Here is a 57,671-nt window from a genome sequence, read left to right as displayed (position 1 = left end):
GTTTGGCATCGACAACATTGAAATCACAGTGTCTGATGCGGATTACCAAATTATTGGTACCGAAGATACGCCAGTACCACTGGATATTGATGCGGCGTTAACCGATACCGATGGTTCAGAAAATCTCGCTATCTTGATTGAAGATGTACCAGAGGGAAGTTCGCTTTCTGCAGGTATCGATAACGGTGATGGGACATGGTCATTGCAACCAGGCGAGCTAGAAGGGTTAGAGTTTATCCCTTCAGGTGACTTCAATGGGGATGTGGTTCTAACCGTGAATGCGACGTCGACTGATGTTGATACGGGCACCACCGCAACGGCAACACAAGATGTGACGATTCACATTTCGCCAGCGAACGATGCTCCAGAAGTTGATGGTGATATCAGTGCCGTGACAGCCGAAGACAACAGCATCACGCTAACTCAAGAGCAGTTGCTAGAGCACGCTGTTGACATTGATGGTGATGACCTATCAGCAATCAACCTAACTACCAATGATGAAAATGCGACCGTTCAAATGAACGACGATGGCAGCTTCACCATTACACCGAGTGAAAACTTCAACGGTAATATCGAATTTAGTTACGATGTAACCGATGGGGAAGACATGGTCGCGGCTGGCCTAGACTTGACGGTAACACCTGTCAATGATGCGCCAGAGCCACAAGACCAAGCATTCACTATTGGTGAAGATGGGGTTCTTAACTTCACTGACGCAGACCTGTTAACGGGTGCAACGGATGTTGAAGGTGACGACCTAACAGTCGAAGGTGTGACATACACTGGTGCTGATGGTGTGCTTACTGACAATGGTGACGGAAGCTACAGCTTTGCGCCAAACGAGAACTTCAATGGTGATGTGAACTTCAGCTTTGATGTGTCAGATGGCACGGATACGGTTCAAGCCAACATTGATGTGAGCGTGACGCCTGAGAACGATCCACCAGTGGCGGGTAGCACGTCTTACACTGTGCATGAAGACAACTCAATCACGATCAGTAACGAACAGCTATTAGCCAACTCTTCAGATATTGAAGGTGAGGTTGCGATTGATAGCGTGACTTACACTGGCAGTGATGGTGTGTTCGAAGACAACGGTGACGGCACTTACACCTTCTCTCCAAACGAGAACTTCAATGGAGATGTGAGTTTAGCGGTTGTTGTTACCGATGAAGAAGGGGCAACAGAAGCGACTACCGCGGGAATCACTGTACTTGAGGTGAACGATCCGCCAATCGCAGGCTCAACCAGTTACTCAGTCAACGAAGATGAAGTTATCACCATCAGTGCAGAGCAACTGTTGGCGAACTCTTCTGATATTGAAGGTGAAGTGGCGATTGATAGTGTTACTTACACAGGCGCTGACGGTATCTTTACTGACAACGGCAACGGCACATTCAGCTTTGCACCGAACGCAAACTTCGATGGCGATGTTAGCCTCGATGTAGTGGTGACAGATGAAGACGGTGCGACAGTAGCCACCAGCGCAAGTATTGATGTTCTTCCAATTAATGATCCACCAGTATCGGGTGACTTGGCATACAGCATTGATGAAGATGGTTCGATTACTCTGACTCAAGAGCAGTTGCTATCTCAAGCATCTGATGTGGATGGCGATGATCTTAGCGCTGCCAACCTAACCGCGGGTGATAACGCTACAGTTACGGCAAACGATGATGGTTCATTTACCATTACCCCAGATGCTGACTTCAATGGCGATATTGACCTAAGCTTCGACCTTTCTGATGGTACTGAAACGGTTGTTGCAACGGCCGACCTTACTGTGAATCCAGTGAATGACATCGCAGTTGTAGAAGATGTCGCTTACACCATTGAAGAAGACGGTTCACTTACCTTTACAGACGAGCAACTGCTAGCGGGTGCTTCTGATATTGATGGTGATGAGCTGTCAGTTGCCGACGTGTCTTACACTGGCGCAGAGGGTGTGTTCACCGACAATGGCGATGGCACTTACACCTTTGCACCGAACGAGAACTTTAACGGTGACGTAAGTCTGGACTTCTCAGTATCTGATGGTACAGAGACGGTTGATGCAAACATCGACGTAACGGTAACAGACGTTAACGATGCACCTGTGGCAGGCGCAACGTCTTACCAAATGAACGAAGATGGCACCATCACATTGAGCCCTGAGCAGTTGATTGCTAATAGCTCCGATGTGGACGGGGAAGTGTCTCTTGATAGCGTGAGCTACTCAGGTGCAGACGGTATCTTGGTTCAAAATGAAGATGGTTCGGTAACGTTCGCACCAAACGAAAACTTTAACGGCGACATCAACCTTGATGTGACGGTTATTGATGACGACGGTGCTACCGCTCAAACCACCGCTGGTATTGAAGTTATTGCAGTTAACGACGCACCAGTGGCTGGAAACCTGGCTTACTCGGTTGATGAAGATGGTTCAATTACGCTATCTCAAGAGCAGTTGCTGGCTAACGCATCGGATGTTGATGGTGATGCACTAACCGCAAGCAATCTATCTGCAGGTGACAATGCGACTGTAACAGCGAACGAAGATGGTTCATTTACTATCATGCCGGATGCTGATTTCAACGGTGACATTGATTTGAGCTTCGATGTGTCAGATGGCCTTGAAACTGTTCAAGCTGGCGTCGACCTAACCGTTAATCCAGTCAATGACCTACCAACAGCAGAAGACCAAAACTTTACTGTTGAGGAAGATGGAACGCTAACCTTCACTGACGCTGACCTATTAGCAGGTGCTGCGGATATTGATGGTGATGACCTTTCTATCACGGATGTGTCTTACACGGGCGCAGAGGGTGTGTTCACTGACAACGGTGACGGCACTTATAGCTTTGCTCCGAACGAGAACTTCAATGGCGATGTCAACCTTGGCTTCACAGTGACTGATGGCACTGAGACAGTCGATGCTAATATTGGTGTGACGGTAACGGATGTTAACGATGCGCCGGTAGCGGGTTCTACGTCTTACCAAATGAACGAAGATGGCACCATTACAATCAGCCCTGAGCAGTTAATTGCTAATAGCTCTGACGTTGATGGTGAAGTGTCGCTTGAAAGTGTGACTTACACAGGCTCTGACGGCACCTTGGTTCAAAACGATAACGGGTCTGTGACCTTCACGCCAAACGAGAACTTTAATGGTGATATCAGCCTAGATGTGGTCGTGACCGATGATGACGGTGCGACTGCTACAACAACGGCAGGCATCGAAGTTCTGGCCGTGAACGATGGACCTGAGTCGGAGGATGTGAAACTAACCACAGCCGAAGACAGCACCATTCTTATCACACAAGACATGTTGTTAGCTCAAGCTACCGACATCGATAACACCGCAGACGAGCTGTCGGCTTCTGGTCTACAAATCGACCCTAGCTTGGGTGAGTTGCTAGATAACGAAGATGGTACTTGGTCATTTACACCAAACGAAAACTTCAATGGCGATGTGCCAATGACGTTTAACGTTAGCGATGGCCAAGAGACAATTTCAGTCGACGGCAACATCGATGTTACGCCAGTGAATGATGCACCTGAAGCGCCAATGATTGAGATGCAAGGCGAAGAAGATGTGGTCATGGTGATTGACCCGGCTTACATCGCGGATCAAGTGACAGACCTTGATGGCGACGAGATCAGCATTGAGAGCATCACAGTTCGAGCTCCAGCGAACGCGACCTTAACTCAGCAACCAGACGGCATGTATCACTTAGTGACTACTCAAGACTTCAATGGCTTAGTAGAACTCGGTTATCAAGCGACTGACGGTGAAGAAGTGGTTGATGGCTCGCTGAATGTGGATGTCATTCCGGTTAACGACGCACCATTCAACGTCGGCAACGCAATGATGACCACCAACGAAGATGGCGCGTTCACCTTCGATGCTGGCGACTTGATGAACTTGTTCGGTGACATTGATACCGCAGACCTTGTTGTTTCTCGCATTATCACCGCAGACGGTGAAGATGGCGGAGAAGTTACAGACAACGGTGATGGTACTTGGACATTCACACCAACAGGCGACTTTGCGGGTGTTTCTGACCTACAAGTTGTCGTGAGTGACGGTGAGTTCGAAACGGTTCTCGATGTTCCTGTGTACGTACGTCCTGTCGCAGATGGCGCGGTTATTTCAACTGACCATGACGGTCCATTAGTCTTCGGCGAAGATGAAACGGGTCACTTGGGACTGAACGTTGGCCTAGTCGATGATTCAGAAACACTAAGTAACTTGGTGATGACAGGTTTCCCTGTTGGATTCGAGGTAACAGATGGTGTGAATACCGTGATGATCACCGAGCCGGGTCAATACATCGACCTGTTCGACTGGGATATCTCAAACATTCAAATGACGCCTCCTGAAGACTTCCATGGTGAGTTCTTCGTAACGGTTAGCGCAACAACGGTTGATTACGGAGATGAGCCGGAAGCGTTTGAAGATGGCATCGATTCTGGTGATTTCGAAACCGTAGCGGGTGATTCCATCATCCTAACGGCGGACGACCTAATTGGTTTGGCTGAGAATGTGGATGCAGACAGCGATGATGAAGTGAAACTGGTTCATCTTGCCGACCGCAGCCAAGGTGAGATTGTCGATAATGGCGATGGCACTTGGACGTTCACACCAGCACCAGGCTTCACGGGCGAAGCAGACATTGCGTACGTAGTTGATAAAGATGGCGTGCTTCATGATGAGCAAACTGGCGTAGTCGTGAAAGAAGGTGACTCGCAAGGGAATGCAGCACCAGAAGTTAACAGCATCACAACGACGGAAATCGCAGCGGATGCCACCTTGTCGTTCACTGATGAAGACATGTTAGCGAATCTGAGCGATACAGAAGGCGACAGCTTGAGCATTGAGTCAGTAAGCTTGATGGAAGGTCAGGGCGTAATTGAGAGCGATAACCAAGGTAACTATCAATTCACTCCTGCTGAAGACTACACCGGCGATGTTCAAGTTGGGTTTATAGCGACCGATGGCGAAAATCGCATCGAAAGCTTCTTCAATGTGGATATCCAAAGTGGCGATGAAGCAGCGGCGAGCGAAGGTTATACCTTAGCTGATGATGGTTCACTAACTATCACGGATGCACAGCTGGTGGATGAGTTAGGCGTCAGTGATTCTGCACAAGTTGTTGATGTTGCAGACGCGAACGATGCTGGCTTCTTTGCCGAATCAGGTGAAGGTGAGTGGACTTACTGGCCGAACGAAGACTTCGATGGCAATTTAGCGATGAATGTTGAAGTTAACGACGGCGGTGAAGTATCAAGTCACAGCTTAAGCATCCAAGTTGAAGATGATTCAGTACAAAGTGATGAACCACAAGTCCAAGCTGCTCAAGCAACAGAAGAGCAACAAGTGGAAGTGGCTCAACAAGCTGATGACCAAGCTCAAGATGCTGAAACTGAAGACAGCGCAGCAGATGTAACTGCGGCGCCGGGCGATACTATCTCTATCTCGATTCCAGATGAGGTGAGTGGTAACGAATCGGTTGATTACGCTGATATGTCTGGCTTACCTGAGGGCGCTACTGTAAGTAACGCACTGGATAACGGTGATGGTAGCTTCACAATCAGTGGCAACTTAGAGCAGCCTGTATCTGTTGAACTTCCAGAAGGTTACGAAGGTACTAGCGAGATCCAATTCCAAGGTTACGACGAATTGGGTAGCTCAATAGACGGTGCTAGCGGTTCTGTTGAAGTTGAGGTCGATGATCAATACACCATGCAAGGCTCTACGCAAGAACAGCAACCGGACATGGCAGGTATGGAATCTGGTGGCAGCGACTGGACAAGTGCGGGAGGTCAAGACCAAGGTGTCGACTTCACGGACGACTCTGGAAGTTTCGATTCAGATTCTCAAACTGGAACCGATCAAGGCAACGACTTCGACCAAAGCTCGATTTAATCGAGAGGGCTTGGTTTTAGTCTGAACCGACATTTAGTCTAAACCGACAAGCAGATAGGGCAGCGTAAAGTTGCCCTCATTAAAGCCATGTAGAGTTATTGATACATGGCTTTTTTTTATTTATTTTTTTGTTTCGCTAAATAAACTTGAGAACAGGTAAATATGTCCTTAATTATTAGAAGGGTCCGTTAGACAGGAGGGACGACATGTATCGTTATGTCAGTTCACCGCAAGCGTCGAAGTACATAGTGCCACCGCCTCAACATCGAGAGTTGTCGAGTGTGGATGTGCCTGAGTCTGAATTAGAGATGCGAGAAATATTGAATAATTGGTTTGCTGATGGTTTAGCGCCCATTATTGAAAGTGACGATGACTACATCTCTGCGAGCGATCACGTTCGATTTGAAAAGCTTAGCCGCACCGTTGGGATGTTGTTGAGAAACAAAGATTATTATTTTGCGGCTAAACGGATTTTATCAGTGTGGGAACAAGATTGTCTTGAAACCACTTATATCAATTATCTCATTTTGCGCAGTGAGCGAGTCACTTCTTTAAGGTAAGTTAATGGTGTGGCATTTGTCATTTTTCATTTTTCATTAGGCATTAGCGACTTAGGGTTCGTGTGCTTACGATTTTTTTATTTTTCTAACGAATCAGCAAACAAAAAGGGCAAGCTTGGAGGCTCACCCTAAAGGTCTTTGTTTTGGCTTAACGTTATTTTCAACTAATTCTCAACTGGGCTACGACTTACACCCAACCATCAAATTTGAGTCGTTTTTGAATTCTTTCGACCGCTTCTTTCTGCATTTGTCTAACACGTTCATTAGAAACATTCACATCCAACATTTGTCCGACCTCAGACAGCGTTTTCACCTTGTTATCAAAGAAACCAAAACGGTGGATGAGCACCTTTTGTAATTTTGGAGGAAGTGTATAGATGATTTGTTCTAGAGCTTGGGTAAAGGATTGATCCTCACAATCTTGTTGAGGGTCTGGGATATATTCACTTTCGCATTGATCAAGCACCATAGGCGCATGGCTAGTTCCAACCGTTGTCGTCACGTCAATAAACCCGCTTAACGCCACCAGTTGATCGACGCGTTCGGCCTTTACACCTGAACTGTCTGATAGCTCAGAAATTGAAACCTCTTTACTCATTTTTTTGCTTGCATCGAGCTTTTTTGAGGCGAGGCTGTTTATTTCTTTACACACGTGGGCTGGCAATCGAACGGTTCGACCCGTGTTCATGAGTGCGGCTTCAATGTTTTCGCGGATCCACCAAACAGCATAGGTTGAAAAACGATAGCCTGGTTCTGGATCGTATTTGTCGATGGCCTTAATCAAGCCAATGTTGCCTTCCTCGATCAGGTCGAGCAGGGTGAAATTATTGCCTTTACGTTTTAGGTAACTCTTTGCGATTTTCACAACAAGGCGCAGGTTTGATTCGATCATGACATCACGCGCTTTTTTATCACCCGCGCGATTCAATTTTGCGTAATACACCTCATCTTCACGCGACAGCAGATCAATGCCAACAATATCTTTCAGATAATGAGCATAAGGGTCTGCACTGGTAGAAAATGATTCGGTAATGGGTGTTTCATCCGTGAGCCCCTGAAACGCAGCAAAACTATCGTTGTTCATTTCCTTGTCCTTATCTAGCCGACTGAACGTTTTAGTTTTTTTATTATGCCACCAAGTGATTAACGCTTGGTTTCATTAGAGTGTAGATAACAATTTCTTCTTTACCAATAAATAAAATGCAATTTCGTATGTTTATGTCACAAAAAGATCTACAAATATTTAACTATTTTGCATCTCATCAAGTGTGTTGGTTTTTCGTTTAAAACATTAAGACGGATAGTTTATAAAGCATGTGTTATACATCGGTTTATCTAGATAAATGACGTGAATTTATAGGTGTGGGTTAGAACTATAATTGAGAGGAGAAATGATGAGAAAAATGTTAAGAGTCGAGGTTCAATGTTTCCAAGCACCTCAACTCTTTTAGCTGTGTCGGCTGTTAAGTATCGCCATGCACGTTTTAATTCTATCGACTAATAAGTGCTAAGAACCTCATCGATTTGCTGATTAATGATCTTCATTTCGCTGTAGATAACCGAAAGATCATCATCTTGCGGCGCAAGCTTATTGAGTGTGTTTTGTTCTACTCTTTCCAATGCAACTGTGGCCGTTTCTTCACCAAAGCTGGCTAAAATGCCTTTTAAGGTGTGCACGGTAAAATGAAGCTTGCCCCAATCTTGTTGTTGAACCAACTCTTCGATCTCTTGTAGCGAATTGCCATGGTCTTCTTGATATGTAGACAAAACGGCGTAAATGACGTCTCTGTCATTGTCTAAATAGGCGTTTAAAGCATCAAAGTCTAGCATGTGGACTCCTGTCGGCTGAATGTTGAAAATGGGCTAGGCGGCTTAGTGGAAAAACCATACCTTGATGAATCACTAATCCATTGATTCCATTTTGGAGGAAGTTCTAACTGTAAGATTTCTTCTAGATAGTCGTCGCTAAGTTTCTCATCTATATGAGCTTTATTGACGGCGTATATATAGTCAAGTTTGGCGGCAACTGAATATGGGTAACTGTGAATGTAGTCCTTTATTTCTTGGATCGAACCCAAATTTTCAATGTTTATACACGTTGAAGGGTCGACATTTTTGGACTCAAGTTGGTGATTTATGGCTTCTCCACGAGATTTGAGACATTCCACTGTTAAATGATAAAGAGAGTACTCACCAAAGTGGGCGAGCATGGGTAATAACTGAGTGAGCAAATAAGTCGGTTGGCTGTGGAAATTGTTCGCTAACAGTGTCGAAGCTCTAATCACTTTTTTGTGGGCAATCTGAGGGCTATTTTCGATGAGCAATATGCTGCTCTGAAATAGGGCAAGGCTGGCCAAAACTTGCTGCTGTTGTTTTACCGGAAGTTTCAGGTTTACCAACTCGGTGAATTGGTTGGCGTGCTCAAGCAAAATACGTTTGTACTTTAGTTGCGTCTCGCGCTGATACGTTGCTTTTAAGGAATTAAAGTGCGCACCAATGGAATGGATGACATCAATGTCAGCAGCTGAAATGTGGGTTGCATACATCTCACCTAACTTTATGATCATATGTGTGTTATCTGCGTTCTCAGCTAAGTCGATGGCCCTGATTGCACGATGGCTGATGCTGGGAGTCATCTCAAATGCACGAATCGCTAATTTAAGAGCAGGCAGCAGCATTTTATGTTTTTCATAGATACAGCTTAAGCAGTCAATCACGCTCAATGAGAGTGGCTGTGCTATTAGAAAATTGTGGAGCTTATCTATGGCTAAATTTGGCTTGCCTAAGCTGTCGAGAATCAGCGCCTCAGCCACCAATTTGGTTGGGTGCATGTTGGTTTTGGAGTTGTTAATGACGCTAGAGAGTAACTGCCATTTCTTACCTGCAATTAAATGTTCAATCAATGTCGCTTCGAACTGAACGCTAGTACCATTAGGGGAGATCGCCAAAGCTTGAGCTAATCTCTCTTGACTGGCAATGGGATACAAATCATTCAGTTGGGTGAGTTTCTTTGAAACGGACACGGCACTTTGGATCTTTTTACCCAACGTTTGAGTATTAATCGGTTTAGAAACGAAGTGGTGTGCTTCACCTGAAAGGGCGGTTAATACTGTTTCCTGACGCATATCCCCAGAGAGCAAGATTGTCGCCACCGTATGATCGATGAGGCGATTTCGATACAGAATGCCCAACAGCTCAAAGCCAGTAAAAGACTGTTCTAAGTGGTAGTCAATGAGGAGTACATGAAAAGAGTGTGTCTCGACCGCTTTAATTGCTTTTCGATAGTCGGTCGCAATAAAAATACAGTCGCGCGAAACTCCCAAACTAGCCAGTTGCTGCTTAATAAGTATTGTTGCGCTTTTAGAGTCGTCGATGATCAAAATTCGAAGGTCTGTTGGTAAGGTCAAATCCATTTTCCTTAATACCAAATGTTATTTTTTAATTTAGGTGTCAAGTTGCACATTGTCAAGGTGCCTATATCACATACAAACACTCAATAAACTATTGGTAATTAAAGAGTATTAGATAACATTTATGAAAGCCTTCAAACGCAGGTGACTTTTACCTGATTTTAGTGGGGTTATACGTGTTTTAGAAATAAAAAAGAGGCAAGCCGATAAGCTCACCTATCTGTTTTATTGTTCGAGTTTTTATTCGAAATGTTGTTCTTTGCTTGAAGTTTTATTTACCGAAACTCTAGCGTTAATCACGCATGTTTAGAATCAATACTGCCGCTAGAGCCAAGAACGCCGTCATCATTAAGAACACATCGTTGTAAGCCATGATGGCTGCGTCACGTTGCATTGTGCCGAGCAAACTTGCTTGTGCTTGTTGCATCGCAGTTGCGGCATCACTTCCTGACTGAATGAAAAACGCTTGTTGTTGCTGAAGCGTCTGCCAACCAAGTTGACTCACTGAAGGTAGCGACTCCTTGATGTGTGCTAAGTGCTCACGGGTTTTGTTATCCAATAGCGTAGCGATAATCGCGATGCTGAAAGCGCCCCCTAAGTTCCGCATTACGTTGGTTAACGTTGATGCGTCTGGCGTGTCCATTTTGCTGATGTTCTTCATGGCAACCAAAGACAGCGGAACCATGATGAACGGACTACCAATAGCACGCAGAACCATAGATAAAATCAGCTGTTGCCCGCCAAAATCGATTGTCATGTGTGTATTTACGTAACAACTAAAACCGAACATCGCGAAGCCAAAGGTAACCAAGTACTTAGGCTTAATGATCTGTGTTAGCTTTGGCACAATTGGGAATATCAGAAGCTGTGGGAAACCCATCCACATTAGCACTTCACCAATTTCCATCGCGTTATATTGCTGAATTTGAGTGAGATACATCGGTAGAACATAGATAGAGCCGAGCAATGCCATTCCTAGAATCAAATAGGCGATACAAGACATCGCAAATTGCCCATCCCGCAATAGCCGCAGGTTAACCAATGGCTTCTTGTGTTGGATTTCGTTTATCACGAAGTAAACCAAACTCACCGCCGACACGATACTCAAGCCAATAATAAAGCTCGAACTGAACCACTCTTCACGGTTACCTTCTTCTAACACCACTTCCAAACAACCTAGCCCTAATGCCATGGTGGCGATACCAAACCAATCGGCTTTTTTCAGCGTGCCAAGGTCGAGCTTTTCATCGTCCAAGCCATATCGGATCATGGTGATCACAAGCAAAGCTGGCGGAATATTGATGTAGAAAATATAGTGCCACGAGAAGTTCTCCGTCAGCCAGCCACCAAAGGTAGGGCCAATCGATGGAGCAAAGGTCGCGGTTACACCAAACAGTGCCATACCCACAGCACGCTTGTTGACCGGCAATAACTGAATCACCAGCGAGAAAGCAAGCGGGATTAGAGCACCACCACTGAAGCCTTGCATCGCGCGGAACACGATCATCGAGGTCATGTTCCAAGAGAACGAACACAACAAAGATGAAATGGTGAAAATGGCTGTCGTCCACGTGATATAACGGCGTTTACCGAGCGCTTTAGAAAGCCAACCACTGAGTGGGATAGCGATCATCTCTGCGACTAGGTAAGACGTAGAGATCCACGAGCTTTCATCCAAGGTGGCTGATAGCGCACCTTGAATATCTTTGAGAGACGAGTTGGTGATCTGAATATCCAAGATCGCCATAAACGCGCCAATCAAGCCGCCAAATAGGGCGATCCAATGGCGTCTCGAAACCTCGTCATCATCATTTGTTTGGGTGACAACACCAGCGTTACTCATGGTCTAGCCTCGTTTATCGATGGTCGCTACCACAGACAAACCAGGAAGCAGTCGACCTTTCAACTCTTGCTGATCTGGAATAGTAATTTTAACCGGTACACGTTGAACGATTTTAGTGAAGTTACCGGTCGCGTTTTCTGGTGGTAGGAGCGCAAATTTAGCGCCAGTCGCAGGGGAGAAACTGTCTACCACACCTTCAAGAGGCTGCCCCGGGAACGCATCCAGCTCTACTTCAACCGTCTGACCTTTGTGAATACCACTTAGCTGTGTCTCTTTGAAGTTGGCTTCAATCCACACTTGGTTGTTTGGTACCAAGCTCATCAGTGGTGCGCCTGCTTGAATCAGCAAGCCTTCACGTACGCTGCGTTTACCAATCACGCCATCTGCTGGCGCGTAAACTTTGGTGTAATCAAGGTTAAGCTGTGCTTGATCTCTCTGGGCTTGAGCTTCGGTCACGGATGCATTTGCTTGTTCGATTTCACTCGCAATCACGATTAGTTGATCATTACTTGCGACAAGGTTTGCTTTCGCTTCTTCAAGTTCTGCTTGGGTGACTTTTTGTTGTGCGACCATGCTGTCGACTTCATCTTGCGAAGCATAGTTACGCTTTAATAAGCTACGAGAACGCACGACTTGTTGGATTGCACGCTCGTATTCAGCTTGTGCGGAATCAACACGGCTCTCGGCTTGATTTATTTGGCTACGTTGTAACGTTTGTTGAGCGATAAGGTTGTGTACGCTTGATTGAACGACGCTTAAATGCGCATTCGCCTGAGCAAGTGCAGATTGGTAATCACGATCATCGATTTGAACCAACAAGTCACCTTGTTTAACCGATTGGTTATCACTCACGTAAGACTTAACAATATAACCCGACACCTTCGGGCTTATATTAGTGATGTCGCCTTGTAGGTAGGCATTGTCGGTAGATTCAAAGTATTGGCCATAGCCGTACCAATATCCGGCGCCAGCTAGACCTAATGACAGCATGATCGCAGTAGCAATAAGCGGGGCTTTTTTACGTTTTTTTGTGCTTACTGATTGCGAAGCGTTGTTGTTCTCTGTCATTTTTTATTTCTCATTTTGTTTTTATTTAGATGTAACGAATTGTAAATGAATTCGATTGATTGATAAGATAGGAAAAAAGGGAAACACTGTTGCAATAATCTTACTAATTGGGCTTTGGGAGAAGTACGATGGACTTAAATGCTGTGACTGTTTTTACACAAGTTGTTGATTGTGGGAGTTTCACGCACGCAGCTGAAGCATTGAACATGACCAAGTCGACCGTCAGCCGAAAGCTAGACGAGCTGGAGCAGCACTAGGTGTGAGGTTGATCACTCGTTCGACACGAAGTTTAGTTTTAACGCCAGAGGGTGAGCGCTTTTATCAGTCGAGTATGCAGATGCAAGAGATCATGAACCAAGTTGAGTTAGAGGTTTCTGCCAATCAGGATTTGATCCGAGGGCAGTTGAATGTTGTGTTGCCTGTCGAATTGGGACATCAAGTATTAGCCACATACATCCACAGTTTCCTAAAAGAGCACCCAAACGTGACTTTGAACTTAGAACTATCGAATCGAGAAGTCGACATCATTGCGGAGGGGATCGATCTTTACGCGCAAATTGGTGAGTTGGTGGATTCGAGCTTAGTTTCTCGCTACCTCACAACATCGAAGCGTGTATTGGTAGCCAGCCCTGAGTATTTAGAACAGTTTGGTGAAATTTCTTCACCCGATGATCTTAAACCGCCATTCAGAATGATTGAGGTGGTGAACAAGGCCGCGCGTCTACCTAAGTGGCATTTACAATTAGAAGGCGGAGAGTCGATTTTGATCGATCTACCGTGTCAGTTACGGGTGAATACCATCACGGCATGCCTAACAGCGTGTGTAGATGGGCTCGGCTTGGCGGTGCTTCCTGAATTCATTTGTCGTGAGCACTTCAAGACAGGCAAGTTGATTCGTTTGCTACCTGAATATGAGATGCCGGAAGTTTCAGTAAGCCTAGTGTATGCAGACAGGCAGTTGATGCCGAAACGTAAGAAGGTCTTTATCGACTATCTACTGACTGCCTTTCAAAATAGGAAGCAAAAGTAACGGGGAAAACCTTAGCGGTTAAGTGCTTAGGCTTCCTATTATTCGTTATTGTCTAAACCGTATCGAAGCTAACTATGATCGGGCTGCCAGTCGACGACTTGCCCATTCGCCAATATAGCTTTGACCGATAGGGCAGCAATATCGACACCGTTGTAACGAAATGCCTTGTTAGAAAAGTTAGCAATGATCTTACTCCCGTCACTGAACTCAGTTTGTTGAACATCGCCGCTCTTATCTAACCATTCGGAATCGACTAACTGTTTATCCCATAACTGTTCGTGCATTGGTTCAAAGCCATCTTGATAGTGTTTGAGTGCTTTGATTCTCTGGCTTGAACTTGATAAAGCTTCATCTCTGGTCAAGTGAACCATCGGTGGTGTGTTGTACAGCATGGCGGTTAAGTCACGTTCTGCTTGTACATTAGTGAACTTAAGGCTGTCTGAATGCCAATGGTGCGTATTGATTGCTTCATCATGGAAAACGGCTTGGTAAAGTGGAATTCGATATTGTGGCGAAAATAGTAGCGACTTGTAGGGCTCTTTAACCTCGGCCGGCTTAAAGAAGAAGTCGGGCTTGTGGTCTGGGTACCAACGACCTAAGTAATAGGGAGATTGGCGGTTCTCTTTCATGTCTTTGTCTGTCCAACCAAAACCAACCGTTTCTAAGCCGTGTGCAAACGCGATGCCTTTTGTTGTTAGGCTGTTGCCGTCTTCAGAGCCTAATACTAACGAAGGTTGCTCGCTAAGCCACTTCATTCGGTTGTTGAACGCAGAAAGCATGTCTGATTCGTCGTTTGTATTGCCATTACTGTCTATAGAGACGCGGTAATCTTCACGTGCCATGGCGGTTGCATCAACATCTAAGAACAAGCTGTTGAAGTTGCCGAATCTCATAATGTCTTGAGCACGCTGTTTTACGTATTCTAAATGGCAGTTCGGGTTTAAGTAAAAGCCGTTTCCACGAAATCCTTTTTTCAAACTCCCATCCGCTAGTTCAATCGCACAACTCTGACGCATCGGCTCTGGTAATTGAGCGGTTAGCCAGTTGTCATTGAGTTTCGCAGGAATGGCTGTGTTGTAGGAATCGTAGGTGCCGACCAGATATCCGGACTGTTTTGCCAGAGCCACGGCGTTAGGTTGATAGAATGCTGGCATCCAATTATCGAATCCAAGCCACAGTTTGTTTAAGCCTGCCTTATTTAGATTAGCGACCATGTCTGAAGACAGCGCTTGTCCCCAAGTCTCTGACGAGTTTAGGTAAGGGGAAGCGTACTCTAGCAACCAGTTCTTCTTATCCTGTGCTGCTTTATATTGCGCTTTAATCGTGTTGTCTTCGAGTGTCGGATTACCAACAGGATATAACACCTGCAATGACTGGATAATAGAGTCCAACAATAGTTGTTTGTGATACTGACTGAACCAACCTTTACCCTTAGATAGTGACGACAGTTCTCTTTTCGCTTCCGCAGAAACGCTTAGTTTAGAGCCCTCTAGATACCATGTTTGCAATCCCCACCAGTCACTCACATCTTGGATGCTTAATGGGTCTTTGCCAAATAGGTAAACGTGGCTCGCGCCGATCAACTTAGTCACATCTGGATTGCGCTTTTGCTTTGCTACAAGCGTATCAGACTGGTCATTATTGATGCGCCAATCTCGGTATTGTTTGGCACCATCTAACCACGAGTCTCCGAGGGTGATACGAACAAGAAAAGGTTGTGACTGATTGAGCATCGTAAATTGGTGTGCTGCCTTCATATCAATTTTGGTTTTTGTATTTGAGGAAGCATTAGAGGATGCATCTGAAAAGAGCAGTTGATTGTTGGTTGCATTAACCATTTGATAGCTAATGAAATGATTGTTTTGCTGTACTGTCCAAAAAGGCATCTTCAAGTCTTGAGTAGTGTTACTTCCAGAATGGTTACCGACGAGATAACTTGCCCAAAGCTTGTTGTCAGTAGGCACGCGCATACCTTCACTAAACGGAAGAAATAGTGTCTGAGTTTGTTGTTCGGCAAGATCAAACCACGCCAATTCGATGGGTTTGTTTCGTTTCACCTGTATATTTGAAGGTAAGCTGAACTGAAAAGTGAGCTGGTCTTGATTAAGCTCTGCCTTAACGTTTATTCCACTGGGTACTAAGGTCCAAGTGGAGATTTTTACTGAGTCAGCTTTATCGGAAAAGCCAATGACCAGATTGGTCGCTTTCTGTGGTTTGCTATCAACGGTGAGAGCTGCGCTGTTAACGCTCAAGCCGTTCCAATCTATCTCTAGAGTATTCGATGATATAGAGACGGTATTGTTGGTAGCACTGTTAGCGTTGTCGCGAATACTGCTGCCGCTAACGCTGCTGTTACTGGTGAGCGTTATTTGGCTCGCTTGTGCATTGGATGAAAAAAGACAAGCTGTTGTTAAAGCTACAATGGCACAAGTAGAAAGATTGAGTGGGTGACGTACACTGAGCATGTCAAGATTCCGTAAAGGGTAAGTACGGTTATTACACCCAAGTAGCGCTAGTGCTTTGTCACCTATATGTCTCTATTTTCTGAATTACCTAGTTTCTAATCTTCTTATGAAAGCATTCCATTAGAAAGGGACCGCGACACGCTGCACATATTGGACTTCAATCGCACCTTGGTATTCAAACATTTCAACCGAAGCACTCAAGTGTTTGGCATTAGTCCCTAGTGGGCTTTCTGTGGGAACGGGTGCTTGCGCTGTCTTGATTGGCACCTTGTAGCCTAACAGGTTGTAGTTCTCATCGAACCATTGCCAACTCACATTGGCGTTAGGGCAGTTGTCGATCACCTTCGGTGGCGTGATCACGATATGTGGTTCGCTGAGTTTACTTTCGAGTGTTAACCATCGCTTGCTGTTGTCTAAAGCGACAACAATAGGATAGTGGTTCGAACCTATCCTTAGTTGATAAACACCAGATTCGGGTTTGATAAACATTTCACTAGTCTCAATCTCTTGATACTCATTGTTAGAAGCGAGTTGTCCATCGAGAAGGATTTTACCTCTTGGGGAAACCAGAGAGATAGGTTGTGTTTGGATTTTCGTGTCTTCACTGAGTTGCTCTGCAGCGACTTTGATTTGATAACCTTGCGATGACAGGCCGTAGCGTCGAATGAAGCTAACTTGAATGTGATGTTTCGTCTCAGTGTCTTGTCTTAGTGAAGTTCCGCATTGAGTTTGGCTCAATATCTCTTGTTTCACAGGCAGCCAAAGCTCACTATCGAGTGTTTGTTGATCGAGTGCGATTTGAAGCTCTTGCCACGCGACTTGAGGTTGTTCATCAAGCAGAGATTGATACGTATGTTGCAATGGTGTGTTGGTAAACCAAGCGGCGTGACACGCAAACGGCAAAGCGCAGATCAATGCGATTAACGAAGTGACTCTCATTATGACTCCCCAGCCAAGCGGTAACCAACGCCACGATGTGTTTCTATATTCAATGTTGGCAGCTTCTGGCGTAAGCGCAGTATGTGATTATCAATAGTTCGGGTACTAGGAAAGGCCTGATACCCCCAAATTTTATTGAGTAACTCATCTCGGTGAAACACTCGGCTTTGGTTCTGAACAAACAGTACCAATAGCTGAAACTCTTTAGGTTTTAATGTGACTGGGCTTTCGTCCAGATAAGCGATTCGTTCCGACAAGTTGATTTGGATATTTGCGTAATTTAAGAGGCTCACACCTAACGGACGTAGCTGGGTAATGACTCGAGCAAGTAATTCGTCGTTAGAAAATGGCTTAGTCACGTAATCTTTGGCACCTGCCATTAAGCCTTCTACGCGTTGCTGGACTTCCACTTTAGCTGTTAACACAATCACAGGAAGCGCTTTGAGGAGTAGCCAATTCGGCAGGTGTCGCAAGCTGTCACCGTCTTCGAGTTGTCGATCCAGTATCACTAGATCGGCGCGGAACCATTGCTTACTGGCACTCTCTGAATCCTTCGCCCAAAGGCATGGGTAACCATTGGACTCAAAGAAGCTGACGAGGCCTTGTCCAAGTAGATGGTCGTCTTCAATCAGCAGTAGGGTGTTCATAAGCTATTTCCAAAATACATCGGGTTGGGTTACGAAGAATAATGAGACGGCCATTCGCTTGCTTCATCAAGTGCTCGACAATAGTCAGGCCAATGCCCATGTTATCCAGTTCGTGCGTTTCACTTGGCGTGACACCAGACATGAGCCGTTGTATCGGTGAAGGGAAGTGCCCCTCGTCTTGTACCTCAATCGTCAGCTTGTCACCGAGTTCGACCTTTACCAAAACCTCACCTTTACCATGTTGTTTGGCATTCTTGATTAGATTATCCAAGCAGATGGTTAGCCAGTAATAGGGAAGGTTCAGTTCAACTTCACGCGCTTCGCATTGATAAGAAATATTGTGCTTTTCACAGACATGATCGAGCCACTCTTCTAATGAAGCGTTTTGCTTCAACAAAGGCTCTGACTGATCCGAACTTAGGTACACTTTGCTGTTTTTGGTGAGCTGAGAAAGCCTTTGATAGTCAGATATTAAACGCCAAACCGCACTTTGAGTTTCATCAGAAAAGTCATCGTAGCGATTTCTAAACATTTCGACGGTTAAGCCTAGGCTAGTAATAGGCGTGCGCAGTTCATGAGTAAGAAGCTGTAAAACGAACTGCCTCTCTTTTCGTTGTTTTGTTCTTAGGTATAAGACTCTAGCGAGCCCGGAAAGCAACGTTAGCAGCAATGTAAAGATCAACGTTTTCATGATCAGATTGTCATTGCTAGGCTCGTTTAAGCACACGTTACTGTAACGAAAAGTACAGGTTTCACCTGCCAAAGATACCTCTTGTTGCTCTGCGATAGGTTGCCAAACATCTAAGGGAATAGCTTTCCAGCCTTGTTCGCCACTTAACCAAAGCACATCATCTTGTTGCCAAGCGCGGTATCCATTGAGCAGTGCTTCTCTGCCTTGTGCACTTAGGCTTTCTAGTTTGTTATATAAAGGGTGCTGAGGGTTGGTAAGACTCAAAAATGGGCGTATCTGCTCGGTCACATCTGGGTAAGCGGCTAAATAACGACCAGCAAAGCTGCCACCGGCAGGGTGACGTTTGGAGTGTGCTGCAAACCAAATCGAATCCAATGTTTGTTGCTGACACAGAGCGAGCTCGAACTCGATGGCTTCATGTAATGAAGGGTTACTGCTTTCAATCGCTTGGCAGTGATCTTGTATTGACGCTAACGCTGCGATGTCGTCCCAACTGAATTGGTTGAAATCAGGATAGCGGCTATTTTCATGGAGCAGAACTTTCGGATACTGAGCCAACTCTTGTTGAGATACTAAGAGTGGGGATGATTGCCAGCTCAGTTGATACAGAGTTTGCCACTTATCTTGCAAACTTTGGGCATTGACTAGGGTTGGGAGCCAAAAGATCAAGCAAAGAGCTAATGTAAACCTGCGCATCCAATCATTCTCGTTAAAAGTCGTGGGGCGAGTCTAAAGAGTTTTGGGCGCGATTTGTAACCTGAATGTCAACAAGTGTTCTTTTAACAACAAATTGTCGAGTGGGTCATGCTTTTAAATAATAAAGTACAAATACAGTAAGTATCATTTATTTGAAATAAAATAGATAATTGTGTACTTACTGTCATTATTGGGCGAAATGAGGGGACTATACTGGGCTCATACCTAATAAGAGGAACCATCATGAAACTCATCATCAAATCAGTATTGGCAATCAGTATTTTGGCTACAGGCTCTGCTCATGCGTTCGAATTAACCAGCAACGATATTCAAGAAGGTCACCCAATGGCAAAGACTTTTGAATACTCTAGTTGGGGTTGTGACGGCGATAATCAATCACCACAATTGATGTGGAAAGATGCACCAGCAGGTACCAAAAGCTTTGCTATCACAGCTTATGATCCAGATGCACCGACTGAAAGTGGCTTCTGGCATTGGGTTGCGTTTGATATCCCTGCAACTGTGAACGAGCTACCTCGCGGTGTCGACATCTCTAAAGTCGGTGGCAAAGAAGGTCGCATTGATTACGGTACAGTTGGCTACGGTGGCGTTTGTCCTCCAGAAAAAGATGGTATGCACCGTTACCAGTTCACGGTTTGGGCATTACCAACGGACAAACTTAACCTCGACGAAAATACGCCGTCGGCTGTGGTTGGATTCACGTTGAACAGCATGGCTTTAGGCAAAGCTAAACTGACCGCAACTTATACACGTTAATAGCTTATGTACGTTAAAGCTTATACACGTACATAATAAGTAAACAAGGGGATGAGATGAATCATCAATATCAAGTGACGATCTTTCGTGCAGAGCAGTTACAAAAACTGCGTAATGTGAGGATTCTATCCCCTAGTATCATTCAGATTATTACAGGCAGTAAGCGCCTGTTTTGGAAAGATTCAGCGGCAGAGCTCTCACATTCTGAGCTGTTGTTGTGTGAGGCATCAGCTTCACTAAGTTTTGAGAACATGCCCCACAAAGGGCGCTTCTTGTCGCGAGTGTTCAGCTTTCAATTCCAACCTTCTCAGGCGATGCTTGATTTAAGTGAGGAACGGTCGAATTATCTGGGACTGCCTACAGTAAAAGCGGATCGAAACTTACAAGACTCACTCAATGCTCTGTTCTCTTTTGATACACAGAGCATGAGCAAAGAGACTCAACAGTTTTGGTTGCAGGGCTTGTACCAGCAATTAGCTGAAAAAGGGGTGTTGCATCTATTGTTTGTCAGTGCCAACGTCTCGTTTAGCCAAAAGCTCAGCCATTACCTTTCACATTCACCAGATGAGAAACATCCATTAGAGTCGGTGGCGGAGCGTTTTGCGATGAGCCGAGCCACATTGATTCGGAAGCTCAAACTGGAAGGCATGCAATATCGAGAGGTACTGGCTGAAGTTCGCTTGAGTCACGCGCTTTATCTGATGCAAAACGGACAGCAGAATGTGGCGATGTTGGCTCAGTCTTGCGGTTACCAATCGGAAGGGCGTTTTAGTCAGCGCTTTAAAGGCAAATTTGGTTTGTCGCCAAGTGAATACATCAAAACCGTCGTCAGCCATAGAGTCGCGACGCCATAGTCATTATGTTTGGCTTAAACGCTCACTTTCTTATCTCGTGCTGCCAATGCCGCGAAAATCGTGCACGCAAAGGCAACAGATGCGATCAACAGAATCGGCACACTCCAAGAATCTGTCTGAGCATGAAGCTTACCCACCAGCGTTGGACCAGTGGCTGCCAACGCATAACCGATTCCCTGAGCCATACCCGACAATGATGCGGCTTGGCTGCTATTCGATGTACGCAAGCCAACAAAAGAGAGCGCGATAATAAATGTCGAGCAGTTGGCTAATCCGAACAGTCCCACCCAAAAGATCGCAAACTCAGGCAAATACAGAAGACCAATCAATCCAACAAATACACTCGATGCACATAGAGTGATGAGCCATTGTTGATTGTCACTTTTGGCTAAGAACGGCAGTAACAGCAGCCCCGGAACCATAGTCGAAAATTGCAGAAATCCATAAATGTAGCCCGCGTCGATTTCGCTGTAGCCAAGATCGTTCAATATCTGTGGCAACCAGCCAGCCAAAGAGTAGAAGGTAAATGAGTTAAGCCCAAGCGCTAACGTTACTTGCCACGCTACGCCGCTTTTAATCATCTGTTTCATCGGCAGAGGTTTGTCTTGTTGCTTGTTATTGTTGGCTGAAGGTGAGCGTTTTCTGATTTTAGGCAACCAGATCATCAAAGCTAATATTGGGAATATTAGGTTCATTAACAGTGCTAATTGCCAACCCGTGATCGTAAATAAGGTTAGATTTGAAAACGGCACCATCAAACTTGAGCCTAACGTCGACCCGATGCCCATCGTAAAGATGTACAGAGAAGTCACAGTAGCGATGCGTGTCGGGAAGTTAACTTTCACTACTACAGGCAACAACACATTACCAATCGCGATACCAAGCCCGATCATCACCGTGCCGATATACAAGGTTGGGGTTAACCCAGCAGAGCGCAGTGTAATACCCGTAGTGATCAGAACTAAGCCTAATAACAGGCTAGGCTCTAGACCAATTCGTTGGGATATCTTGGTGACTAATGGTGAAAATAAGGCAAAAGTTAACAGTGGCAAAGCTGTTAAGAAGCCAGCAGCCGACGACGTAAGGTTGAGGCCTTCCATAACCTGAGAAAGCACAGGAGCCAAGCTCGTAAAAGGCCCACGAAGGTTAAGTGCTAGGAATAGAATCCCTAACATGACGAAAATGCTATTACGAAGAGAGGCGCTCATAGGTTGTTCTACTGTTTGCTTATGAGAAGACAGGCTAGCCTACAGATCATTGAATGATTACACAAATACCGTTTAAATAGGTTTACTAATGATTGAACCTGCGCAGTACGCGCTTAGCCAGAAAAGTCACCCATGACTGTATTAAATATCGACAAGCTCATCTCGGACTTCCCACTGCTTCAACAATTGATTGCATTGGAAGAAGTGGTTTGGTTTAACCCAAATGTGACGACTCTGGAGCGCGGTTTGCTTTATGTGGGTTTAGGCGAACAAGATATTCACGATGCGAGCATGAGGCTGCAAAGGTTTGCTCCTTATCTAGCCAAGGCGTTTCCTGAAACTCAAGCGACCAATGGCATCATCGAGTCTGAGCTTGTTGACATTCCATCTATGAAATCAGCATTGGGAGCACATTATCAGCAGCCAATAAAAGGGCGTTTGATGATGAAGAAAGACAGCCATTTGCCGATTTCAGGTTCAATCAAAGCGCGTGGTGGTATTTATGAAGTACTAACACATGCCGAGAAGCTTGCGATTGAAGCGGGGTTACTGTGTGAGAGCGATGACTACAGCAAGCTGCTCGAACCTGAGTTTCGTAACTTCTTCCAACAATACAGCATTGCGGTAGGATCCACGGGTAATCTAGGCATGTCGATCGGTATCATGAGTGCCAAATTGGGTTTTACGGTCTCTGTTCATATGTCGGCAGAAGCGAGATCTTGGAAGAAAAGCAAACTTCGTGAGCATGGCGTCAACGTTGTTGCAAATATGAGCTGCTAAAAAGATAAGTCATGATAGAAGAGTGTTGTTTATAGCTTGTACACACTCTTTCTCACCTCTAAATCCCACCTTAATTCAAACAATAACTTGCACAGATCGTTATCCAAAACACACATTTTATAAATTAAGCTTCTTAGATGTTCTAACTATCAGTTAGGTTGAGTGGCATTCAACTTGATAGGGATTGAGCAATGCAGACGGACAAAGTGATACAGACAAGACACATAAACACACCAGAAAAATTACTCCAGCGTTTAGATGCTATTGGGGAGTCTTTGGAAGCATCGGGTAAGGCTCATGCTTTGCTGGGATTGGGCTCAGTAGGTATTGAAACAGAACGACTTGATCAGTACTCAGATGTCGATTTTTTCGCAATAGTGCAAACAGGGCACAAGCAGTATTTCTTAGACAGTTTGCATTGGCTATCTGATATTCACTCAATCGACTACGCAGTGAGAAATACCGTCGATGGCTATAAAGTTCTGTACGCTGACGGAATCTTTTGTGAGTTTGCAGTGTTTGAACCCCACGAGTTAGCGCACATTCCGTTTGCTGAAGGGCGTATTGTTTGGCAGCAACATGAATTTGATACACAGTGTTGTGTTTCACCAATAAAAGAGGAGACAGACACTAATTCCCAAGATTGGATCATTGGTGAGGCTCTAACCAATCTTTATGTGGGTATGTCTCGTTATAACCGAGGCGAAAAGCTGTCGGGCAGTCGGTTCGTTCAATCTTACGCACTCGATCGTTTGATCGATCTTGTGGATCAAACTGAACAGTCTGAGCCTGAATTCGTTGATGAATTTATGTCGGATAGAAGGCTAGAAGCACGCTTCCCTAAGTTTGCCCAATTGCTACCAACCTTTACCCAAGGCTACGAGCGCACCGCTGAATCGGCACTTGCCCAACTAGCATTCCTCAACACCCACTTCGCAGTCAACCAAGCCATGTGTGACCGAATCTCTGAACTGTGTTCCAGTAAAGATTAAGCTTATAGCGTGTGAATCCTCAAGCCTAACTGACACCACCTTTCAGATGATAAGCGGCGGGCAACCTAATTGAGCTCTCGAATTATTATTCTTAAGCACTAAACCCGTACGCTTTTGTTTACTCTTCAAGACCGTGACTGTTCGTGTTTACTCCGCTTATCACTGGATGTCGTCAACCAAATAAATTACAATCGAACGATGTTTTATTAATTCGTGCTTTATCACTATGATGAGAAACTTACTCATATTCATCGTTAGCCTATTTTTCTTAACAGCTTGTTCTTCAACAAGTAATCATCAGCTAGACGACAATACATTGAGCAACGAAGACGCAATGTCGAAAAGCTTGGAAGAAGAGAGCAATATCGATGTTGCAATTGATACAAGTGCTGAGACCAACGTTGATTCTTCCCATGATTCAATCGTTAATCATCAACCACTCACTAACCTTGATTCAAATAAAGACACGATAGCTCACGCCAATGCAGAGCCAGAATCAGTGGAGCCTTCTCAAATAGAAGCGACAGAAACAACTGAAAGCGATGCTAAGAGTGGCGGTGAAAAAGGCATCGGAAGCTATTTTATTCGTCATAATAAACCGACTAAGACGGTGATTAAATCACTAGAGGGCGTGACAGATGCATTGAACGTCATGACGTTTGGGATATTTGCCACCGGTAACGGTTAAATCGTTAACTTAGAACCACAACCTAATAGATAGAATGAAACGTGAAGGCGAGCCAGATGGTTCGCCTTTTTTGATCTTCTAAATCTGGCCACCGTTCTTCCTAAGAATCGTGCTCACTTATCTGAGCGCTGAGTCAGGCGACGGTTAACGTAAATAGGAAATTATTCGTTCTGGAAGGGACTCGCCGAATTTACCCTGTTTGACTTGTTATATGCATCAAGGGTTCTAATACTCATCCCAAAGTAAGCAATGAAATCTAATCTTACAAAGACAAGCCTTATATTCACTTATGAGCATATTAAGATGTTTGCTGTTAAGTCGGTTTGGGTTTAGTTATCAATATTCTAGGGAAGAAAAATGAAGAATAAGAGTGTGTTTTTAAGTGCCGCATTGGTGATGTTGTCAGCTCATGCAAATGCATCAGACGCGAACCATGAGTCTGTATCAGATGGTGTTATCGCAGAACAAAGAGCAAAGCTTTCTGAAAATACCCAAGGACAAGGTTTTGGACCGCAAGCTCCACGAGATTTGGGTTCATTAGAAGGTAAAAATACTAGGCTGTTCTCGGATGCCCCTGATTCAACAGCGATGAACTTATGTAATATTCACTTCCATAAAAATGCTGAGCATAAAGGTGGAGAGTTTACTCAATACGCTGGTAACGGTGATGGTAAGGGATTCCAGAGTGGCTTTAAATACACAGGCAAGCTGAGTTCTGCTGAGCTGAAACCATTTGAGGGCAAGGTTTGTCCGAGCGAGCATGGTTCTTTGCATTCGGGTGACACCATTGAAGTTCACTATGTTTATTCAACGGCGCAAGTTGAACCGGGTGAAACACTGGGTGCTTGTTTTAACGATGCGATTACCAACCCGCAACTGCGTGTAGAAACCCAAGTTTACGTATTAGTGAATGACGACAAAGCACCCGACTTTGAAGCGCTCGCTAAACATTCAAAAGTGAACGGCTTACACCAAGCACCAAACATCCCACAAGATACGGGCTCAGCGATCCAATACGCAGGCTCTACAACAGGTCCTGGTTATAATGAGCAAGGTTCACCTTTCCAAGTAACATGGAGCGTTAGACCACAAGTCGCGAAAGTAAATATCGCGACAGTAGGTAGCTGGTGTGAAGGCAATGACTTTAACGAAGATCACGCCCACGGTGTGAGAAACTTGGTGGTTAACCCCGAGTTGTTATCACCCATTCGTAACGACTAAACGATTCTGGCGAACAAAATGATTAAGGCGAGCCAATAGGTTCGCCTTTTTTATGCCCTAACGAAAAGTACTTAGGTTTAGGTTTAATTAAGTCTGGTGGGTAAATTACGTGCGACACTTATTCAATACATGAGTTGTGTAAATCGTATTTAGTAAAAAACGTTCTTTACCAGAATCGAAGCTCCATGATACGTTCATGATCAATTATGTTGGGTTATAGAAAAGGACAGTCCAATGTCATTAGAAAGTGCGATTACATTCTTTATTGCCATGTTTGTATTTGGTATTACTCCGGGGCCTGGCGTCTTTGCCATTTTAGCTCGTGCTATGGTTCAAGGATGGCGAAAGTGCGTCACGCTTTCGTTAGGTATGATATGCAGTGATCTTATTTACCTTGCGCTTGCCTGTTTCGGTCTAGCAACGATTGCCGAGAATTGGTCGATTGCGTTTGAGGTGATTCGCTATGTTGGTGCAGCTTATTTGATTTACTTGGGCTACAAGATGTTTAAGAGCCTGCCTGAAGTGCAAGGCTCTGCGGAACTTGCGGCCAAACAGAGTCAGAAATCTGAACTCGCGAGTTTCGCGCAAGGCTTTTTGATTTCAGCATCGAACCCTAAAGTGATTCTGTTTTATATTTCGTTCTTGCCGACTTTTATTGATCTGACTGTTCTGCGCTCACAAGATATCGTATTAGTTTCTGCTTTAGCATCTGTTGCTCTGATGTCAGGCTTAATGCTTATCGCTGTGGGCGCGGGCAGAATGGCAGGTTTGTTAAAAACGCCACGCGCACATAAAAGGTTAAACCAAAGTGCTGGTGGAATAATGATTGCTGCTGGCTCATATTTGGCGATCAATCGATAAATACGAATCTTTAAACAAAAAGGCGAACCGATGGGTTCGCCTTTTTAGTTGGATATAAATGCCATCGTTTAAACAGAGACTTGTTTGTTAGTCACAATGGTGCAATTATTTAACGAGTGATATTACTCAGATGCATGTCTTATGATGACTATCGAACAACAGCTTTCTCGGCTGGATCTAAACTTATTAGTGTCGTTAAGTGTTTTAATCAAAGAGAGGAACGTAACGCGAGCTAACGCCAACAGATGAACAGGATGTGGTTCGAATGAACCGAGACACCTACTACTCAATGGCAGTAATTAATGTATCAAAGGGGGCGACCGTCACGTTACCTGAGATCCCTGAAGGCAAGTACATGTCGATGGAAGTGATTACTGAAGATCACCGCATTCAGCCAATGCAATACGGTTCTGGTACGTTTGATCTTTCTACTCATAGTGGAGACCACGTGTATGTCATCGTTCGTACTGATGCGACGTTCACCAAAGATGAAGTTCATAAAATCCAAGATCAGATGAGCATTGATGCAAAAGCAGACGGCAAATTTATGGCAATGCAAGTGGATGAGAAATCATTCGATGAGGTAGAGAAAAACCTTAAAATGGAAATGCCGAAACTACTGAAACGCGATGGTGCTCAGGCGACGTTTGGTATGTTTACCAGCCCTGAAGATGCTTCAAAAGAGATGTTTACCAAAGAGAAGTACGCAGTGGGCGCGGCTATCGGTTGGGGTGGCGCGCAGTTAGATGACAATATTTACGAAGTCTCTGGTAACTTCCCAGCAGACACTTGTCATCAGGCAACCTTTGATGATCCTAAGAACCAAGCGTTTTGGTCGGTAACGGTCTACAACAAGCAAGGTTTCATGTTTGGTGAAGTGGCGAACGTAAGCTCAAACACGGCTGAGAAAAATGCAGACGGCACTTACACCGTAAGCTTTGGTTGTGGTGATGATGCAGTAAACAACATCAAAACAGAAAACGATTCTGGTGTGTTTAACTTAGCTTTCCGTCATTACATTCCAAGCCAAAAAGTACGTGATGGATTCCGAGTGCTTCCTTACGTTAAAGCAGTGAACTAATGTTGCGATAGTCGTACAACGATTGATAGATACGCGCTATTACCCATGGTAGTGGCGCGTTTTTTATGGGTTCTATTTTGTTTCTTGCTTTCTTAGGTGGAGAAACAGAAAGACCAAGTCAAAAAATGGTCTAACTTTGGTTATACGCAGCGTGCCTCAGTTCAAATAAATCAATTAAACCTTCTTCCATCGATACTTTCAGTTGCACCACGCATTTGTTCGAATTTAAACCCGCTGACACCTTATGTGACAACGCTTCCAGTTATCTTTGCAGCCTCTAGATAGAACAAACACCACATACCAGTGTTATAAAAACCGATAGCCGTGGAGTTTTATGAATCCTAATTGCGATGTATAGTTACTAACAATTCATTAAGTTATCGAATCTTTAAGTTGTCAGCTGATGTGGGTGTTATGAAGAAAAACGGCTTTACGTTAATGGAATTAATCATCGTGATCGTGATACTTGGAGTATTAGCGGTAACGGCTGCTCCAAGATTTCTAGGTATTCAGGAATCAGCGAGAGAAGCGGTACTTGAAGGTGTTGCGGGTGCGATGGAAGGCGTGATCACGCAAGTGACTTCTAAAGCTATTATCGCAGGGCTTGATCCTGACGCAACAAACCCAGGTGACCAAAGTAACTATGTGATTGACTTTGGTATTGGTAGCGTTGAAGTTGATTGGGGTACGCTATGCCCTGAAAGTCAAGGAGAGTCCGGTGATAAACCATTAAAAATGCTCGATTTCCTTACCTTGTCAGATGATGACAGCTTAACGTCTGATTTCGGTAACCGACATACTGTAGTTGGTTACGATTACGATTTTACCCAAGCTGAACTAGATAGTACGAACATAACGGACGCGGATCTAGAGACGCGCCAAGGTTGCTTTGTTCTTTATGACTCTTTTGGCCGAACAAATGGCAGCCAATGTCCTGATGAAGGATGTGAGTGTACAGTCCGTATTGTTAACAACAATTGTTAAACCGCACTCTTTAACTGATTGATAGAAATTCAATAAAAAAGCGCGTTATTGCCGAGTAGCAATAACGCGCTTTTTTGTATTAGCTTGATGCTCTGTCTTAGTTTGCCAATGGAGCACTTGCTGGTGGCAAGTCACGCTTCCTAATCACGTATCGTAAGCGAATTAACATCAACGTCGCTGAAACGCTCAAGCCCGTTAGGATACCAATCCAAAAGCCTTCTTCACCCATTGCTGGAACAATGTGGTCTGTTAAGCCCAACACCATGCCCAGTGGTAGTGCTAAGCCCCAGTATGAAGCGATAGCTAAGATCATCGGGATCTTGGTATCTTTATAGCCACGCAGAGCACCATTTGCAGAGGTTTGCAGAGCATCACTGAATTGGTACATAGCGGTAAAGGTCAATAACACTGCCGCTGTTGCACTGATTACTGGGTCAGTGGTGTAAAGCCTAATGATTAATTCAGGGAACAGTAGGAACATCGCTACCGAAAGCAACGAGATTAATGCTGCCACCAAAATACCGACTTTACTGCGCTCAATCGCGCCAAGTTCATCTTTTTCACCCAAAGCGTGTCCAACACGAATCGTAATGCCAAACGAGATACTCATCGGGATCACATAAGTTAGGCTCGATATATTGAGAGCGATTTGCGCCGCTGCCACATTCTCGGCACCAATACGGCCGATCATCAATGCGATAACCGCAAAGATACTGCCACACACTGCAATGTTCATCCCGATAGGTAAACCTAACCTTAAAAGATGAAGCATCTCTTTTGCTTTTGGCTTAGCGTCTGCAAAGCTGATGATGGTTTTGTAATGATGATGGCCTTTAATGTAGGAATACAGCATTCCCGACATTAGCCAATACACTAAGCTCGTTGCCCAGCCACAGCCAACAGCACCCATTTCAGGGAAGCCGAACTTACCGTAGATAAGCACGTAGTTGACCGGAATATTTATCAACAGACCAACCACGGAAATGATCATTGGTACTTTGGTGTTGTTCATACCTTCACAGAAGCCGTTCAAGGTGTAGAACAGGGCAATACCCGGTACACCAAAGGCTAGGGCAAACGCATAGTCACTGCCAATTGGAATGATCTCAGCGGCTACGCCAATCCATTCTAAGATTGGTTTCGCACTCACCAAATAAGCGATAAGCAGTACGCTAGCAATTAATGCAAGCCATACCATCTGGAAGAATTCAACAGAGATACTTTGAAAGTCACGTGCGCCACGGTGGTAAGCGACAACAGGCGTTAGTGCCATAATCACACCACGCAGTAGCAGCAACACAGGAATCCAAAGGCTGGTGCCAAGTGCAATAGCGGCAAGATCAGCAGGGCTTACTTGGCCAGCCATTGTCGTATCGACAAATCCCATCGCTTGGGTAGCTATTTGAGTCAAAATGATTGGAATCGAAAGATGCATAAGCGCACCCGATTCACGAGTAAAAGGACGAAGTTTCGTTAGCATGGAAGTTCAAAACACCAATATAAATGCACCAGTGATGGCAGGATGGCCGGTGTGCATTTTAGGATGTGCCCCGTTGGGCGGCGACAATATAAACACCTTACCGTATAGGGTCAAGCTTTGGATCTATTGAGTTCAAGTTGCTCTGATATATACCGCCACGTCTTAGCTTCAAATCTAGTGCTGGATAACTCTCCTATTGCCACAATGCCAGCAGAAACACAAATAACCCAATTCCAAGCGTGACTTTTAAAAGTAAGCCAAGAGGGGCTCCACCTTTTGGCGCTTTATTGCAACATCCCATAATCGTTTCCTAGTTATATTGAGCTCGTGAGTTGACCTTAAACCTTCCCCTTACAGTAAGGTCAATAAGTTTATAAAACTTAACCAAATTAACCTTTCTTATCGTGTTGGATTCGTTAAGATAAATCCAAAGTCTGCGATTAGAAGTGTGAGGATAATGTGTTGATAGAAAAGTGGTTAGAGATCGATGGTGATCAGCTTTATTGCTTGTCGACTGATATCAAAGAGTCTCAGGAAACACTGGTGTTGATTCATGGGTTGGGTGAGTCGCATTTATGTTTTGCCGATGTGTTTGACTGGCTACCGAATTACAACTTAGTCATGTTCGACCTGTGTGGTTATGGCTATTCTCCTGCTTCGAATATATCCCACTCAACAGAAACTCAAGCAAATCGAATATTGAAAGCACTCGACTTATTGAGCATCCATGGTTGCTTTCTACTTGGGCACTCTTGGGGAGGCGATACATCGACGTTGATTTGTGAATACGACACGAGAGGCATCGTGCGTGGTTTCATTAATGCTGAAGGCGGACTGCACGAAGAAAGCATCATCCTATCCCAGATTATTGCAGATACATATTCTGAACTAAGCACTGACGAGTTTGCGAACTGGGTGAAAGGAGAAGGTTTCTCAAAACGTTTTCCCATGGCTTGGGGACACGGAGCAGGTGTTAAGTATCTTTCGTCAGTTAGAAGATGTGAGCCAGAGGTTCTTGGTCAAACCGCCAGTGAAATCTACGGACAACATGCGACTCAAGATATCCGTGGCGTGGTTGGCTGGGGACAAATTTTCGAAAACTTATCCATACCTAAAGTATATTTTTGGGGTGCTGACAGCCTAGAGGGTTGTGAGCGTGCGAAAGAGTTTATTAGTACGTTAGACAACGTTTCATTTGAGGGCGCAAACCACTGGGTGCAAAACGATCCGGCCAAGTTCTATGCGGAAGTAGATAAGTTTATTACTGGCGTTACAAATAGAACCAAAACTTAGATATTCAACAACGATAATAGAAAGTCTATATGTGGATTGTTGGTTAGCTGGCGCGATCTTTACCTCTCAGCTTGAAATGATTGATTCTCCAAAAACAAAAAAGCGAACCAAGTGGTTCGCTTTTGTTTATCTAAAATCTACAAAATTAGTCTTCGTAGTTGTCGATGCTTGGGCAAGAACAGATTAGGTTACGGTCGCCGTATACGTTGTCTACACGGTTAACTGTTGGCCAGTACTTCGAGTTCTTCGTTGCTTTCGATGGGAAGCAAGCCAGTTCGCGAGAGTAAGGGCGATCCCATTCTGCGCCTGAAAGGTCAACTTGTGTGTGCGGTGCGTTCACTAGAGGGTTGTTATCTAGTGGCCATTCACCCGCTTTCACTGCTGCCATTTCGTGACGGATTGCGATCATCGCTTCACAGAAACGGTCTAGCTCTTCTAAATCTTCTGACTCAGTTGGCTCAACCATTAGTGTGCCAGCTACTGGGAAAGACATAGTAGGCGCGTGGAAACCGAAGTCCATTAGACGCTTAGCAATATCTTCTTCGCTGATGCCTGTGTCTTCTTTAAGCGGACGAATATCGATAATACATTCGTGAGCTACGCGGCCGTTAGTGCCACGGTAAAGAACAGGGTAGTGAGGACGTAGTTTCTCCATCACGTAGTTCGCGTTCAGAATCGCTACTTTAGTCGCATCTGTTAGGCCAGGTTCGCCCATCATTGCGATGTAAGCCCAAGAGATAGGTAGGATTGAAGCACTACCCAAATCTGCTGCTGATACTGCGTAATCGCTGCCTTGTACACCATTTTCGATGTGACCTGGTAGGAAAGGTGCTAGGTGCGATTTAACACCGATAGGACCCATACCCGGCCCGCCACCACCGTGTGGGATACAGAATGTTTTGTGTAGGTTCAAGTGAGATACGTCTGAACCGATGAAGCCAGGTGAAGTTAGACCTACTTGAGCGTTCATGTTCGCGCCGTCTAGGTAAACCTGACCGCCCGCTGCGTGTACTTGTTCACACACTTCTTTCACTTGCTCTTCGTATACGCCGTGCGTAGAAGGGTAAGTGATCATGATGCTTGATAGGTTTTCTTTGTGCTTCTCGATTTTCGCTGCTAGGTCTGTCATGTCGATGTTGCCATCTTCATCACACTTAACAACCACTACCTTCATAGAAACCATTGATGCTGTTGCAGGGTTAGTACCGTGCGCCGAGCTTGGAATCAGACAAACGTTACGGTGACCTTCACCGCGGCTTGCGTGGTAGCGTTGAATCGCGATTAGACCTGCGTATTCGCCAGATGCTCCAGAGTTAGGCTGTAGTGAGAAATCGTCGTAACCGGTGATTTCACATAGCTTCTCTTTAAGATCTTTTGCTAGTGCTGTGTAACCCGCCGCTTGCTCTAGAGGTGCGAATGGGTGAATTGAACCAAACTCAGGCCATGTTACTGGAATCATCTCAGCAGCAGCGTTCAGCTTCATCGTACAGCTGCCCAGTGGGATCATGCCGTGCGTTAGTGAGAAGTCTTTGTTCTCAAGCTGTTTTAGGTAACGCATCATTTGCGTTTCGCTGTGGTGCGTGTTGAACACTGGGTGAGTTAGGAACTCTGATTCACGACGACAGTTTTCTGGAATTGCCGCAAACTCATTTGATGCAATGTCAGAAGATAGCGCTTGAACGTCTTCTTTTACGTCGAAGATAGCGAATAGGGCATTCACGTCGTCGACTGTGGTTGTTTCATCTAAGCTGATACCGATCTTACCTTTAAGAAGGCGCAAGTTGATGTCTGCTGCTTGTGCTTTCGCGTACAGTGCATCTGTCTTCTCTTCAGAGTTGATTGTGATGGTATCGAAGAAGCTGTTGTTTGTTAGCTCGTAACCCTCTTTAGTCAGGCCAGCCGCTAGGATAGCTGCCATGTGGTGTGTACGACGAGCGATAGTACGTAGGCCTTCTGCACCGTGGTAAACCGCGTAGAAAGACGCCATGTTTGCTAGAAGTGCTTGAGCTGTACAGATGTTCGATGTCGCTTTCTCGCGGCGGATGTGTTGCTCACGAGTTTGCATTGCCATACGTAGCGCTTGGTTACCGTGAGTATCGATAGAAACACCGATTACACGACCTGGCATTGTACGCTTATGCTTTTCACGAGTACCCATGAATGCAGCGTGTGGACCGCCGTACCCCATAGGAACGCCGAAACGTTGTGCTGAACCGATTACTACGTCTGCGCCCATTTCGCCAGCAGGCTTAAGTAGAGCAGATGCGAGTAGGTCAGTAGCAACGGTTACTAGAGTTTTGTTTGCTTGAGCTTTCGCAATGATGTCTGTTAGGTCACGAACTTCGCCCGTTGTACCAGGGTATTGAACTAATGCACCAAATACGTCTTGCTCTGGAAGTGTTTCAAGAGCGCCAACCATTACTTCAAAACCGATGTACTCAGCACGAGTTTTAACAACTTCTAGTGTTTGAGGGTGAACATCGTCAGCAACGAAGAATACTTTGCTCTTGCTTTTACCAGCACGCTTACACAGTGTCATTGCTTCGCCAGCCGCTGTCGCTTCGTCAAGAAGAGACGCGTTCGCGATTTCCATACCTGTAAGGTCCATTACCATTTGTTGGTAATTTAGTAGAGCTTCAAGACGACCTTGAGAGATCTCTGGTTGGTATGGTGTGTAAGCTGTGTACCAGCCTGGGTTCTCTAAAACGTTACGTAGAATAACGTTTGGAGTGAATGTGTTGTAGTAGCCTTGGCCAATGAAAGTACGTTTCACTTGGTTTAGGTTAGCGATCTCTTTTAGAGAGGTCAGCATGTCCATTTCGCTCAGTGGCGCAGCAAGTGTCATTGGTTTTTCAAGACGGATTTGTGCAGGAACCGTTTCGTCGATCAGTGCGTCTAGGCTAGTCGCGTTGATCGCTTCAAGCATTTTTTGCTGGTCTGCTTTATTTGGGCCGTTATGACGAGCAACAAACTCGTTTTGTGTACCCAAGTCTTTCAGTAATTGGCTTTGAAGTAATTCAGTCATGATATCGTTCTACTTTCTCTCTGGAGCCGTGAGCTAGCCCCTAAAATTAAGCTGCTCACAAGAGCAGCTTTATCGTAATGAGGTTACCTATTAGTCTTCTTCGATAGAGCTTAGGTATTCTTCCGCATCTTTAAGGTTGTTTAGTTCAGACGCATCAGACATCTTCACTTTAACAATCCAACCACCTTCATAAGGTTCTTCGTTGATTAGCTCTGGGCTATCTTCTAGTTCTTCGTTGATTTCTACGATTTCACCAGAGATTGGCGCGTAGATATCAGAAGCAGCTTTAACTGACTCAACTAGAGAGAAGCTTTCGCCAGCTTCAATTTCGTCGTCAGTGTCAGGCAGGTCAACAAACACAACGTCACCTAGCATCTCTTGAGCGTGCTCAGAAATACCGATAGTCACAGTACCGTCACCGTTGTCTTTTACCCACTCGTGGCTGTCTGCAAACTTTAGTGTATTGTCCATTGCTTATTCTCCAAAAATTTATGAGGTTTTAATTTAAATCTTAAAAACGGTTTAACGGTAAAGAGGGAAGCGTTTGCAAAGCTCTTTAACTTGCTTGCGAACACGTTGCTCAACTTCAGCGTTGCCTTCAGGGCTTTCAACTAAGCCGTCAAGAACATCGCCGATCCATTCACCGATAAGTTTGAATTCTTCAGTGCCAAAACCACGACTGGTTCCAGCTGGCGTACCTAAACGAATGCCAGAGGTAATCATAGGCTTCTCTGAGTCGAATGGTATGCCATTTTTGTTACATGTGATCCCTGCACGCTCTAATGCTTCTTCAGTTACGTTACCTTTCAAGCCCTTAGGACGAAGGTCAACCAGCATTAGGTGCGTGTCTGTTCCGCCAGTCACAATGTCACAACCGCGAGTTTGCAACACTTCAGCAAGAACTTTTGCGTTGTCGATCACTGAATCAATATAAGTATTAAATTCTGGGCCAAGTGCCTCGCCAAACGCCACTGCTTTAGCCGCGATAACGTGCATTAATGGGCCACCTTGAAGGCCAGGGAACACTGCAGAGTTGATCTTTTTGTTGATGTCTTCGTGGTTAGTCAGAATCATGCCGCCGCGTGGGCCACGAAGTGTTTTGTGCGTTGTTGTAGTCACAACGTGTGCGTGTGGTAGTGGGCTAGGGTGAGCACCTGTCGCGATAAGACCCGCGATGTGTGCCATATCTACCATAAGGATAGCGCCAACTTCGTCAGCGATTTCTCGGAACTTAGCGAAATCAATAACGCGTGGGATAGCACTACCACCAGCAATAATCATTTTAGGTTGGCTTTCAATTGCTAAAGCGCGAACCGCTTCGTAATCGATTTCAAGTGTGTCGCGGTCTACGCCATATTGAACTGCGTTGAACCACTTACCAGACATTGCAGGGCGCGCACCGTGTGTAAGGTGACCACCAGCGTCTAGAGACATACCTAGGATAGTGTCGCCAGGTTGAAGTAGGGCAAGTTTAACTGCGCCGTTCGCTTGAGCGCCAGAGTGAGGCTGTACGTTTACGTATTCACATTTGAACAGCTGCTTAGCGCGTTCGATTGCGATAGCTTCTACTGTATCTACGTGCTCACAACCACCGTAGTAACGACGGCCTGGGTAGCCTTCTGCGTATTTGTTGGTTAGGCAAGTGCCTTGAGCTTGCATTACTGCTTTAGAAACGATGTTCTCAGAAGCAATAAGTTCGATTTGTTCGTTTTGACGAGTGTTCTCTGCTTGGATTCCAGCAAATACTGCGTCGTCAGTCGCAGATAGGTTCGTAGAGAAAAAACTGTCTAAGCTATGGTTTTGGTAAGCGTTCATTGTCGAGACCTTTCATTAAGCTAATGGTGATTGTTTTTATAGTCCATTAGGTCTTACGTTGATTTCTGCATCGGTATCGTTTGCGTTATATAGGTGTATAAATAGTGCGTTGCTTCTTATTTATACGACCATAGCGTCAAAGCGATCGTTGTAGGGGCAATGCAGCACGAATTGTTTCCCAAAAAGTTCGGGTAAAAAACAGCTCTTACAAATGTTAAATCTATCATTTGCTGCAAGCTGAAGTAGCATCTCTTCATCTAACAAGTCGATAACATAGCTCCGATAAAATCAATTTTCAACAAAAATTTCCAATAGGAAACAACTTTTCTTGTTTTGCTACGGGGAGCACGCTTTATTTCTCTGTGTGCTCTTTAATCAACAAAGCGCTTCATGCAACAATGAAATTAATAGACAGGAAGCAAGAAATTAATGAGGGACCTATGTCAGAAGACATTTATGATGAGTACCCATCTTTAACGTTGGCGAAAGAGACGTTAGATCAGAATATCGAACCACTTAGGCTCGGCCAGCGTATTAAAGATATCCGCAGCAAGCTGGGCATTACGTTAGAAGAGGCGAGCCAACGTACTGGTTTGGCGCGCTCTACGCTGAGTAAAATCGAGAACGAACAAATCTCACCGACGTTCCAAGCGATGCAGAAATTGGCTATGGGTTTGCAAATTGATATGCCGCAACTCTTTGAGCCACCAAGAAAAAAGGTTGCCACAGGACGTCGTGACTTAACTAAAGCAGGTCAGGGTAAACCTCACCCAACTCCGACTTACGAGCATGAACTGCTCGCGACAGAACTTTCGAATAAGAAGATGATGCCGTTCAAGAGCCGAGTGAGAGCACGCACCTTTGAAGAGTATAACGATTGGGTTCGCCACGATGGTGAGGAGTTCTTGATGGTGATCTCTGGTGATGTGATGTTCTACTCAGAATTCTATGAGCCGGTACCCATGAGCGAAGGTGACAGCATGTATTACGACGCCAACATGGGGCATATGTTGATTTCTACTAGTACAGAAGATGCACTGATTTTGTGGGTGACTGCAAAATAAGTTAACAAAGTTATAATTTCTTATAGTGAATGCAAACGTTTGCTTTTGTTTCTAACGTTTGCCAAAAGACGCGATGTTGGTGTGAAAAGCATCAATATCGCGTTTTTGTATGCGACTGAAAGTTGTTTTTAAATTGTTAAATATCACATTTTGAGCTGTTTTAATCTTGTTAAGGGTGTAAAACTGACTCAGGCTTGTTTACTATAGTGAACACGGTTTACTCATGTTGATTGAAGTTTACTGAAGTGAATTCTTAGAAAGTGAGTCGTATAGCTTTTATACAGAAGCCTCTTTTTATATCGCTAGTAATAAAAGCCTATATAGAAGACATCACTTTTTACTATCTACTGTTTCTAACGTTAACCCATATCGTTAGAGGCGACTCTAAATAGAGATATAAGCGGCAGATTCGATTTGGAAAGCCTGCAACGCTTCATGGAGAATAAAATGACTCAAGAACACGCTAATCAAGACCTACTAAAAACACCTCTGCATGCACTTCACGTTGAAGTCGGCGCAAAAATGGTTCCTTTTGCTGGCTACGACATGCCAGTTCAGTATCCACTAGGTGTAAAGAAAGAGCACTTACACACTCGTGACGCTGCTGGTCTTTTTGATGTTTCTCACATGGGGCAACTGCGTCTACACGGTGAAAATGCAGCCGCTGTTTTAGAATCTCTGGTTCCAGTAGATATTATCGACCTGCCTTCTGGTAAGCAGCGCTACGCCTTCTTTACTAATGAACAGGGCGGCATCATGGATGATCTTATGGTTGCTAACCTTGGCGATCACCTATTTGTTGTTGTGAACGCGGCGTGTAAAACACAAGATATCGACCACCTAACGGCTCACCTTCCTGCAGACGTAAAAATGGAAGTGATTGATGACCGCGCTCTATTAGCACTTCAAGGTCCGAAAGCGTCTGAAGTTCTGGCTCGTTTCCAACCAAGCGTTGCAGACATGCTGTTCATGGATGTTCAAAAAGTCGATATCGACGGCGTAGAGTGCATCGTAAGCCGCAGTGGTTATACCGGTGAAGATGGCTACGAAATCTCAGTACCGAACGATCACGCTGAAGCACTTGCTCGTAAACTAACATCAGAAGCAGAAGTAGAGTGGATTGGCCTTGGTGCTCGTGACTCACTTCGTCTTGAGTGTGGTCTATGTCTGTACGGTCACGATCTAGATACAACAACAACGCCGGTAGAAGCTAGCCTTTTATGGGGTATCCAAAAAGTGCGTCGTACTGACGGTGAACGTGCAGGCGGTTTCCCTGGCGCTGATATCATCCTTGAGCAAATCGCGACTAAAGACGTTCAACGCAAGCGTGTTGGTCTTGTTGGTCAGACTAAAGCACCAGTACGTGAAGGCGCTGAGCTGTTCGATGCTGAAGACAACAAGATTGGCGTTGTAACAAGTGGTACTGCGGGTCCTAACGCGGGCAAGCCTGTTTCTATGGCTTACGTTCGTACTGACCTAGCGGTTATTGGCACTGAAGTATTCGCTGAAGTTCGTGGCAAGAAGCTACCAATGACAGTAGAAAAAATGCCATTCGTACCTCAGCGTTACTATCGTGGCTAATCTCTTTTAAGAGAAACCACTAAGCTAAATGAAAGCCTATTGTTTGCTTCTCTTTATTGGGAAGCCTAACGGTAGGCTTTTTTGATTTTGGTAGCGTATGTCTTTGGTAACGTATTGCTTTTAACGTTACCCACTAACAACGGTTACTTAAAATTCGTTTATAAAATGAGATATGTGGCGATATCGTTACAAATACTTACTATAATCACGATTGTGACGTGTTATGGTGACGATTCATCATTTTTGTAAATAAGTAGTAGGGGTTACAAGGAGTTAACTATGAACGTAAACCATACAATGAGTCCGGTTCGTAAAGCCGTTTTAGGGCTTTTAGCGCCATTAATTTACACATCAAGTGTTATGGCAACGGAAAACACGGACGAAAGTACTCCTGATTTGGGTGTAACACCCTATATTGTGAATGGTAGCGACGCTTCAGTCACGGAATTTCCTTCGATGGCAAGCTTGTTCATTGATCGTATTGATTATGACGGTGTTTACTCAACAGGCCCTTACTGTGGTGCGACAATTTTAGATAACTATCATGTACTGACTGCTGCACACTGTATTTATGGTGATGAGAATGCTCAACTTTTCACGGTAGTTGTTCCTCAATTGGAAGATACTTCTCTATTCCCTAACGGTAGCATCCAGAAAGTACGAGTATCTGAGGTGTATTATCGAACGGATTATTCAAACAGTATCAATCAACTATTAAGAAATGATATTGCGATTTTAAAGTTAGAAGCTTCTCTTAACCTTCAATCCTCAGCTGAAACTGTTATCCCTCAATTTGATACATACCTTAATGCTGCGAATGATTTCGTTGCAGTTGGCCATGGTGACATCGAGACTGATGTTGATGGTACGACATTGCTACAACAAGTTGACCTGACATATGTTGATACTCTTAATTGTAAAGCTGTTTTCGGTCCGTTAGTCACTGATAAACAAATTTGTTTCAACGGTAACGGACCGAATAATGGCTTATACGGGGGTACATGCCAAGGCGATTCTGGTGGTCCGGTGTTTTGGAAAAATGGCTCTACATATGAACAGGTCGGTATAACGAGTTTTGGGCCGACTACTTGCGGTGATGACATCGGCGTAACATCTGTATTTACAGAGGTATATGATTATAAAGATTGGATTACGGATGTAACTAAAGGGGTAAATGATAGCACGGAAACTGTCCAGTTTACCGCGACAGAGGCAAAACGAGTTGCTGTTGCTGGGACAAGTGCGTCAACTGGCTCTGGTAGCAGTGGCGGAGGTATTTCATTTGGTTTGCTAGGGATGCTGATGTTGATTGCTGGTGTTAGAAAAGCAGTTAAACGTTAGATCTTCAATGTTTTGAACAAGTCGACGCTTTATTTAAAGATAGCGTCGACTTTTTATTTTTTACTTTTGCAGGTGTGCAGTTGGTTAGTTGCTTGTAGAACTAGTTACTCAGCTCGATAACCGCTTTACGGCTGTATCTTTCTAAAATCTCATCCATCTCTTTTATCGCAGCATTGATGCTTTTAATCCCACCTTGAGCCACACCTTTTTCATTTTCGTTCAATGCAGAAAAAGCTTGCTTTAATTCCTTACCTTCCAACATGTTCCCGTGCAGCAACACCTCTTTGTACGTGAGTAGCTTATGTTGTATTGCAATAATTTCTGGGCGGGGATTGTTTGATTCTAATGCGTGACTAATGCAAGGAAATGCCAATGTATAGCGATTCGCAATTTCCAATTTGACGTCTTTCTTATTCGCAATATGCAATTTTTATTATTTCCCAACACTTGAATACTCAAGTTACCTAGCCTGTACGTTCACAACTGATATCAGTGTGAAGGTTTATGAAACGTAACGGTTTTATCAAGCGAATAATATGCCTTTGATAGCTTATGTAAACCATCACAAGTCAATATGGTCTGCTTCTTGCTGAATTTAGGACATAACTGTCTTTTGAGGATGAGCTTATGTCACAAGAACCCATAATATTGGCGCTGATTGAGCGTAGGAAACAAGCCAACTTGTCTCAAGAAAAGTTAGCCTCGAGTGCAGGAATGAGCTTAAAAACCTATCAAAGGATTGAACGCGGAGAGGCGGACATCAAGATGTCTCAGTATCGTTCAATCACTAGAACCTTAAAAGTGACGGATTTGGATGTGGTGCTTGATATTGTTGGCGCATCACAAGTAACAGCGGAAGATGTAGCTGCGGTCAGTCGTCTGCTGACCAGCGAAGAGCGCCTGTTGTTGATCAAGCTGATTTTGTCGGTCAAAAAGAAGCAGTAGTCTTTCTTTCAAATAAACAGCGTAATAGATCGATTCGTTAGTCAAATTGACAGATACTTCTAGGGTAATGTGTTCTCTGAGGGCATGAAGCCATCAGCTCACTCTTCCACGCAGCTGTTTGGTGGTGCTTCTTTGTTTTTTGCTTTCTAAACGTCTTTTCTGAGAGCCACGCGTCGGCTTAGTTGCTCGTCTTACTTTTTGAACCTTTGTCGCTTCCAAGATCAATTCTTTCAAGCGCACTAAAGCATCATCTCGGTTTTGTTCCTGAGTTCTATACTGTTGCGCTTTAATGATAATCACACCGTCTTTGGTGATGCGGCTATCTTTGTGTGCGAGGAGCTTTTCTTTATAGAAGTCAGGTAGGGTAGAGTGCTTGATATCAAAACGTAAATGTATCGCGCTCGATACTTTATTGACGTTCTGACCGCCGGCTCCTTGTGCTCTGATCGCTGTTAACTGGAGTTCCCAGTCTTGAATCGAAACAGAGTTAGATATTTGTAACATAAACATCCATTTTGAACGGTAATATGGCGCCATGATACTGAATATTGGTTATGGTATCAGTAACTTTATTTAAGAGTGGTAGTAGTGATGAAAATAGATTTAACGGCATATGAAGGATTAATCTTTGATATGGACGGTACGTTGATCGATACAATGCCTGCACATGTAAAGGCGTGGGAGCGAACGGCTGAAGAGTTTGGCTTTCATTTTGAAGCGTCTTGGCTGCATAGCTTAGGTGGCATGCCGAGTTATAAGATAGCCGGTGAGGTGAACAGCAAATACGGTTTATCGCTCGACCCACAAGCGGTTTCTACGTTTAAAATGGCGTCGTTTGCGGCTATCGAAGACAAAGGAGACGTTATCCCTTGTACTCACTCTCTGTTGTTAGAGCATCTGGGTAACAAGAAGATTGCAGTCGGAACGGGCAGTCAACGTAAAAGTGCCGAACAGTTACTGGATAAGACAGAGATCTTGAGTAAGCTCGATATTCTCGTGACAGCAACAGACGTTAAGAATCACAAACCAAATCCGGATACTTTCTTAGATGCGTGTTTTGGTATGGGTTTGCAGCCAAAGCAGTGTGTTGTGTTTGAAGATACGAACCTAGGTAAGCAGGCTGCTCATGCTGCGAACATGGATTGTATTCTTGTGGTAGAGGGGAACAAACTAGAGTTCTATCCTGCACCAAGCTGATTGCAAGGATTGGGTTGTTAAACCGCCAAACTAATAGCCTAGCGGAACAATACTGATTTTCTGTTAGGCGATTTCGCTCATTTCGCTGTCTAGGAACAGGCACACACTGTTTCGACCTGCTGCTTTGGCTTCATAAAGTGCTAAATCGGCGCACTTGTAGTTAAGAGCAGGGTCGTTGGTCAGGTTGGTAATTCCACCACTGACCGTCACCACGTTATCGAGCTCAATACTGACTGCGATTCTCAATCTGTTAAGTACATACTCAGCTTCTTCTGTTGTGGTATGAGGCAGAATAACGCCAAACTCTTCGCCACCAATACGAGCCACAAAATCAGTTTCTCGGCACTCTCGTTGTAATACTTGAGCAACGGTTTGAATGACGCGATCTCCATAATCGTGACCAAATCTGTCGTTGATGCGTTTGAAGTGGTCTATGTCCAAAATCGCTAAACAAGACTGTTCGCGAGTAGGGTAACGATTAACACGAGAGCACTCATCTCGCAGCTCAAGATCGAATTTACGGCGGTTCCAACACCCAGCTAAGGCATCTTTTTCACTCAGGTTTCTCAGTTTGTTTTCTAGCTCTTTGTGTTTACTTATATCCACAAATGAAGCGACATAAAACTGAATCACGTCTTTCGAGTCTTTAATGGTTTGGATTCGCAATATTTCCGTGATCAAAGACCCGTCTTTACGACGATTAACCACTTCGCCTTCCCACATGCCTTTCTCTTTGATGATGCTCCACATCTTGATGTAGAACTCTTCGTTGTAGCGACCAGAGGCAAACATGGACGGTTGGCGGCCTTTTACGTCTTCTAACTCGTAGCCACTCACACGGGTGAACTCTTGGTTTACTTTGATGATTCGGTTGTTTCTGTCGGTAATCACCAAGGCAGACATGCCATTCATTGCGGCCTTAGCAAGTTGGCTCTCGATACTGTTCTTCTTGTGGTTGCTGTTCCACAATACGAAGCCAGCGGAGATCATCGAAATCAAGAAAGACAAGGTGATGATCTGAACGACGATCGCTTGTTTTTCTTGTCGGTATTGACTGCTGAACTGCTGATTTTCAATGTGAAGAACCATGTAAATAGGGCCTTCAAACTGTTTGATTTTAGGGCTGATGTCGGAATGAAAATACCAGTTCTCACCATCGAAATAGCTCGAAGATGTCTTGTCTTGAATCGCAGTCCAAAGCTCAGGGTATAACTTTGCGTAAGTCTGCTCTGAACGTGATTCAATTACATGTCCGAAAGATTCCGTAGGATCCGGCCCCATGATTATGTGTCCGGTTTTGTTGAGAATAATAGGAACAGCAGAAGATGCACCAATTTGATAGTGAAGGCGCTTATAAATCTCAAGCATGTTCAGGTTTGCGATGAAGTAACCAATAATGCGGTTGTTTTCAGCGACTGGCGTCATAATGCGTAGCGCTGGAATCAAAGGGCGAACGATCTCTCCGTTTTCGACTTCAAGATCAATACCGCGAGAGCTAATCTCACCAATCTTTAATTGCTGTAGTACCTCATAGTAATCACGCGAAGACTTGTTCTGCAGTTCACTATCTGGAACCACGATTGCTTGATTGTCTTTATAATTAACGCGAAACACTTCGTTGCCAGCTAGATCGAGGTAACGAAGATGGGAATAGTATTTTTGGCCACGAGCTAACATCACCCAAAGATCTTGCAGGGTTTCTTTATGGATAATAGAAGGTTCTCGAATCGCTCGGAGTAGTGTTTGAGAGTCGGCGATTGAAGGAACAGAGTTAGAGATTTGCTCAACAATAACAGCGAGTTCATGAAAGCTGTATTCGATTTGATTTTGGCTAGACTGCTTAATATTTAGAGTGTGCTGAGCATCAATTCTGTCAAGTTCAGAATTGATGTAGAGGGCAGGGACTAGTCCTAGGGCAAAGATGGTACATAGAAATTGGCTGACTAGTTTTTTTATACTTGTATTCATCGCTGTCCTCAAAGAATCAGCGCAATACTATATATTTTATAAGGTTTTTAATGTGATCTTGACCGAGAAGTTAAGACAAGATTCGCATATAACTACGATTTAAGTGCAACTTTTTGCATTTAAGCTTGATTGTTGAGCAATCACTTCGTTAGTAAATGATTACTCAATATAGAACACTGCTCCGAAACCTAAGCTAAATTAATCGCGATTAATTGCCGATTATCTAACTAAGGGCAGCTAGCTTAGGCCAACGATATTTCCATTACTATCAATATCTAACGACATGAATGCCGGTTTGTCAGGCAAGCCTGGCATGGTCATCAGATTGCCGCACAACGCGTAAATAAAGCCAGCACCAGCACACAATTTTAGTTCTCTAACAGGCACGTCAAATTGGGTTGGTGCACCTTTAATGTGTGCTTCTGTCGAGATTGATAGTGGTGTTTTTGCCAAACAAACCGATAGGTCGCTATAGCCATGAAGTTTGAATTCAGCCAGCTGTTTTTTAGCCAGTGGAGATAGCGAAATACTTGCCGCGCCATAGCCAACTTCAGCAACTGCCATCAGCTTTTCTTCTAGGCTTTGCTCTGAGTGATACAAAGGCTTAAATTCACTCTGTTTTTGGCAAGCTTTTACTACAGCGTGAGCCAGTTGAGTTGCCCCTTCGCCACCTTGACCAAATGCTTCGCTTACTTCAACGCTAACGCTTGGATCGAAGTCGGTGATCATCTGCTTCAAAGCATCGAGCTCTTGCGCTGAGTCTTGTGGGAATCGGTTAATCGCAACAACTGTAGGCACTTGGTATTGCTTAACGTTGTTGATGTGCCATTTTAGGTTCTCAAAGCCTGCAATTAGCGCGTCTTGGTCATCATTAAAAATTGAATCTGGTAATGGAGTGCCCGGTCTCAAATCGTATAAACCAGAGTTGGCCTTTAATCCACGTAATGTTGCAACAACCACAGCGCAATCGGGCTTTTTGTTCGACGCTTTCGCTTTTATGTTGCATGCTTTCTCAAAACCCATGTCTGAGCCAAAACCACCTTCGGTCACAACAAAGTCACTCAGTTTTAACGCTATCTTATCGGCAATAATTGAAGAGTTACCATGTGCGATGTTCGCGAAAGGCCCGGCGTGAATTAGGGTAGGGACGCCTTCAAGGGTTTGCATCAATGTTGGTTCAATAGAATCCTTCATGGTTACGGTCATTGCGCCTGCAACGTTGAAGTCATCTGCGATTAGCGGCAAGCCTTGTTTGTTGTAAGCAAGTACCACTCGTCCGATACGCTTTCTCAAATCTTGAAGGTTATTGGCTAGAGCAAGAATGGCCATTAGCTCTGAAGCGGCTGAGATATCAAATCCATCTTCGCGTTCAAAGCCGTTAATTGTTTTATCTGCTTCGTTTTTGCCAACCGTGATCATGCGTAATGCGCGATCATTGTGGTCAAGTACACGTCGCCAAACGATTCTGCTTGGGTCGATATCCAGTGCTTTTAAGCCTGAGCGCGCTTCAAAGGCTTCTAACCCTTCACGCTGCTCATGATACAAACGTGCGTCAATGGCGGCAGAGGCGAGGTTGTGAGCGGCCGTAACAGCATGAATATCGCCTGTCAGATGCAGGTTTAATTGTTCCATAGGGGCTACTTGAGAGTAACCACCACCCGCAGCACCGCCTTTTACGCCAAATATCGGACCCATTGAAGGCTGGCGAATGCAGGCCATGGCCGATTGGTTAATCTTTGCGAGGCCTTGTGCCAATCCGATAGTAGTGACGGTTTTGCCTTCACCAAGAGGTGTCGGTGTGATCGCCGTGACTACGACTAATTTACCATCTTGTTGGTTGGCGAGGCGTTCAAGTGATGTGAGAGACACTTTTGATTTGAATTGCCCTAATGGCTGATGTTCGTTGTGGTGCAGGCCAGCTTGCTTGGCAACCTCACTGATGTTTTTAAGGGGAGTAGAGCGACAAATATCAATATCAGACAGCATATTTGATCCTTATATCAGAACCGAAAAGGTGGTACGTAAACGTTTGCGTGGCGATAGTACTGTATAAATTTGCCAAGTAAAGGCAAACCACACGAATTATGTGCTGGAAGATAACAGATCTAAAGAGTCATTGCGCGAGATCAAATCTTAAACGAGCAAAATATTCGATCTGATTACCTTGAGCTGCAGTTATATTGGCGTTGTATACAAAAAGGGCTGCATATAGCAGCCCTTCAAGGAATGGGTAATCTCACTTGGCGTTAACCTTTAAGAGGTAACTGCCTAATATGGTCGATTAACGATCCCAGTATGTTTCTTCTAAGCTATCTTCGCGTTCAGGTAATGCACGAGAAAGGCGAGGAGAGTGCTGAGTCAACACTTCGTAGCTTACACGGTTTGCGTACTTACAAATTTGAGACAGTGAAGAGTAAGTTAGACAAGTGTGCTCGTGTTTCTCTGAGTTTGGTACATTCACGTGGTGGTAGCTATTTGCTGCCATGTCGTGAAGTAGTGCTGAAAGTGCACCATCGCCAGCGCCATTGGTATTCTTAATCTCAAGTGGGCCACCTAGGTAAGGGCCAATGTGAGAGTACACTTTTACTGGGTCTTTACAGTCTTGCTTACGCATCGCACGGCTGAATTCGTATTTATTGAACTCAGGGATGTTACCCGGTAACAATGGCAGTGTGGTTTCGCGTTTCGCTGGTTCGTCAGTGTAACCTGCCATGTATAGACCAATAGGACCTGCAGTACATAGAACTAGGTCAACCCACTCAAGTGCCTTGTTAGCAGCCAATAGAGGATCTTTTTCACCCGTTAGCGCTTCACCTTCATCTTCGTTCATCGCGACGATGGTTACGTTTTCTTTCAGGTATTCTTGCCACCATTCAGCGTTGCCTTCGATCACATACTTAGTACCAAGTGTTAGTACAACAGGCACATTGTGCGCTTTCGCGTATTCAATCGCTTTTTGTACCGCTTTTGGCATCGGATCTTCAGGTTTGCCACGCATTAGGTATGACGACACAACCAATGCAGAAGCTTTCTCGAAGACTTTTTCAGGAATGCTTTCTGGAAGAAGTTGGTTCATGTGGCCTTCGTTGATTGCAAACGTACGTTCGCCATCTTCAGAAATCAGCGTGTAACAACGACCAATTGGACCATCAACAGTTTGAAGGTGGTTTAGATTCATACGAGAAGAAGTGCGGCAAAGGTAACGATAACCAAATGAGCCAACTTCAATCTTCTTAGACATTACGCCAAGCAGGACAGATTTGCTGTCCGCAAGTACGGAATAGTTGTGCAGTGTGTTGCCGATAGTATCGCCAGGATATTGATGCGTGATCAAACCGCGCTCAACTAACTCTTCATACAGCGCATCTGCTTTACTTTCTTCCAATACCAGTGAGTGACCTTTACTCAGCTCGTATTTTTCTAGGAACTCGTTGTCAACACGGGCTTCGATATCAACAATCGTTTGGCCAACACCCACAATCGTTGCGCGGTGAAGCTTAGGCGTTTGTTGAATTTGGTTGACCAACGGATCACGTGCGTGAGTTGGAAAGTAGTGCTTAGATTTACGCTGTCCAGGAAACTTCATATGAAAAATACAGTGAAAAAATTTTGCCGCATGATATCACATTTTGTTTCTGTTTCTTTCATTTTTATTACATTTTGAATCACCTGCACAATGTCTGTACAGGTGATTCAACTAACTATATGTTTGAAACTACTCGGTTGGCTGTACTAACGTCGCTGGATCAACGTAAGCCTCTGTACCCCATAGTGGAACAGTTGAAAGGCTGTGTTTGAAGCTACCTTCTGTTTCTTTGGTGGTGTAAGACAAGTAAAGCAGCGACTGATTCTCTGCATCGTAGATACGACGAACCTTCATTGTTTTAAAGAAGATACTTTTCGATTGCTTGAATACCACTTCGCCAGACTTACTCTTGTCTATTTGAGCAATCATTTCTGGTGTAATTTCACCTGTTTGACGACAAGATATAGAGCTATCACTTGGATCAGAAAGGCTAAGGTTTGCTTCGATTGATGCGATATGACAGGTAACACCCGCGATCTTATCGTCATCTAATGAAGACATCTTGATATCCTTCATTGTGAAGAAACCCAGTGAGACGTCGCCAACCTCGTTGTCCGAACAGCCAGCTAACATTGTCACGATACCTGCTGCTATTAAGGCTTTTTTCATAAGAAGTCCTTTTTATTTATATAGTTCTGTTTACTATAAGGATATTGAAAGCTTGGATACGAGTGTAGAGCTTTTCGTTAAGTTCTTAAAGGATGTTGTTGGATAATGAAAAATATGAAGCATTTAAAGTACTTGTTGGCCTTGGTCATGCTCTGTATGCTCTCTGCTTGTAGCTCGGCACCTCAGCCGACCGTATGTCTTCCAAATAACTGCGATATTTGGGGATACTAACCGTAGGTACTAAAAGAATGAATAACGAAATACCTGAAATTGCACACAAGAAAAACCAATGGCTATTTAGTCAGCTCGATATTGCTTACCCCGCAAAAGAGAGCCTCCTCGGCCGTGAACTTTATCAAAGCAAACTTCCATCCAAGACATACCAACTCCTAGCACAAGATCAAACTCCTTCCCAAATTGATGAACTGCATAAAGTCGATTTCCATAAATTGACCGTGCTATTTTCACTCAACCAAGCAAGCGTTTACCAAGATGAAATCGAAAGGGCACACATGCTTGAGTTCTTGAGCCAAATTATGCTTTCTGACGATCATGTATTATATATTGGTACTCAAAACGGTGAAGTTGTGGCGAGCGCTATCGTCACAGAAGCGGATGGTTCCCTATTGATCTCGGATGTCGTTGCTGAAAATGGTCAAAGTATCAACAACTTTGCTAAGCAGTTACACGATTTTTGGGCACAAGATCATGCTTCTTGCGATAAAGTATGGATCGAGAACTAAAGATTCTTTGACAAAGCGTTAATCTAAGTACAATACCCCGTCTTATTTAAAGGGTATTGTATGTACAAGCTATTGATATCAATCGCTGTATTATGTGTTAGCGCTTATTCTTCACTCAGTTTTGCTAACGACTGGGATATTAAACGCATCCTAGTTTTACACTCATACGAACCTTCTTATCAATGGACTGCTGACTTCCAAAAAGGGATAGACAGTGCGTTCAGCCAGTCTCAAACCGAAGTTAAACTCTCAATAGAGTATTTGGATTCAAAGCGTGTCCACAGCCCAGAGTATTACGACTCTCTCGCGAACTACTTACGTGCGAAGTATGCAGGTTATAAATTTGATGGCGTAATTGCGACGGACGATAACGCAGCCAATTTTCTTGAATCTCTGCCTAATTTGATTGATCGCTCCACACCTGTCGTTGCAGCCGGCATCAATGATTTCAGCACCGACATGTACGCGGTGTCTGACAGAGCAACTGTGCTTTACGATAACGATCAGATAGACGTTAATATTAAGCTGATCTCCAAATTAAGACCTAATCTAAAGAATCTCTATTTTGTAAATGATTACAGTGTCACGTCTGAATTGATTCATAAAGAAATGAACAAAATGATGGCTGAATTTTCAAATATCAATCTCGTAGAAATTCGCGACTTGTCGCTGGAGCATACGAGCCAATTTTTGGAAGGGATCTCTGCGGACGATGCGGTATTGCTCAGTCATTACAACACCGAGTTAAAGCAAGGGGTTTATCACACTTACCAAGAGATTGCGGATACGTTGTCAAAAGCGAGTGCTGCTCCGGTGTTTGCTTTATGGCAGTTCTATATTTCGGGTGATGTACTCGGTGGTTACGTTAATCACTCACAAAGCATGGGTGAACAGGCCGTCGATGCGTTGGATAAATACCTTCCACTTGGTTTTACTACACCGTTAACTCCCGGAGACAACAAACGTTTTGTATTCAATTACCCTGCAATGAAGAGATACGGGATTAGTGGAAACGCGTTACCTGACGAAGCGGTTTTCATTAACGAGCCTTCATCCTTTATTCGCAAAAACTTCCAGTTGTTATTGGGGCTGTCGATGGTGATTGCGGGTTTGAGCCTGATCATCTTGATGCAATTTGTCACTCTGCGCCAAAAGAAAGAGTTGGCGAATAAGAACAAACGAATCTTAAAGCTTCAGAAACAGACCTTGAATATCCAAAAGGATATGATTCATGTTCTCGGAGAGGCAATTGAAACCCGCTCTGGCGAAACTGGTAATCACGTTAAGCGTGTAGCCAAGTTGTCTGCACTGCTTGCTAAGTATCGTGGCTTGAGCCATCGCGAGGTCGAGATGATTGAGATCATCAGCCCAATGCACGATGTGGGTAAGATTTCAGTCCCTGAATCAATCTTGGATAAACCTGGGAAATTAACCGACCAAGAGTGGGAGGTGATGAAGCTTCATACTACGGCTGGCTATAACTTACTAAAGAGCGGAGCGGGTGATATTACCAACCTCGCGGCAATCATTGCTAACGAACATCACGAGCGTTGGGATGGTGCTGGATACCCGAATGGAAAAGTGGGTGATGAAATACACCTGTTTTCTCGTATCACTGCCGTAGCCGATGTGTTTGATGCGCTGCTTAGTGCACGTTGCTACAAAGAACCGTGGCCGTTAGATATGGTGGTCGATTTGTTTGAGCGAGAGTGTGGCTACCAGTTTGATCCTCAGCTAACTAAATTGCTACTGAAACACTTATCCGAGTTTGTCGCTATCCGAGATTCGTACCCCGATACTGGAACTGTAGAATATGCGTCTTCACCTTCGCTTGAAGCTAAGGTCTTAGAAGAGTCGGTTGTTAGCTAATTGTCGCTCTATCTGAGTAGCCTATAAGCCATTTTTTTTATCGATTCACCACGATCCGGCTAGGAAGTAGTGATTTATATTTTCTCCTGAAATTGAGTAGCTTATGTAAAGCTCGCAGTATTTGGTTTCGTAGAATCTGGGTTAATTTAATGAAAACTATTGCTTATGCTGAGCGATAAAGTGATCAACTCCATATTTCGCGAAGAGAAATAAGCCTGTATCTGCAAACTGTTACCTCAATCATCTCGCGCATTGAAAGAACACTATAGGATAAAACTTGGATTCAATCTGAGTGAGATACCTATGCGGTTAGAACAGACTAAATGTGTGATTTTCGATTGTGACGGAACACTTATCGATAGTGAAAAGCTGTGCTGCCAAGCTTTGGTGAACGTTTTCACTGGCTTTGGAGCGGAGCTAAACGTCAACGACTGCTATGCGCACTTTCAAGGCGGGAAGCTAGCCGACATCTTAATGGATACACAAGAACGTCTTGGGTTATCTATCTCGATTGATACACTTGAGCCGTTATATCGCAATGAATTACAAGCACTGTTCCAGCGTCATTTAAAACCGATGGATGGCGCTATCGAACTTATTGAATTCCTCAAACAACAAGACATCGAGTTTTGTATTGCTTCCAATGCACCGAAATCTAGGGTTGAATCTTCATTGGCGATGACAGGCATGCTAGACGACTTCAAAGGCAAAGTGTTCTCAGCTTTTGATGCTAACAGCTGGAAGCCAGAGCCTGATCTAATCATGTACACGGCCATGAACATGGGCTTTCTGCCAAATGAGTGCATCTACGTGGATGATACGTTGAAAGGGATTGAGGCTGGTGTTCGCGCGGGTATCCAATCGTTTCGATTACGCCCGAGTATTGATGAAGCAATCGTAGATCCCGAAGCCGACTCAGCAGAACTCGCGGCTCAGGATATCTACAGTTTAGAAGAAATTTCAGTTTGGATTAATGGCAAGCACTGCTCAAATGGTGGTATATCGAATTCTGCAGCTTTGGTGGGGTAGAGCTTAGTTGAAGGCTGACTACCTTACTAAATTGTTTGGTGTGGAAACCGCAAGATGCACAAGTAAACTTTTCTCCACTTTCTGAAAGCAGATACTCGTCGTGTTGGCATAAAGGGCATGTAATGTCGTCGGTGTTTGGTGTTTCTGTTTTATTCATTATGTGTCACCTGCAGCAAGGGGGTAAGCGAAAAAAGACCCGTTCAATTAGATTACTCCTAAGCTCGAATATTAGACAGTTCTGACACTTCTTAATCTCTCCTTTGCGACTTGCTTCATGGTAATTGATAATGTCATCGTTATTGACCATGGTTCTTGTAATGTTATTAAACAAAAGCCAAAAAGAAAGGACCCATTACGAGTCCTCATTAGTTTGTTTTCAATTCACGCCGCTAGTTCACCAGTTGATCCTTAAGTTCGGTAGCGTGCCAATGTCTGAGATAGAGAAACCGACGCTTCTGTTAGCCTAGATACGCCATTTGAAGAATTCTGAGCCACGTCTTTAATCACATCGGATTGGCTTCGAATATCGTTAAGCTCTGCTGCAATCGTATTGGCAACGTTACTTTGCTCATCGGCTGATGTTGCGATTTGGATACTCATGTCCATTAGCGCTTGAGCTGAATCTGCAATCGAGTTTACGTCGTGACCAATGTCCGAAATCAACTGGCTACTGGTTTGCGCTTGATCAACCGTCTGTTCGGTGATCTTCGCGATATTTTGGCTCTCTTGCTGTAAGCGCTCAATCATCGCTTGGATTTCTACCGTTGCCGACTGAGTGCGGCTTGCCAGTGTTCTTACTTCATCAGCAACAACAGCGAAACCTCGGCCTTGTTCGCCCGCACGAGCGGCTTCAATCGCGGCATTTAAAGCAAGTAAGTTAGTTTGCTCTGAAATAGCATTGATCGTCGTGATGACCTCGTTAATTTGGCTCGTATTCACATTCAAGCTAGTAACAGAAGATGAGGTTTGCTCAATCAAAGAAGAAAGGGTGGTGATTTCCGAGATTGCCTGTTGAACTTTCGCGTGGCTATCGTTGATTTGCTGCGCGTCTTGCTCGGTTTGTTCCGTTGAGCGTGCAGAGATGTTAGAGACTTCATTTGCTGAAGCTGTCATCTGATCCATTGCTGTCGCTACAGAGTCTAGAGATGCGTTTTGGCTCATGATTTGTGTTTCGCTGCGCTTCATCTCTGTTTCGAAAGAAGCTGACGTTTCACTTAGCGTTGCTGCACTGTGGTTTACGTTGTTGACTAACTCGCTAAGCGTGTCCATTGAACGGTCAAGCGCACAACCAATCGTGCCGAACTCGTCACGGCCAGGGTGGAAGCCAAGGCGTGATGTTAAGTCACCATCACCAATCTTTTGAGTCGTTGAATAAAGAACCCAAAGTGCGCCGCCTAGGAAAGTCGCTACCCAGTAACAGAAAAGACCAAAAGGCACACACCACAAAAAGCTCAGTAAGAAAGTGTACAGTGCTTGCTGCTTTTGATTCTGTATATCGTTAGTTGAAACGGTAAGTGAGTAGTAGTTGCCATCTTGTGCGAGTGCTGTGGCAGTCACCGAACCATTGTTTGAAATAGTGGTTTGTTGAGCGCGAGTTTGCTGGCTAACAGAGCGAACAGAAGCAGGGGAATCTGATGCTGATAAAATGCCTTGCAGTTGATACTCGACCTGCTGTTTTGCAGTTACGTCAATGTGTTCCATTTTGTTGACGTAGTTCAGTCCAGCTAGGCTTGCCAAAGCGGCAAAAAAGATTAAGAAAATGACCCAAAATTTGTCGTTGATCGACATCTTAATAAACAGTTTGTCTATCGTTCGAAATTGTACTTCTTTCATAAAAACTCCACGGTAAATCCTTTACCGTGGACTCTAAATAACCGACCTCAATAAAAATGTGACTTCAATCTACTAATTGTGAAAATTAATGATAGTGACATGTTATTTGTGAGATCTGGATCAAGTAAATTAGTTCTGTATAGGTTTATTAGCCCAAAGAAGGCAGTAACCCTACTGAAATAAGAACTTGAATCGCAATGATAAATACGCCAACGCTACCTGCTAAAAACAACGCTTTGCTACCGCCTAACACTTGGTAACTGGCTTCTGCAGATTGAGGTTTGACAGAGAAATCAGTGTAACGAACCTTGTAGACCATCACTGTTGGTAACAGAATCGCGAGCACTGAAAGTGCAATGGCTGCGTAGCCTAAAGCCATGATGAAGCCTTGTGGGTAAAATAAGGCAAAACCCAGTGGCGGTAAGAAGGTGATAGCAGCTGTCTTAAGACGTTTTGCGTTACCTAGTTTCTTGCTCAGTGAGTCGCCCATGAATTCAAATAAGCCCAAGCTTACACCAATAAAAGATGTCAGCAGTGCAAGGTCCGCAAACACACCGACGATCACGCTTAGGTTGGATTGATGAACAGTTTGCGATAGTGAGACTAATAGCGCGCCTAAACTTGTATCAGACAATAATTGCTCTTGGCTAATCACACCCAAAGTAACACTTTGCCAGAAAACGTAGATAACCAGAGGCAGTGCCGAGCCAATAATCATTACCTTACGTAAAGAACGAACGTCACCATCTAGGTATCGAACAATTGATGGGATGCTGCCGTGGAAACCAAAAGAGGTAAACACAACCGGAATAGCCGCAACAATCAGGCCTTGCTGTAAAGGCATGCTCATTAAGTATTGAGAGGTAATGTTTGGCGCTAGGAAGCTGAGTACCAAAACCATCGCGATAAGCTTTAAGCCAAACAAAACGCGGTTAACTTTATCAACACTGTGTGTACCAATCGTAACAACGCCGGCAACTAATAGGGTAAATAGAAGCGTGGTGATTTGAGCATTAAGTTCGATACCCGCGATATCCGAAATTCGTTGGTTAAATTGCGCACCGCCGCCAGCTATGTATGCCGCACACAGAGCGTAGAAAAGAAACATCACCGCGAAGCTCGCAATCCACTTTCCTTTTGTCCCCAAAATGGTATGAGCTAACGTGTGTAGGGTAGCGTCAGATTCTGCGAATTGGTGAAGCTCTACCATTAATAGCGCAGTAAAAGCCATTAACGCCCATAAACCCAGCATCAAGAAAAGTGAAGTTGAAAAGCCAATACCCGCAGAAGCAAGTGGAAGAGCGAGCATGCCAGCACCAATGGTTGTGCCTGCAATGATCAAAGTACTACCAAAAACCTTTGATTTATTCATTGTATATAATTCTTTACGTTAGGGTGTGTTTTCATTGTAATTCTTCTAGCTTAAGCGCATAAACCCAAAGAATATCTCGATTTTGAAGTATTCTGATTGAGTTTAATTCCAAATGCAATTCTTATTGTAATTAAAAACATCCACTGTAAATTAATATTTACACAAAGGGGCGTGTCAGCATTCAAATGAGCAAAGCAAACGTTTGACCATGATCGGTTTCAAAATTTATAGAGTAATTTGTTGTACTTGGTGTAAGGTGGCAGTACATATGTCGTTCGCGTATACCCCTTTAGCGCAAAAAAGCGTTAATGATCGCGAGTAGCTTTAAGCTATGAATATGGAATGGGTAGAGTAGAGTGCGTTCATCAAAGTGACATAATATAAGTCCAAGATGGTGCACTAGTTAATCGGACATCATGTCCACATCAAGGAATAGAGGGGGCACAATGAGTGACCAATCTTATAATGACGAAAGTCTAGAGTTGTTAGATGCTATGGAAATTGGCATTGATTTGTCTGACTATGAGCAGACAGTGAAACAGTTAGCAGAAGAGCTTTTCAAGTCTTCGAACTAAGCTTTTAAGATCTTTAATTCAGTTTCAACTGAAACGTTTTAAAGCTAAAAGTTTTCTTAGCTAAAGCTTCTCAAAGCAAACAATTCTAAACTGAGCAAATCGTATTCGCTCACACGTCATACCAAAACTATCCTCATTAAAGTTCGCGAAGATAAACGAGTACGTTTACCATGTTACTTAGTTCTCGATACTTTAATGAGGTTCAATGAACTTTCTCGCACACCTTCACATCGCCAAGCACTGTAACAGCAACTTAGCAGGTAACCTGTTAGGTGATTTTGTTAAAGGCGACCCTAATAAACACTATTCTGATTCCCTTTCTGACGGTATTAGGCTTCATCGATTTGTTGATAGCTATACTGATCGTCATGATGTATCTCGTTCTGCAAAATCACTTTTCTCAGACCAAACACGACGCTTTGCGCCTATCGCACTCGATGTATTTTGGGATCACTGCTTAGCCAATCATTGGGATCAGTTTTCACAGCAGACATTAGAGCGTTTTTGTTTAGATAGCCATGAGCAGATCTTTGAACATCAAGAGCCACACTGGCCTGAAAATTTCGTTATGGTTCATCAGAAAATGGCTGAGCATAGATGGTTAGAGAGCTATCAAGACATGTCATCTATAGAGGTGGTGTTGCAGCGAATGGCGTTGAGAAGGCCTAAGCTCGGTATGCTCGAGGCATGTTACGATGACCTCGAACGTCACTATGATACGTTGCAGTGTCACTTTAATGAGCTTTATCCCAACGTTTTAGAGGAAGCTAAGCAGTTTAATGCGCTTCAAATGAAGAAAAATCAAAAGGAAAGGTAAACAGCGTAATGCAGGTTTGCTACAATCCGCGCCTATTTAATCTTTGAGCATCATACTATGTCTGAATCTACAAAATCTTTTAACCAACTAGGATTATCTGAGCATCTTCTTGCCACGTTGTCTGAGCTTAATTTTACGGCTCCTACCAGTGTTCAAGAACAAGCAATTCCATTGGTATTAGAAGGCAAAGATGTACTGGCTGGTGCTCAAACGGGTACAGGTAAAACGGCTGCGTTTGGTTTACCGATTATTCAAAGATTAATCGAGACAAAAGACAACGTTATTCCGAACCCTAAGCTCGTTCGTGCGCTTGTATTAGTGCCAACTCGTGAATTGGCACAACAGGTTTTCGATAACTTAACTAGCTACGCAAAGGGCACCGACATTAAAGTCGTGGTGGCTTACGGCGGCGTTAGCATGAAGGTGCAAACTGATAACTTACGCGGTGGCGCAGATATTCTTGTCGCGACGCCTGGTCGTCTTATTGATCACATGTTCACTAGAAACATCATGTTGAGCCAAACGGAAGTACTGGTACTGGATGAAGCTGACCGTATGTTAGATATGGGCTTCATGCCTGACATCAAGCGTATTCTTTCTCGCATGAACGAAGTGCGTCAAACTCTGTTCTTCTCTGCAACGTTTGATAACAAAATCAAAGCGATTGCACACCGTATGATGCAGAAGCCAAGTGAAATCCAAGTTACGCCAAAAAACAGCACCGCTGAAACCGTAACACAGATGGTTTACCCGGTAGATAAGTCGCGTAAAAGTGAGCTATTAGCGTATTTGATTGGTTCAAAAAACTGGCAACAAGTGTTGGTGT

43 protein-coding genes and 3 pseudogenes (1 of these 46 cut by a window edge) are annotated in these 57,671 nt (G+C 44.3%); 24 read left to right on the top strand and 22 right to left on the bottom strand.

Annotation, left to right across the window (positions count from 1 at the left end; translation table 11 throughout):
* On the top strand, positions 1–5,908 hold part of the coding region annotated (locus AB4133_RS08475; RefSeq protein WP_372224211.1) for a tandem-95 repeat protein (this coding region is incomplete at its 5' end). Its footprint begins 11,095 nt before the window's first position; 5,908 of 17,003 annotated nt are visible.
* Between the two features lie 206 nt (positions 5,909–6,114).
* A complete protein-coding gene (locus AB4133_RS08470; protein WP_017060510.1) occupies positions 6,115–6,468 on the top strand; it encodes a hypothetical protein in 354 nt (117 codons plus the stop codon).
* Between the two features lie 187 nt (positions 6,469–6,655).
* Here the strand turns inward: AB4133_RS08470 and AB4133_RS08465 are convergent, their stop codons facing one another.
* The 5 genes from AB4133_RS08465 to AB4133_RS08445 form a co-directional block, all read right to left on the bottom strand.
* Positions 6,656–7,552: an RNA polymerase sigma factor RpoD/SigA gene (locus AB4133_RS08465; RefSeq protein WP_017060509.1), complete on the bottom strand. Its 897-nt coding sequence runs from the start codon at positions 7,550–7,552 to the stop codon at positions 6,656–6,658.
* A gap of 413 nt (positions 7,553–7,965) precedes the next feature.
* The gene (locus AB4133_RS08460) at positions 7,966–8,298 is read right to left on the bottom strand and encodes an Hpt domain-containing protein (RefSeq protein ID WP_017060508.1); all 333 of its coding nucleotides are present in this window, start codon (positions 8,296–8,298) and stop codon (positions 7,966–7,968) included.
* Complete coding sequence (locus AB4133_RS08455; RefSeq protein WP_017060507.1) at positions 8,292–9,881, bottom strand: response regulator; 1,590 nt, start codon at positions 9,879–9,881, stop codon at positions 8,292–8,294. Before AB4133_RS08455 ends, AB4133_RS08460 begins: the two co-directional genes overlap by 7 nt.
* 289 nt (positions 9,882–10,170) lie before the next feature.
* Entirely contained in the window at positions 10,171–11,721 is a 1,551-nt protein-coding gene (locus AB4133_RS08450; RefSeq protein WP_372224210.1) for a DHA2 family efflux MFS transporter permease subunit, read from the bottom strand.
* A gap of 3 nt (positions 11,722–11,724) precedes the next feature.
* A complete protein-coding gene (locus AB4133_RS08445) occupies positions 11,725–12,789 on the bottom strand; it encodes an HlyD family secretion protein (RefSeq protein WP_009844998.1) in 1,065 nt (354 codons plus the stop codon).
* Between the two features lie 128 nt (positions 12,790–12,917).
* On the opposite strand from AB4133_RS08445, the pseudogene AB4133_RS08440 reads away from it, so the two are divergent.
* Positions 12,918–13,819: pseudogene (locus AB4133_RS08440) on the top strand (LysR family transcriptional regulator).
* Between the two features lie 68 nt (positions 13,820–13,887).
* On the opposite strand, the gene AB4133_RS08435 reads toward AB4133_RS08440, so the two are convergent.
* From AB4133_RS08435 to AB4133_RS08420, 4 genes are all read right to left on the bottom strand, one after another.
* A complete protein-coding gene (locus AB4133_RS08435) occupies positions 13,888–16,284 on the bottom strand; it encodes a glycoside hydrolase (protein ID WP_372224209.1) in 2,397 nt (798 codons plus the stop codon).
* A 120-nt stretch (positions 16,285–16,404) separates the two neighbouring features.
* Positions 16,405–17,223 carry a DUF2861 family protein gene (locus AB4133_RS08430; protein WP_237298085.1) on the bottom strand — a complete coding sequence of 273 codons (819 nt, stop codon included), beginning with the start codon at positions 17,221–17,223 and terminating at the stop codon, positions 16,405–16,407.
* Positions 17,223–17,870 carry a response regulator transcription factor gene (locus AB4133_RS08425; RefSeq protein ID WP_372224208.1) on the bottom strand — a complete coding sequence of 216 codons (648 nt, stop codon included), beginning with the start codon at positions 17,868–17,870 and terminating at the stop codon, positions 17,223–17,225. Before AB4133_RS08425 ends, AB4133_RS08430 begins: the two co-directional genes overlap by 1 nt.
* Positions 17,848–19,257 (bottom strand): DUF3404 domain-containing protein, encoded by a 1,410-nt coding sequence (locus tag AB4133_RS08420; RefSeq protein ID WP_372224207.1) that lies wholly within the window; start codon positions 19,255–19,257, stop codon positions 17,848–17,850. The genes AB4133_RS08425 and AB4133_RS08420 overlap by 23 nt, the downstream gene beginning before the upstream one ends.
* A gap of 243 nt (positions 19,258–19,500) precedes the next feature.
* Between AB4133_RS08420 and AB4133_RS08415 the strand changes: the two genes are divergently transcribed.
* Together AB4133_RS08415 and AB4133_RS08410 are read left to right on the top strand one after the other, a co-directional pair.
* Entirely contained in the window at positions 19,501–20,034 is a 534-nt protein-coding gene (locus tag AB4133_RS08415; RefSeq protein WP_372224206.1) for a YbhB/YbcL family Raf kinase inhibitor-like protein, read from the top strand.
* Between the two features lie 56 nt (positions 20,035–20,090).
* Positions 20,091–20,888 carry a helix-turn-helix transcriptional regulator gene (locus tag AB4133_RS08410; protein ID WP_372224205.1) on the top strand — a complete coding sequence of 266 codons (798 nt, stop codon included), beginning with the start codon at positions 20,091–20,093 and terminating at the stop codon, positions 20,886–20,888.
* Positions 20,889–20,902: 14 nt separating this feature from the next.
* Here the strand turns inward: AB4133_RS08410 and AB4133_RS08405 are convergent, their stop codons facing one another.
* The gene (locus tag AB4133_RS08405) at positions 20,903–22,096 is read right to left on the bottom strand and encodes a CynX/NimT family MFS transporter (RefSeq protein ID WP_372224204.1); all 1,194 of its coding nucleotides are present in this window, start codon (positions 22,094–22,096) and stop codon (positions 20,903–20,905) included.
* Positions 22,097–22,228: 132 nt separating this feature from the next.
* On the opposite strand from AB4133_RS08405, the pseudogene AB4133_RS08400 reads away from it, so the two are divergent.
* From AB4133_RS08400 to AB4133_RS08370, 7 genes and pseudogenes are all read left to right on the top strand, one after another.
* Positions 22,229–22,858 (top strand): annotated as a pseudogene (locus tag AB4133_RS08400) (D-serine ammonia-lyase); the annotation flags it as partial.
* A 209-nt stretch (positions 22,859–23,067) separates the two neighbouring features.
* Complete coding sequence (locus AB4133_RS08395) at positions 23,068–23,868, top strand: hypothetical protein (protein ID WP_372224203.1); 801 nt, start codon at positions 23,068–23,070, stop codon at positions 23,866–23,868.
* Between the two features lie 226 nt (positions 23,869–24,094).
* Positions 24,095–24,556, top strand: a complete 462-nt coding sequence (locus tag AB4133_RS08390; protein WP_029236457.1) for a hypothetical protein — start codon at positions 24,095–24,097, stop codon at positions 24,554–24,556.
* A 357-nt stretch (positions 24,557–24,913) separates the two neighbouring features.
* Entirely contained in the window at positions 24,914–25,777 is an 864-nt protein-coding gene (locus tag AB4133_RS08385) for a delta-class carbonic anhydrase (RefSeq protein ID WP_017072180.1), read from the top strand.
* A 234-nt stretch (positions 25,778–26,011) separates the two neighbouring features.
* Entirely contained in the window at positions 26,012–26,638 is a 627-nt protein-coding gene (locus tag AB4133_RS08380) for a LysE family translocator (RefSeq protein WP_017066602.1), read from the top strand.
* 226 nt (positions 26,639–26,864) lie between these two features.
* Positions 26,865–27,719 (top strand): annotated as a pseudogene (locus tag AB4133_RS08375) (DUF1254 domain-containing protein); the annotation flags it as partial.
* A 414-nt stretch (positions 27,720–28,133) separates the two neighbouring features.
* Positions 28,134–28,703, top strand: coding sequence for a type II secretion system protein (locus AB4133_RS08370; RefSeq protein ID WP_081324488.1), 570 nt, complete (start codon positions 28,134–28,136; stop codon positions 28,701–28,703).
* A 97-nt stretch (positions 28,704–28,800) separates the two neighbouring features.
* On the opposite strand, the gene AB4133_RS08365 is transcribed toward AB4133_RS08370, so the two are convergent.
* Positions 28,801–30,183 carry an MATE family efflux transporter gene (locus tag AB4133_RS08365; protein ID WP_372224202.1) on the bottom strand — a complete coding sequence of 461 codons (1,383 nt, stop codon included), beginning with the start codon at positions 30,181–30,183 and terminating at the stop codon, positions 28,801–28,803.
* A gap of 459 nt (positions 30,184–30,642) precedes the next feature.
* Here AB4133_RS08365 and AB4133_RS08360 point away from each other — a divergent pair, with 459 nt between their 5' ends.
* The gene (locus AB4133_RS08360; RefSeq protein WP_017071757.1) at positions 30,643–31,476 is read left to right on the top strand and encodes an alpha/beta fold hydrolase; all 834 of its coding nucleotides are present in this window, start codon (positions 30,643–30,645) and stop codon (positions 31,474–31,476) included.
* A 145-nt stretch (positions 31,477–31,621) separates the two neighbouring features.
* On the opposite strand, the gene gcvP is transcribed toward AB4133_RS08360, so the two are convergent.
* From gcvP to AB4133_RS08345, 3 genes are all read right to left on the bottom strand, one after another.
* Positions 31,622–34,501 (bottom strand): aminomethyl-transferring glycine dehydrogenase, encoded by a 2,880-nt coding sequence (gene gcvP / locus AB4133_RS08355; RefSeq protein WP_372224201.1) that lies wholly within the window; start codon positions 34,499–34,501, stop codon positions 31,622–31,624.
* 90 nt (positions 34,502–34,591) lie between these two features.
* Complete coding sequence (gcvH, locus tag AB4133_RS08350; protein ID WP_017064654.1) at positions 34,592–34,972, bottom strand: glycine cleavage system protein GcvH; 381 nt, start codon at positions 34,970–34,972, stop codon at positions 34,592–34,594.
* Positions 34,973–35,023: 51 nt separating this feature from the next.
* Complete coding sequence (locus tag AB4133_RS08345) at positions 35,024–36,316, bottom strand: serine hydroxymethyltransferase (RefSeq protein WP_017064653.1); 1,293 nt, start codon at positions 36,314–36,316, stop codon at positions 35,024–35,026.
* Positions 36,317–36,756: 440 nt separating this feature from the next.
* On the opposite strand from AB4133_RS08345, the gene AB4133_RS08340 reads away from it, so the two are divergent.
* The 3 genes from AB4133_RS08340 (at position 36,757) to AB4133_RS08330 (ending at position 40,302) form a co-directional block, all read left to right on the top strand.
* Positions 36,757–37,380 (top strand): helix-turn-helix domain-containing protein, encoded by a 624-nt coding sequence (locus AB4133_RS08340; protein ID WP_017059847.1) that lies wholly within the window; start codon positions 36,757–36,759, stop codon positions 37,378–37,380.
* 447 nt (positions 37,381–37,827) lie between these two features.
* On the top strand, positions 37,828–38,961 hold the full coding sequence (gene gcvT / locus AB4133_RS08335) for a glycine cleavage system aminomethyltransferase GcvT (RefSeq protein ID WP_017059846.1): 1,134 nt from the start codon (positions 37,828–37,830) through the stop codon (positions 38,959–38,961).
* A gap of 279 nt (positions 38,962–39,240) precedes the next feature.
* Complete coding sequence (locus AB4133_RS08330; RefSeq protein ID WP_136981868.1) at positions 39,241–40,302, top strand: trypsin-like serine protease; 1,062 nt, start codon at positions 39,241–39,243, stop codon at positions 40,300–40,302.
* A gap of 100 nt (positions 40,303–40,402) precedes the next feature.
* Here AB4133_RS08330 and AB4133_RS08325 read toward each other — a convergent pair whose 3' ends face one another.
* The gene (locus tag AB4133_RS08325) at positions 40,403–40,729 is read right to left on the bottom strand and encodes a hypothetical protein (protein ID WP_372224200.1); all 327 of its coding nucleotides are present in this window, start codon (positions 40,727–40,729) and stop codon (positions 40,403–40,405) included.
* Between the two features lie 200 nt (positions 40,730–40,929).
* On the opposite strand from AB4133_RS08325, the gene AB4133_RS08320 reads away from it, so the two are divergent.
* Positions 40,930–41,247: a helix-turn-helix transcriptional regulator gene (locus AB4133_RS08320; protein WP_017059843.1), complete on the top strand. Its 318-nt coding sequence runs from the start codon at positions 40,930–40,932 to the stop codon at positions 41,245–41,247.
* A gap of 93 nt (positions 41,248–41,340) precedes the next feature.
* Here the strand turns inward: AB4133_RS08320 and arfB are convergent, their stop codons facing one another.
* Positions 41,341–41,751 (bottom strand): alternative ribosome rescue aminoacyl-tRNA hydrolase ArfB, encoded by a 411-nt coding sequence (arfB, locus tag AB4133_RS08315; protein ID WP_017059842.1) that lies wholly within the window; start codon positions 41,749–41,751, stop codon positions 41,341–41,343.
* 87 nt (positions 41,752–41,838) lie between these two features.
* Between arfB and AB4133_RS08310 the strand changes: the two genes are divergently transcribed.
* Complete coding sequence (locus AB4133_RS08310) at positions 41,839–42,444, top strand: beta-phosphoglucomutase family hydrolase (protein WP_017069882.1); 606 nt, start codon at positions 41,839–41,841, stop codon at positions 42,442–42,444.
* A 63-nt stretch (positions 42,445–42,507) separates the two neighbouring features.
* On the opposite strand, the gene AB4133_RS08305 is transcribed toward AB4133_RS08310, so the two are convergent.
* The 4 genes from AB4133_RS08305 to AB4133_RS08290 form a co-directional block, all read right to left on the bottom strand.
* A complete protein-coding gene (locus tag AB4133_RS08305; protein ID WP_017069883.1) occupies positions 42,508–44,412 on the bottom strand; it encodes a diguanylate cyclase in 1,905 nt (634 codons plus the stop codon).
* Between the two features lie 237 nt (positions 44,413–44,649).
* Positions 44,650–46,398 (bottom strand): formate--tetrahydrofolate ligase, encoded by a 1,749-nt coding sequence (locus AB4133_RS08300; protein ID WP_102319707.1) that lies wholly within the window; start codon positions 46,396–46,398, stop codon positions 44,650–44,652.
* 295 nt (positions 46,399–46,693) lie between these two features.
* Positions 46,694–47,998, bottom strand: a complete 1,305-nt coding sequence (locus AB4133_RS08295) for an inosine/guanosine kinase (protein ID WP_017069885.1) — start codon at positions 47,996–47,998, stop codon at positions 46,694–46,696.
* Positions 47,999–48,127: 129 nt separating this feature from the next.
* Positions 48,128–48,607 carry a CreA family protein gene (locus AB4133_RS08290; RefSeq protein WP_017064645.1) on the bottom strand — a complete coding sequence of 160 codons (480 nt, stop codon included), beginning with the start codon at positions 48,605–48,607 and terminating at the stop codon, positions 48,128–48,130.
* 248 nt (positions 48,608–48,855) lie between these two features.
* Between AB4133_RS08290 and AB4133_RS08285 the strand changes: the two genes are divergently transcribed.
* From AB4133_RS08285 to AB4133_RS08275, 3 genes are all read left to right on the top strand, one after another.
* On the top strand, positions 48,856–49,350 hold the full coding sequence (locus AB4133_RS08285; RefSeq protein WP_017064644.1) for a hypothetical protein: 495 nt from the start codon (positions 48,856–48,858) through the stop codon (positions 49,348–49,350).
* A 60-nt stretch (positions 49,351–49,410) separates the two neighbouring features.
* Positions 49,411–51,219, top strand: coding sequence for an HD domain-containing phosphohydrolase (locus AB4133_RS08280; RefSeq protein ID WP_372055127.1), 1,809 nt, complete (start codon positions 49,411–49,413; stop codon positions 51,217–51,219).
* A gap of 303 nt (positions 51,220–51,522) precedes the next feature.
* On the top strand, positions 51,523–52,248 hold the full coding sequence (locus tag AB4133_RS08275) for an HAD-IA family hydrolase (RefSeq protein ID WP_017059834.1): 726 nt from the start codon (positions 51,523–51,525) through the stop codon (positions 52,246–52,248).
* Positions 52,249–52,656: 408 nt separating this feature from the next.
* Here the strand turns inward: AB4133_RS08275 and AB4133_RS08270 are convergent, their stop codons facing one another.
* Positions 52,657–54,081, bottom strand: coding sequence for a methyl-accepting chemotaxis protein (locus AB4133_RS08270; RefSeq protein WP_136973510.1), 1,425 nt, complete (start codon positions 54,079–54,081; stop codon positions 52,657–52,659).
* 148 nt (positions 54,082–54,229) lie between these two features.
* On the bottom strand, positions 54,230–55,453 hold the full coding sequence (locus tag AB4133_RS08265) for an aromatic amino acid transport family protein (protein ID WP_372224199.1): 1,224 nt from the start codon (positions 55,451–55,453) through the stop codon (positions 54,230–54,232).
* A 446-nt stretch (positions 55,454–55,899) separates the two neighbouring features.
* Here AB4133_RS08265 and AB4133_RS08260 point away from each other — a divergent pair, with 446 nt between their 5' ends.
* From AB4133_RS08260 to AB4133_RS08250, 3 genes are all read left to right on the top strand, one after another.
* The gene (locus AB4133_RS08260) at positions 55,900–56,028 is read left to right on the top strand and encodes a hypothetical protein (RefSeq protein WP_017059831.1); all 129 of its coding nucleotides are present in this window, start codon (positions 55,900–55,902) and stop codon (positions 56,026–56,028) included.
* A 205-nt stretch (positions 56,029–56,233) separates the two neighbouring features.
* On the top strand, positions 56,234–56,845 hold the full coding sequence (locus AB4133_RS08255; RefSeq protein WP_017059830.1) for an ACP phosphodiesterase: 612 nt from the start codon (positions 56,234–56,236) through the stop codon (positions 56,843–56,845).
* A 57-nt stretch (positions 56,846–56,902) separates the two neighbouring features.
* The coding region (locus AB4133_RS08250; RefSeq protein WP_372190120.1) for a DEAD/DEAH box helicase at positions 56,903–57,671 on the top strand (769 nt) is incomplete at its 3' end.

Source organism: Vibrio sp. 10N.286.52.F8 (assembly GCF_041468745.1).
GTDB lineage: Bacteria > Pseudomonadota > Gammaproteobacteria > Enterobacterales > Vibrionaceae > Vibrio > Vibrio crassostreae_C.
The sequence above is the reverse complement of the archived record's forward strand: the minus strand, read 5'-3'. Positions and strand labels throughout refer to the sequence as shown.

Excerpts from the sequence above, each read along its gene's own strand:
- AB4133_RS08430 (WP_237298085.1), bottom strand. The coding sequence starts at position 17,223 with ATGAGAGTCACTTCGTTAATCGCATTGATCTGCGCTTTGCCGTTTGCG.
- AB4133_RS08395 (WP_372224203.1), top strand. The coding sequence starts at position 23,068 with ATGCAGACGGACAAAGTGATACAGACAAGACACATAAACACACCAGAA.
- AB4133_RS08310 (WP_017069882.1), top strand. The coding sequence starts at position 41,839 with ATGAAAATAGATTTAACGGCATATGAAGGATTAATCTTTGATATGGAC.
- AB4133_RS08380 (WP_017066602.1), top strand. The coding sequence starts at position 26,012 with ATGTCATTAGAAAGTGCGATTACATTCTTTATTGCCATGTTTGTATTT.
- AB4133_RS08455 (WP_017060507.1), bottom strand. The coding sequence starts at position 9,881 with ATGGATTTGACCTTACCAACAGACCTTCGAATTTTGATCATCGACGAC.
- AB4133_RS08260 (WP_017059831.1), top strand. The coding sequence starts at position 55,900 with ATGAGTGACCAATCTTATAATGACGAAAGTCTAGAGTTGTTAGATGCT.
- AB4133_RS08365 (WP_372224202.1), bottom strand. The coding sequence starts at position 30,183 with ATGCTAACGAAACTTCGTCCTTTTACTCGTGAATCGGGTGCGCTTATG.
- AB4133_RS08300 (WP_102319707.1), bottom strand. The coding sequence starts at position 46,398 with ATGCTGTCTGATATTGATATTTGTCGCTCTACTCCCCTTAAAAACATC.
- AB4133_RS08290 (WP_017064645.1), bottom strand. The coding sequence starts at position 48,607 with ATGAAAAAAGCCTTAATAGCAGCAGGTATCGTGACAATGTTAGCTGGC.
- AB4133_RS08295 (WP_017069885.1), bottom strand. The coding sequence starts at position 47,998 with ATGAAGTTTCCTGGACAGCGTAAATCTAAGCACTACTTTCCAACTCAC.
- AB4133_RS08410 (WP_372224205.1), top strand. The coding sequence starts at position 20,091 with ATGAATCATCAATATCAAGTGACGATCTTTCGTGCAGAGCAGTTACAA.
- gcvT (WP_017059846.1), top strand. The coding sequence starts at position 37,828 with ATGACTCAAGAACACGCTAATCAAGACCTACTAAAAACACCTCTGCAT.
- AB4133_RS08275 (WP_017059834.1), top strand. The coding sequence starts at position 51,523 with ATGCGGTTAGAACAGACTAAATGTGTGATTTTCGATTGTGACGGAACA.
- AB4133_RS08450 (WP_372224210.1), bottom strand. The coding sequence starts at position 11,721 with ATGAGTAACGCTGGTGTTGTCACCCAAACAAATGATGATGACGAGGTT.
- AB4133_RS08435 (WP_372224209.1), bottom strand. The coding sequence starts at position 16,284 with ATGCTCAGTGTACGTCACCCACTCAATCTTTCTACTTGTGCCATTGTA.
- AB4133_RS08285 (WP_017064644.1), top strand. The coding sequence starts at position 48,856 with ATGAATAACGAAATACCTGAAATTGCACACAAGAAAAACCAATGGCTA.
- AB4133_RS08420 (WP_372224207.1), bottom strand. The coding sequence starts at position 19,257 with ATGCGCAGGTTTACATTAGCTCTTTGCTTGATCTTTTGGCTCCCAACC.
- AB4133_RS08445 (WP_009844998.1), bottom strand. The coding sequence starts at position 12,789 with ATGACAGAGAACAACAACGCTTCGCAATCAGTAAGCACAAAAAAACGT.
- AB4133_RS08425 (WP_372224208.1), bottom strand. The coding sequence starts at position 17,870 with ATGAACACCCTACTGCTGATTGAAGACGACCATCTACTTGGACAAGGC.
- AB4133_RS08390 (WP_029236457.1), top strand. The coding sequence starts at position 24,095 with ATGATGAGAAACTTACTCATATTCATCGTTAGCCTATTTTTCTTAACA.
- AB4133_RS08255 (WP_017059830.1), top strand. The coding sequence starts at position 56,234 with ATGAACTTTCTCGCACACCTTCACATCGCCAAGCACTGTAACAGCAAC.
- AB4133_RS08330 (WP_136981868.1), top strand. The coding sequence starts at position 39,241 with ATGAACGTAAACCATACAATGAGTCCGGTTCGTAAAGCCGTTTTAGGG.
- AB4133_RS08270 (WP_136973510.1), bottom strand. The coding sequence starts at position 54,081 with ATGAAAGAAGTACAATTTCGAACGATAGACAAACTGTTTATTAAGATG.
- gcvH (WP_017064654.1), bottom strand. The coding sequence starts at position 34,972 with ATGGACAATACACTAAAGTTTGCAGACAGCCACGAGTGGGTAAAAGAC.
- AB4133_RS08460 (WP_017060508.1), bottom strand. The coding sequence starts at position 8,298 with ATGCTAGACTTTGATGCTTTAAACGCCTATTTAGACAATGACAGAGAC.
- gcvP (WP_372224201.1), bottom strand. The coding sequence starts at position 34,501 with ATGACTGAATTACTTCAAAGCCAATTACTGAAAGACTTGGGTACACAA.
- AB4133_RS08280 (WP_372055127.1), top strand. The coding sequence starts at position 49,411 with ATGTACAAGCTATTGATATCAATCGCTGTATTATGTGTTAGCGCTTAT.
- AB4133_RS08370 (WP_081324488.1), top strand. The coding sequence starts at position 28,134 with ATGAAGAAAAACGGCTTTACGTTAATGGAATTAATCATCGTGATCGTG.
- arfB (WP_017059842.1), bottom strand. The coding sequence starts at position 41,751 with ATGTTACAAATATCTAACTCTGTTTCGATTCAAGACTGGGAACTCCAG.
- AB4133_RS08405 (WP_372224204.1), bottom strand. The coding sequence starts at position 22,096 with ATGAGCGCCTCTCTTCGTAATAGCATTTTCGTCATGTTAGGGATTCTA.
- AB4133_RS08415 (WP_372224206.1), top strand. The coding sequence starts at position 19,501 with ATGAAACTCATCATCAAATCAGTATTGGCAATCAGTATTTTGGCTACA.
- AB4133_RS08320 (WP_017059843.1), top strand. The coding sequence starts at position 40,930 with ATGTCACAAGAACCCATAATATTGGCGCTGATTGAGCGTAGGAAACAA.
- AB4133_RS08465 (WP_017060509.1), bottom strand. The coding sequence starts at position 7,552 with ATGAACAACGATAGTTTTGCTGCGTTTCAGGGGCTCACGGATGAAACA.
- AB4133_RS08265 (WP_372224199.1), bottom strand. The coding sequence starts at position 55,453 with ATGAATAAATCAAAGGTTTTTGGTAGTACTTTGATCATTGCAGGCACA.
- AB4133_RS08305 (WP_017069883.1), bottom strand. The coding sequence starts at position 44,412 with ATGAATACAAGTATAAAAAAACTAGTCAGCCAATTTCTATGTACCATC.
- AB4133_RS08340 (WP_017059847.1), top strand. The coding sequence starts at position 36,757 with ATGTCAGAAGACATTTATGATGAGTACCCATCTTTAACGTTGGCGAAA.
- AB4133_RS08470 (WP_017060510.1), top strand. The coding sequence starts at position 6,115 with ATGTATCGTTATGTCAGTTCACCGCAAGCGTCGAAGTACATAGTGCCA.
- AB4133_RS08345 (WP_017064653.1), bottom strand. The coding sequence starts at position 36,316 with ATGAACGCTTACCAAAACCATAGCTTAGACAGTTTTTTCTCTACGAAC.
- AB4133_RS08385 (WP_017072180.1), top strand. The coding sequence starts at position 24,914 with ATGAAGAATAAGAGTGTGTTTTTAAGTGCCGCATTGGTGATGTTGTCA.